The organism is Neobacillus sp. DFD-2R, from assembly GCF_057747865.1.
Window position 1 is genome coordinate 4933014 of sequence record NZ_CM173228.1, and the last position, 57671, is coordinate 4990684.

55 protein-coding genes (1 of these 55 only partly in view) are annotated in these 57671 nt (G+C 38.4%); 18 read left to right on the plus strand and 37 right to left on the minus strand.

Annotation, left to right across the window (positions count from 1 at the left end):
* From AC3ANV_RS24770 to AC3ANV_RS24785, 4 genes are all read right to left on the minus strand, one after another.
* A protein-coding gene (locus tag AC3ANV_RS24770; protein WP_488311252.1) for a branched-chain amino acid ABC transporter substrate-binding protein crosses the window boundary here: on the minus strand, positions 1–233 show its 5' end (the start). 967 nt of this gene lie to the left of the window's left edge; 233 of the gene's 1200 nt are visible here — the first part of the coding sequence; its start codon is at positions 231–233; its stop codon lies beyond the left edge, outside the window.
* Positions 234–696: 463 nt separating this feature from the next.
* Positions 697–1176 (minus strand): GyrI-like domain-containing protein, encoded by a 480-nt coding sequence (locus AC3ANV_RS24775; protein ID WP_488311253.1) that lies wholly within the window; start codon positions 1174–1176, stop codon positions 697–699.
* Positions 1177–1256: 80 nt separating this feature from the next.
* A complete protein-coding gene (locus tag AC3ANV_RS24780) occupies positions 1257–1793 on the minus strand; it encodes a GNAT family N-acetyltransferase (protein ID WP_488311254.1) in 537 nt (178 codons plus the stop codon).
* Entirely contained in the window at positions 1786–2319 is a 534-nt protein-coding gene (locus tag AC3ANV_RS24785; RefSeq protein ID WP_488311255.1) for a GNAT family N-acetyltransferase, read from the minus strand. The genes AC3ANV_RS24780 and AC3ANV_RS24785 overlap by 8 nt, the downstream gene beginning before the upstream one ends.
* Before the next feature lie 344 nt (positions 2320–2663).
* Between AC3ANV_RS24785 and AC3ANV_RS24790 the strand changes: the two genes are divergently transcribed.
* The 4 genes from AC3ANV_RS24790 to AC3ANV_RS24805 all read left to right on the plus strand — a co-directional run bounded on the left by AC3ANV_RS24790 (position 2664) and on the right by AC3ANV_RS24805 (position 4629).
* Complete coding sequence (locus AC3ANV_RS24790; RefSeq protein ID WP_488311256.1) at positions 2664–3281, plus strand: NUDIX hydrolase; 618 nt, start codon at positions 2664–2666, stop codon at positions 3279–3281.
* Positions 3282–3489: 208 nt separating this feature from the next.
* Complete coding sequence (locus AC3ANV_RS24795; RefSeq protein ID WP_488311257.1) at positions 3490–3726, plus strand: helix-turn-helix transcriptional regulator; 237 nt, start codon at positions 3490–3492, stop codon at positions 3724–3726.
* Positions 3727–3737: 11 nt separating this feature from the next.
* The gene (locus AC3ANV_RS24800) at positions 3738–3956 is read left to right on the plus strand and encodes a hypothetical protein (RefSeq protein ID WP_488311258.1); all 219 of its coding nucleotides are present in this window, start codon (positions 3738–3740) and stop codon (positions 3954–3956) included.
* Positions 3957–4029: 73 nt separating this feature from the next.
* Positions 4030–4629, plus strand: a complete 600-nt coding sequence (locus AC3ANV_RS24805; protein ID WP_488311259.1) for a C40 family peptidase — start codon at positions 4030–4032, stop codon at positions 4627–4629.
* 70 nt (positions 4630–4699) lie between these two features.
* On the opposite strand, the gene AC3ANV_RS24810 is transcribed toward AC3ANV_RS24805, so the two are convergent.
* From AC3ANV_RS24810 to AC3ANV_RS24820, 3 genes are all read right to left on the minus strand, one after another.
* Positions 4700–5185, minus strand: a complete 486-nt coding sequence (locus AC3ANV_RS24810; RefSeq protein WP_488311260.1) for a peptidoglycan recognition protein family protein — start codon at positions 5183–5185, stop codon at positions 4700–4702.
* A gap of 31 nt (positions 5186–5216) precedes the next feature.
* Positions 5217–6029 (minus strand): protein phosphatase 2C domain-containing protein, encoded by an 813-nt coding sequence (locus AC3ANV_RS24815; protein WP_488311261.1) that lies wholly within the window; start codon positions 6027–6029, stop codon positions 5217–5219.
* Between the two features lie 441 nt (positions 6030–6470).
* Positions 6471–8072, minus strand: a complete 1602-nt coding sequence (locus AC3ANV_RS24820) for an MDR family MFS transporter (protein WP_488314332.1) — start codon at positions 8070–8072, stop codon at positions 6471–6473.
* Between the two features lie 412 nt (positions 8073–8484).
* On the opposite strand from AC3ANV_RS24820, the gene AC3ANV_RS24825 reads away from it, so the two are divergent.
* Entirely contained in the window at positions 8485–8619 is a 135-nt protein-coding gene (locus AC3ANV_RS24825; protein WP_488311262.1) for a hypothetical protein, read from the plus strand.
* A gap of 97 nt (positions 8620–8716) precedes the next feature.
* The gene (locus AC3ANV_RS24830; protein WP_488311263.1) at positions 8717–9178 is read left to right on the plus strand and encodes a very short patch repair endonuclease; all 462 of its coding nucleotides are present in this window, start codon (positions 8717–8719) and stop codon (positions 9176–9178) included.
* Between the two features lie 57 nt (positions 9179–9235).
* Here AC3ANV_RS24830 and AC3ANV_RS24835 read toward each other — a convergent pair whose 3' ends face one another.
* The 9 genes from AC3ANV_RS24835 to AC3ANV_RS24875 all read right to left on the minus strand — a co-directional run bounded on the left by AC3ANV_RS24835 (position 9236) and on the right by AC3ANV_RS24875 (position 17160).
* Positions 9236–9925 (minus strand): CAP domain-containing protein, encoded by a 690-nt coding sequence (locus tag AC3ANV_RS24835; RefSeq protein WP_488314333.1) that lies wholly within the window; start codon positions 9923–9925, stop codon positions 9236–9238.
* Positions 9926–10305: 380 nt separating this feature from the next.
* Positions 10306–10695, minus strand: coding sequence for a VOC family protein (locus AC3ANV_RS24840; RefSeq protein WP_488311264.1), 390 nt, complete (start codon positions 10693–10695; stop codon positions 10306–10308).
* A gap of 225 nt (positions 10696–10920) precedes the next feature.
* Positions 10921–11607, minus strand: a complete 687-nt coding sequence (locus AC3ANV_RS24845) for a response regulator transcription factor (protein WP_488311265.1) — start codon at positions 11605–11607, stop codon at positions 10921–10923.
* Positions 11604–12773 (minus strand): sensor histidine kinase, encoded by a 1170-nt coding sequence (locus AC3ANV_RS24850; protein WP_488311266.1) that lies wholly within the window; start codon positions 12771–12773, stop codon positions 11604–11606. Before AC3ANV_RS24850 ends, AC3ANV_RS24845 begins: the two co-directional genes overlap by 4 nt.
* A gap of 204 nt (positions 12774–12977) precedes the next feature.
* Entirely contained in the window at positions 12978–13655 is a 678-nt protein-coding gene (locus AC3ANV_RS24855; protein ID WP_488311267.1) for a hypothetical protein, read from the minus strand.
* Positions 13656–14182: 527 nt separating this feature from the next.
* Positions 14183–14731 carry an HD domain-containing protein gene (locus tag AC3ANV_RS24860; protein ID WP_488311268.1) on the minus strand — a complete coding sequence of 183 codons (549 nt, stop codon included), beginning with the start codon at positions 14729–14731 and terminating at the stop codon, positions 14183–14185.
* Between the two features lie 51 nt (positions 14732–14782).
* Positions 14783–15211 (minus strand): hypothetical protein, encoded by a 429-nt coding sequence (locus AC3ANV_RS24865; RefSeq protein WP_488311269.1) that lies wholly within the window; start codon positions 15209–15211, stop codon positions 14783–14785.
* A gap of 249 nt (positions 15212–15460) precedes the next feature.
* The gene (locus tag AC3ANV_RS24870; protein WP_488311270.1) at positions 15461–16960 is read right to left on the minus strand and encodes a sodium:solute symporter family protein; all 1500 of its coding nucleotides are present in this window, start codon (positions 16958–16960) and stop codon (positions 15461–15463) included.
* Positions 16960–17160 (minus strand): DUF3311 domain-containing protein, encoded by a 201-nt coding sequence (locus AC3ANV_RS24875; RefSeq protein ID WP_488311271.1) that lies wholly within the window; start codon positions 17158–17160, stop codon positions 16960–16962. Before AC3ANV_RS24875 ends, AC3ANV_RS24870 begins: the two co-directional genes overlap by 1 nt.
* A gap of 468 nt (positions 17161–17628) precedes the next feature.
* Here AC3ANV_RS24875 and AC3ANV_RS24880 point away from each other — a divergent pair, with 468 nt between their 5' ends.
* Complete coding sequence (locus tag AC3ANV_RS24880) at positions 17629–17823, plus strand: hypothetical protein (RefSeq protein ID WP_488311272.1); 195 nt, start codon at positions 17629–17631, stop codon at positions 17821–17823.
* Between the two features lie 111 nt (positions 17824–17934).
* Here the strand turns inward: AC3ANV_RS24880 and fabF are convergent, their stop codons facing one another.
* Positions 17935–19170, minus strand: a complete 1236-nt coding sequence (gene fabF / locus AC3ANV_RS24885; RefSeq protein ID WP_488311273.1) for a beta-ketoacyl-ACP synthase II — start codon at positions 19168–19170, stop codon at positions 17935–17937.
* 106 nt (positions 19171–19276) lie between these two features.
* Between fabF and AC3ANV_RS24890 the strand changes: the two genes are divergently transcribed.
* The gene (locus AC3ANV_RS24890; RefSeq protein WP_488311274.1) at positions 19277–20122 is read left to right on the plus strand and encodes a helix-turn-helix transcriptional regulator; all 846 of its coding nucleotides are present in this window, start codon (positions 19277–19279) and stop codon (positions 20120–20122) included.
* A gap of 147 nt (positions 20123–20269) precedes the next feature.
* Here AC3ANV_RS24890 and hprK read toward each other — a convergent pair whose 3' ends face one another.
* Positions 20270–21196: an HPr(Ser) kinase/phosphatase gene (hprK, locus tag AC3ANV_RS24895; RefSeq protein WP_488311275.1), complete on the minus strand. Its 927-nt coding sequence runs from the start codon at positions 21194–21196 to the stop codon at positions 20270–20272.
* A 560-nt stretch (positions 21197–21756) separates the two neighbouring features.
* A complete protein-coding gene (locus tag AC3ANV_RS24900) occupies positions 21757–22014 on the minus strand; it encodes a hypothetical protein (protein WP_488311276.1) in 258 nt (85 codons plus the stop codon).
* A gap of 197 nt (positions 22015–22211) precedes the next feature.
* Here AC3ANV_RS24900 and AC3ANV_RS24905 point away from each other — a divergent pair, with 197 nt between their 5' ends.
* The 4 genes from AC3ANV_RS24905 (at position 22212) to AC3ANV_RS24920 (ending at position 25266) form a co-directional block, all read left to right on the plus strand.
* Positions 22212–22838 (plus strand): TVP38/TMEM64 family protein, encoded by a 627-nt coding sequence (locus AC3ANV_RS24905; protein ID WP_488311277.1) that lies wholly within the window; start codon positions 22212–22214, stop codon positions 22836–22838.
* A gap of 602 nt (positions 22839–23440) precedes the next feature.
* Positions 23441–23875: an SRPBCC family protein gene (locus AC3ANV_RS24910; protein ID WP_488311278.1), complete on the plus strand. Its 435-nt coding sequence runs from the start codon at positions 23441–23443 to the stop codon at positions 23873–23875.
* A 300-nt stretch (positions 23876–24175) separates the two neighbouring features.
* Positions 24176–24439 (plus strand): CD3324 family protein, encoded by a 264-nt coding sequence (locus tag AC3ANV_RS24915; protein ID WP_488311279.1) that lies wholly within the window; start codon positions 24176–24178, stop codon positions 24437–24439.
* Positions 24440–24609: 170 nt separating this feature from the next.
* Positions 24610–25266 (plus strand): FusB/FusC family EF-G-binding protein, encoded by a 657-nt coding sequence (locus tag AC3ANV_RS24920; protein ID WP_488311280.1) that lies wholly within the window; start codon positions 24610–24612, stop codon positions 25264–25266.
* Between the two features lie 132 nt (positions 25267–25398).
* On the opposite strand, the gene AC3ANV_RS24925 is transcribed toward AC3ANV_RS24920, so the two are convergent.
* The 7 genes from AC3ANV_RS24925 to AC3ANV_RS24955 form a co-directional block, all read right to left on the minus strand.
* Positions 25399–28590 (minus strand): DEAD/DEAH box helicase, encoded by a 3192-nt coding sequence (locus tag AC3ANV_RS24925; RefSeq protein ID WP_488311281.1) that lies wholly within the window; start codon positions 28588–28590, stop codon positions 25399–25401.
* Between the two features lie 32 nt (positions 28591–28622).
* Complete coding sequence (locus AC3ANV_RS24930) at positions 28623–29084, minus strand: NUDIX hydrolase (RefSeq protein WP_488311282.1); 462 nt, start codon at positions 29082–29084, stop codon at positions 28623–28625.
* A gap of 303 nt (positions 29085–29387) precedes the next feature.
* On the minus strand, positions 29388–30839 hold the full coding sequence (locus tag AC3ANV_RS24935; RefSeq protein WP_488311283.1) for a YfcC family protein: 1452 nt from the start codon (positions 30837–30839) through the stop codon (positions 29388–29390).
* Between the two features lie 149 nt (positions 30840–30988).
* Positions 30989–32581 carry an amidohydrolase gene (locus AC3ANV_RS24940; RefSeq protein ID WP_488311284.1) on the minus strand — a complete coding sequence of 531 codons (1593 nt, stop codon included), beginning with the start codon at positions 32579–32581 and terminating at the stop codon, positions 30989–30991.
* A gap of 178 nt (positions 32582–32759) precedes the next feature.
* The gene (locus AC3ANV_RS24945; protein ID WP_488311285.1) at positions 32760–33473 is read right to left on the minus strand and encodes a GntR family transcriptional regulator; all 714 of its coding nucleotides are present in this window, start codon (positions 33471–33473) and stop codon (positions 32760–32762) included.
* Between the two features lie 86 nt (positions 33474–33559).
* Positions 33560–34378: a PfkB family carbohydrate kinase gene (locus AC3ANV_RS24950; protein ID WP_488311286.1), complete on the minus strand. Its 819-nt coding sequence runs from the start codon at positions 34376–34378 to the stop codon at positions 33560–33562.
* A 15-nt stretch (positions 34379–34393) separates the two neighbouring features.
* Positions 34394–35362 carry an SIS domain-containing protein gene (locus tag AC3ANV_RS24955; protein WP_488311287.1) on the minus strand — a complete coding sequence of 323 codons (969 nt, stop codon included), beginning with the start codon at positions 35360–35362 and terminating at the stop codon, positions 34394–34396.
* A gap of 1778 nt (positions 35363–37140) precedes the next feature.
* On the opposite strand from AC3ANV_RS24955, the gene AC3ANV_RS24960 reads away from it, so the two are divergent.
* On the plus strand, positions 37141–37347 hold the full coding sequence (locus AC3ANV_RS24960; protein WP_488311288.1) for a hypothetical protein: 207 nt from the start codon (positions 37141–37143) through the stop codon (positions 37345–37347).
* Positions 37348–37491: 144 nt separating this feature from the next.
* Here AC3ANV_RS24960 and AC3ANV_RS24965 read toward each other — a convergent pair whose 3' ends face one another.
* Positions 37492–38802, minus strand: a complete 1311-nt coding sequence (locus tag AC3ANV_RS24965; RefSeq protein WP_488311289.1) for an alkaline phosphatase — start codon at positions 38800–38802, stop codon at positions 37492–37494.
* Positions 38803–39167: 365 nt separating this feature from the next.
* Between AC3ANV_RS24965 and AC3ANV_RS24970 the strand changes: the two genes are divergently transcribed.
* The 3 genes from AC3ANV_RS24970 to AC3ANV_RS24980 all read left to right on the plus strand — a co-directional run bounded on the left by AC3ANV_RS24970 (position 39168) and on the right by AC3ANV_RS24980 (position 41964).
* Positions 39168–39572, plus strand: coding sequence for a VOC family protein (locus AC3ANV_RS24970; protein ID WP_488311290.1), 405 nt, complete (start codon positions 39168–39170; stop codon positions 39570–39572).
* 205 nt (positions 39573–39777) lie between these two features.
* On the plus strand, positions 39778–40920 hold the full coding sequence (locus AC3ANV_RS24975) for a glycosyltransferase family 4 protein (protein WP_488311291.1): 1143 nt from the start codon (positions 39778–39780) through the stop codon (positions 40918–40920).
* A 30-nt stretch (positions 40921–40950) separates the two neighbouring features.
* Positions 40951–41964, plus strand: coding sequence for a metal-dependent hydrolase (locus AC3ANV_RS24980; protein ID WP_488311292.1), 1014 nt, complete (start codon positions 40951–40953; stop codon positions 41962–41964).
* A 15-nt stretch (positions 41965–41979) separates the two neighbouring features.
* Here the strand turns inward: AC3ANV_RS24980 and AC3ANV_RS24985 are convergent, their stop codons facing one another.
* A complete protein-coding gene (locus AC3ANV_RS24985) occupies positions 41980–42891 on the minus strand; it encodes a LysR family transcriptional regulator (protein WP_488311293.1) in 912 nt (303 codons plus the stop codon).
* Positions 42892–43017: 126 nt separating this feature from the next.
* On the opposite strand from AC3ANV_RS24985, the gene trxA reads away from it, so the two are divergent.
* The gene (gene trxA, locus AC3ANV_RS24990; RefSeq protein ID WP_488311294.1) at positions 43018–43341 is read left to right on the plus strand and encodes a thioredoxin; all 324 of its coding nucleotides are present in this window, start codon (positions 43018–43020) and stop codon (positions 43339–43341) included.
* A 341-nt stretch (positions 43342–43682) separates the two neighbouring features.
* Positions 43683–44765 (plus strand): branched-chain amino acid aminotransferase, encoded by a 1083-nt coding sequence (locus tag AC3ANV_RS24995; RefSeq protein ID WP_488311295.1) that lies wholly within the window; start codon positions 43683–43685, stop codon positions 44763–44765.
* A gap of 233 nt (positions 44766–44998) precedes the next feature.
* On the opposite strand, the gene AC3ANV_RS25000 is transcribed toward AC3ANV_RS24995, so the two are convergent.
* From AC3ANV_RS25000 to AC3ANV_RS25040, 9 genes are all read right to left on the minus strand, one after another.
* A complete protein-coding gene (locus AC3ANV_RS25000) occupies positions 44999–46417 on the minus strand; it encodes an aldehyde dehydrogenase family protein (RefSeq protein WP_488311296.1) in 1419 nt (472 codons plus the stop codon).
* Between the two features lie 16 nt (positions 46418–46433).
* Positions 46434–47777, minus strand: coding sequence for a 4-aminobutyrate--2-oxoglutarate transaminase (gene gabT, locus AC3ANV_RS25005; protein ID WP_488311297.1), 1344 nt, complete (start codon positions 47775–47777; stop codon positions 46434–46436).
* Positions 47778–47951: 174 nt separating this feature from the next.
* On the minus strand, positions 47952–48749 hold the full coding sequence (locus AC3ANV_RS25010; RefSeq protein WP_488311298.1) for a carbon-nitrogen hydrolase family protein: 798 nt from the start codon (positions 48747–48749) through the stop codon (positions 47952–47954).
* Between the two features lie 79 nt (positions 48750–48828).
* Positions 48829–50181: an APC family permease gene (locus AC3ANV_RS25015; protein ID WP_488311299.1), complete on the minus strand. Its 1353-nt coding sequence runs from the start codon at positions 50179–50181 to the stop codon at positions 48829–48831.
* Between the two features lie 554 nt (positions 50182–50735).
* Positions 50736–52472 (minus strand): sigma 54-interacting transcriptional regulator, encoded by a 1737-nt coding sequence (locus AC3ANV_RS25020; protein ID WP_488311300.1) that lies wholly within the window; start codon positions 52470–52472, stop codon positions 50736–50738.
* An 85-nt stretch (positions 52473–52557) separates the two neighbouring features.
* On the minus strand, positions 52558–53922 hold the full coding sequence (locus AC3ANV_RS25025; RefSeq protein WP_488311301.1) for a sigma-54 interaction domain-containing protein: 1365 nt from the start codon (positions 53920–53922) through the stop codon (positions 52558–52560).
* 173 nt (positions 53923–54095) lie between these two features.
* Positions 54096–54749: a cyclase family protein gene (locus tag AC3ANV_RS25030; protein WP_488311302.1), complete on the minus strand. Its 654-nt coding sequence runs from the start codon at positions 54747–54749 to the stop codon at positions 54096–54098.
* A 42-nt stretch (positions 54750–54791) separates the two neighbouring features.
* Entirely contained in the window at positions 54792–56168 is a 1377-nt protein-coding gene (locus AC3ANV_RS25035; protein WP_488311303.1) for a purine-cytosine permease family protein, read from the minus strand.
* Between the two features lie 45 nt (positions 56169–56213).
* Positions 56214–57665: an aldehyde dehydrogenase family protein gene (locus AC3ANV_RS25040; protein WP_488311304.1), complete on the minus strand. Its 1452-nt coding sequence runs from the start codon at positions 57663–57665 to the stop codon at positions 56214–56216.
* Positions 57666–57671 lie beyond the last annotated feature (6 nt).

Here is a 57671-nt window from a genome sequence, read left to right on the forward strand (position 1 = left end):
TTCGCAAATTCCGCTTTATGATCCTCTAAAGCTAATTGTGCTCCTAGCTTAATTGCCTCACCTAATGTCGCACTGCCTCCGGATAAAGGGGATTGGGTAGCAATTTTTATGACCGTCTTTCCTTCTGCAGTGTCTCCGCCTGAACTTGAAGTTTTCTCCGAAGAACATCCACTAAGGATACCCATTGCTAATGCTGCTGTCATGATAATAGACGTAGCTTTTTTATATAACATAATAGACCCCCCATTTTCTATTTATCGCGTGACTTGACGAAGGAAAAACTGCACAATATGTAATGAATTGATCCCTCCTATCAATTTCTGTCGTAAAAAGAGCTCTCTTTTGTTAAAAGTATAGTGACTGTTTGTATATGTGTCATAAAAGCCGGAAGGACTTCTTACATATTTTTTGGAATAGTTGGTAAATTTAAATAATGGATTTCCAAGGAAAACCATTACCGGTTAAAGGGCGATAGAAGGGGATTAAAAAATGAAATTAAATAAAAAGCGGGAGAAACAAAAAAGTGGTAAATGGGAGATCGTTGAGTTGGTTCTTGACTGCCTTGAACCGCTGTTTTTGCTAGTAAGGTTTATTGTTAGATTCATAATAAAAATAGTTCAGTGAATCCAAATTCCGGTCACATTTTTTAGTAGAAAACACTTATTTTTCCTAAGTGTTTTCTACTAAATATGAAGCTTATTTTATCGGGACCCATATTTCATTACATGAATTCTCACTGGATAGATCAGAATCTATATATGCTTCAAATGGCGGTAATGCGGCAGGTTCATATTGGTTAGATGGGAACCATTCTGAATAAATTTGTTGCCAAGCATTTATAATTGCTCCCGGAACAGGACCTCGAACTTCAAAAACGGCCCATTTAGAATCAGGTATTTCAAAACTCGTTAAGCCATCAGGTACCTTGCCGCTATAATCTGTAGCTACCCAGTAATCTACTGTGTTTTTAGCAGCGTTATAATTAGAAGTGATACCCAATAACCCTTTTATTTGCCCATTGTTTAATTCAACTAATTGATTGGCTGTTCCACTTCTTTGAACTTCACTCCAAAAATCAGGAACTCCAGGAATCCCTGCTTCCCCGGAACCGCATGAAAATTCCCGTTTAATACCTGCAACTTGGAAAGCATCTCTTTCTACAATAGTATATTCCATTGGTTTTTCTCCTCTCATTATTTTCCTTTGCGCTGTTCAGATTCCATCCTGCACGTCCGACCAACTCATCCGATTAAGTATTAATCATTAGGGTTAACGATTGCCAATACTTGATGGTCTTCCCATTTCCCATTAATCTTAACATTCTTCTTAGCAATTCCTTCTTTATGAAAACCTGATTTCTCTAATACCCTGATAGATCCGATATTATGAGGCATAACACCCGCTTCGATTCTATGCAATTTTAATTCGCTGAAGGCATAATCTACAATCAGCTTTACCGCTTCGGTTGTATAGCCTTTTCCATTGTGTTTCTTATCCAGAAAATAGCCGATGAACGCACTTTGAAGAGATCCTCTTAGTACTTGAAATAGATTAATCGTGCCAATTAAGGTACCGTCATGGTGAAAAATGCCAAGGTTATAGGCTTGGTCGCTTTTCCAATCTTCATCGAACCGCTTTATCCTGCCAATCTGTGAATCAAGGGCATAAAAATCCTTGTCACGTTCCAAAGCAAACTTTTCAAAAAAACGGCGATTCTCAGTTTGTAATTCAAGTAACGAGGCAGCATCCTCTACATCAAAAGGTCTTATGTAAATAGATTCACCTTTAATCAATTAAACTTCCCTCACTTTCATCATATCCAAAAGAAAGCCGATACGCTTTCACGATGATGCCATCACCTGCTGGTTCAAAGTCGAATTGCGGTAATCGTTTAAAACCGAGGCGTTTATACAAGTTCATTGCACTATCCATAAAATCTCCGGTGTGCAGCCCAATGGATTGGAAGCCTTTTGCTTTCGCTCTCAATATACATTCATCGATTAAGGCTGTTGCCACACCTTTGCCCCGAGCTTGCGGTGTAACGGCGAGCATTCGGATTTCAGGATAATCCAGTTCCGCAACAAAACCTCCGTATGCATCGGTTTGAGCAGGAAACAAAACTACACTGCCTACTATTTTCCCATCTATTTCAGCTATGATTCGTTCAACGCCTTGTTGCATATCTGTATCGGAAGAAATTGCCTGTTTCAGAGCCTGCCAATGTCCTTCAGGAATTCGCAGGGCATGTTCTTGATATGAGGCTACTCTTTGTTCAGTGATAAAAGGTATTTCATCTACTTTAGCATCACGTATAATCATTACTTCACCTGCTTCTAGTTATTGTGGATTAAGAATTTTTCCTGTTTATTTACTTCTTAAGGCTTGGCGATTATGCGGGGATTCAAGACCTGATAAATCAGGGCCCCTCGGCAAAATAGTTTGTCCCTTTTGATCGTTAACTTCAACTAAAACTAACTTATTTATCAAATTTCTATAAATCTTATTAAATTCCTTTTTAAAAGGCATGTTAACTAGTAATGTATTTTTTATCAAACGTTTGATTCGTTTTAATTTTTCAATTTAGAGCATGAGCCGAGCCAATTTAACATTTTCATTAATATATATGGTAATATTAGGTCATTAGACAAGCTGGGGTGATAAAATTGGAACCGAAATGGCTGGATTGGGCAAAACAGCTTCAATCTATTGCACAGACGGGATTAGCGTATTCAAAAGATGTTTACGATATGGAAAGATTTGAAGAAATAAGAAAGATAAGCGTTGACATTTTAGCTCAATATACGAATATAGAAAAAACAATCATCAAAGATATATTTGCAAGTGAAACGGGTTATGCCACGCCTAAGGTCGATATTCGGGCTGTAGTCTTTAAAAAAAATAAAATCCTAATGGTCAGGGAGAATACCGATGGTAAGTGGTCCTTACCCGGCGGCTGGGCTGATATTGGTCTAACGCCAAGTGAAGTTGCTGTAAAGGAAGTAAAAGAAGAATCGGGATTTGATGTAAAGCCGGTTAAATTATTAGCTGTATTAGATAAAAAGTGCCATCCGCACCCGCCTTCTGCTTTTCATATTTATAAAATATTTATTCATTGTGAAATCATTGGCGGGCAGCCGGCTAAGGGAATCGAAACTAGTGAGGTTAATTTCTTTGCTGAAAACGAACTTCCTCCACTATCAACGGGCCGGATTACAAAAACACAAATGGAGATGGCCTTTAAATATTTAAAAAATCCTCAAGAACCCGTTTATTTGGACTAATTAAGGTTTGTCCTCTTTTAAAAACCAAGATGTATTTTGAAGTTCCTCAAAATACATCTTGGTTTTTTATTTACTATTTTTAGTAGTTATTTGGAATTATGGGATAGAGATTTTCCAAATTGACTAATTTTTGCCCCTAATTAGGTATTTCTTTTAGTCTATTTGGACATTACTTGAACATCCAATTTTTGAAAGGAGAACGAAAAAAGTGTTTAGTTTTTTTGGTTCAGGTAAAAAGAGAAGTAAATTGGGGAAATGGCTTGATAACAGAGGGATTTCTCAAACGTGGTTAGCACAAAAGGCTGGAGTTAATAGAAATACGATTAACGACCTAGCAGCCGGCAACACTGACCGGGCACCAACAATAAGGACTATAAGTAAAATTGTAAAAGCTTTAAAGGAAGTGGATCCAAGTATTCGAGCGGACGATTTCTTTGACTTGTAGGAGGGATAAAAATGAACAGGGATCTTAATGAATACATTATTGAACTAAATAGGCTTATAGCTGACAAAAGGAAAGATATTGAACAATGTGACAAAGAACTTAATTACTGGGATTATGACTACATTGTTAGAACAGCTTTATTGTTTTACAAATCGGAATCACAATATCAATTAAACAGATATACCAACAAATTAAATACTGCTTTAAAGGAATTAGAGTGTATTTCTTAATGGAGCGAAAAAAGAATGATTCGTGTTTAACCCGGAAACGGAGAAAATCAAAAAAGAAATGGGGTGAAAATAAGTGGCAACAACCGGCACAGTTAAGGAAGTCTTCATGAACTGGAAAATGGCTACAATCGTTTTCATAGTTGCTTTACTGGTAACGTCAGTTTTGTTGTATGAAAGGAATACTTCTCGTCATCATTCAATTGAGAACATTCATTTACCTGCAGGAGAAAATGCAAATAATCTAAAGAAACCGGGGAAAACCCCGAGTAGTGAAAATGTTTCTCCCTTGGGGGTACAAACGTTTCATACAATAATCTCTGAAGCACAAAAATATGTAGGGTGGCCATATGTGTGGGGAGGTGCAAATCCTAGTGCAGGATTTGATTGTTCCGGCTTCACACAATGGACATTCGCTAAGGCTGGTATAAAGCTGCCACGAACAGCTCAGGAACAATACGATGCTTCCTCGAAAATCCTGCCGGCAAAAGCGAAGCCCGGTGACTTTGTCTTTTTTACCAGTACATATGAGTCAGACCATTTTATTACACATATAGGCATATACTTAGGGAACGGGGAAATGATTGATTCTGATGATTCCGGTATAGGAATTCAAAACATTCATTCGCCGTACTGGAAATCTCATCTAGCCGGTTTTGGCAGAGTGTTACACTAGGACGTAATCTAAAGTTTTAATCGGAAGTGAAAATCATTGACCTATAACCCCATTTATGAAGAAAGGGGTTTTACCTTTTATATTTTTGCTCCTTAACAGCTTCTCTGAACTGGTCCATATTAAAGTTTTTACCCGGACAACTTTTTGCAACACCATTTAATTCTCGATGTCCCAGAATCTGTTTGGTTGTTAAATGATATTTATCTAATAGGAAGATGCATAGTTTACTCAAAGATTTTAGTTGTTCCTTAGTGGGAGTATGAAGATCAAAATTCCCCGCTAAACATATCCCTATTGATTTATCATTATAGGATACCGCGTGTGCTCCAACATGGTATCCTCTTCCTTTCATCACTTCCCCATCTTCCTCAATAAAAAAGTTATATCCAATTCCACTCCATCTACAAGTATCCTGATGATAGGTATGTGTTTTCCTAATATCCCAGCCAATTTCTTCAGTATGATGCACAATAATGTACTCGACATTTTTTAAAGCAATAAGAGGTTCATTAAATGATAAATGAATATCCTTAATAAATTTTGGCTCTGCCTTCATGAACAACACTCCTAAAAAATAGGATTACGGTTTACCTAAATCGAATCATGATTCCCGTCTTATCATCTGAACGAAGATTATTCAGTTTCTCAAATTGTTCCAGTTCAAGGGCATATAAATAAAGACCCGATTTATGTATTTTTTTAAACGTTTCCTCCATTGAATAATTGGGGTGAAAAAGTCCATCTGTTATGAGTAACAATGTGTTCACTTCACTGATGTTTACTTGGCCATACTGAATAAAATGTATAACTTCTTCTTTTCCATTCGCTACCGTGTAACCATTTGGCTTATTCGCTAATGAACGATTAAAGATCAGCTGCTCCGTACTATCTTGATAAAACTCCTCATCCGGAATGTTAACCCCTTGCTTTCTTTGTTCCTCACGCCACTCCTTTGCTCTTTGACTTATATTTTTTACTGTATCCTTTGTTAATGCTTTAATCATTCCCTTTTGATCTTCTGCTAAGATCATACAATCACCAAGCTGAGCATAAGAGATCTTTCCGTCTTTTTCAAACTTGATAATGGCAGCACACGTTGACCAAAGATGTTCATATTTCTCCTGATTAACGTTGTATTTTTCCATCTTGTTTCTCAGCATTCTATTAGCAGTTGCGATTCCCTTGACTAATGAAAGGTTACTATGGTAGAGTCTGGAAAAATAGTCTTTGAAAAGCGCAGAGGCTAAATAAGCACCATTCATTCCGTTTTCATCTTTGAATGATGTGATTGGTGTAGCCCCATCAAATACCCCATAAACATTGAGCTTTTCATTAAATACAATCGAATCTTCGCTTAACCTTTTATGAGGGGCGACACTAAAAAAAGACTCAACCTTCATGAATTGTCCTCCTTCTTTTTCAAAAGGATTAAAATATATTTGAACTACATTATATTGATTTTTGCAAAAATTTATCCTCCAAAATTTGCATTTATTAAGAAGTTATTATTTTTAACAAATAGGACTTTGGTAAAATCACGGAAAAGCTCAAGGGAGCAAGTGAGTGACAGTAATCAGTCATAAAGGGGAAGACCGGTCTCGTTGCGAGGGTATACGTGACTGTAACCGGTTTAAAAAGAAAAAAACGGTCTCGTAGCGAGGGTCTACGGGACCGTTATCGGTTCGTCTCCTTTTAAGGCTCTTATTGGAGACTAAATAAAAATATAAATCCTTTCCCAGTCAATTTCTATTTAAATAAACCTTCTATACCAAGGCCTCAAGCCAATTTAATTAAACGTTTGATTAGTTTTTACTTTGTTTTTGGAAATAAAGCTGAACTTATTAATTTGTAGCAGGTTCCATCTTCTCTGATGCAGCCTTTTTTTTGTTAGATAATTTAATTTGTCTTAAGAACAAGGTAAATAGTGCTCCTACTAAAATTAAAGCTAGCCCCACAAAGAATACACTGTGTAAGGAATCCATTAAGGCAGTTTTTAAAATTGGAACCATTTTGCCGGATAATGCAGCAGGCAGTTGTTTTAAAGCTTCCGGGCTAAACAACATTTGTAATAAACCTTCCGGATTTGTTGCAATCATGTCCTTTAACTTGTTAACAAAAGGAGCAGATTGTGCCGGCAGTGTATTCAAAAATGGAACAAGTTGATCAGTTAGAAGCGTTCCTGACTTGCTATTCAAAACCGCCCCTAAGATGGTAATTCCGAATGTTCCTCCGATTGAACGGAAAAATTGGCTCGAAGATGTTACCACACCAAGTTCTTCTTTTGAAAAGCTTTCTTGCAGTGCTAAGGTAAGAATCGGCATAACCAACCCCATGCCTAAGCCAATAACTGCCATATATGATGTAGCTAGTAGCTTGCTTGTATCCATATTCAATGTTGTTAACATGAAGAACCCACTTGCCATGATTAACATACCTGCAATGATTTGCGGCTTAATTCCGACCTTATAAACTAATTGTCCGCCAATTATACTTGTAATAATCATTGAAATCATCAACGGTGTCATAATTGTTCCTGATGCTGTTGCACTTACTCCGACAATTCCTTGCATAAAGAAGGGAACAAACACAATCGCTCCAAACATCCCGATACTCATGAAGAAACCAATTAAATTCAAGAAAGTAAAGGTTCTATTTTTAAATAAATACATAGGAAGTATCGGTTCTTTCGCTTTTGTTTCCACAATCACGAAACTCACTAAACCGATCACCGCCAGTGCAAAAAGACTAAGAATTTGCCATGAATTCCAATCATAGTCTTTTCCGCCGAAGGTAAGGGCAAGAAGTAAGCTTACTACCCCAACAATCATCGTAACCATGCCTGCAATATCAAAATTGATAGATCCTATTTGCTTTCGACCTTTTAAGCCCATCGCAATCAAGATGGTAGCTATGATTCCTACTGGAAGGTTAATGTAGAATACCCATTTCCAGTTCAATGAATCAACAATCCACCCACCAATTTGCGGACCAATCACAGAAGCAAGACCATAAATCCCCCCGAATACTCCTTGAAATTTAGCACGCTCTTTACCTGTAAATAAATCCCCAATTACAATCATCGCCATCGGCATCATAACGCCGCCGCCAATCCCTTGAACGCCGCGAAATATAACTAACTCCGTCATATTATTCGCTAATCCGCAAAGTGCAGAAGCGGCCATAAAAATAATAAGCCCTGTCACATATACGGTCCTGCGTCCTAATAAGTCGGCCAGTTTCCCGGCAATCGGAACAACTGTTGTAGAACTCAGCATATAGGCCGTCGTCAGCCATGTCATTTTACTTAATCCGCCAAGATCTCCTACGATTTTTGGCATTGCCGTTCCTACAATCGTACCGTCCAGTGCGGAAAAAAACATCGCTATGATGAGCCCAATCAGCAGTAATGTACGATTGTGGCTTGTTTCCGTCGTTGTTGTCATTTCGTTATCTCCCTCTTGCTTCATTAATTATTCTCCAGCTTATGCTTCAAATAGGCTTTAATCCAAAGAAACATTCAAGCAGATTATTATACTGAATTTCAGATAGGTTTTCAACCACAAATTCAAATTAAAATATCATTTATCCATTGATTAATGATCAAAAAAAACATCCCCTTTTTTTGGAGATGCTTAATTGATAATTTTTTTGTCCTTTATATTTTTACTTTCACTACTTTTTGAATCACAGGATGCAGAAAATAACCAATAAGCACTCCTAGCAGATTCACTATAAAATCATCAATATATTGTTGCTATTTACGATTTTTTTCCTTTTACCAGCTCCGACGCTGCATACATACTTGATCCCATTTTGGTAAAAATGAAGAGGAATAAACAATAGGAGGTAGTTAAAGTGAAAAAAGAGGAAAAGATTTTGACAAATGAACAATTAAAAAACAATAGTACACAAAGCCAGGCGGAACAAACTTTAAAAGGAAAAGACAATATAAAAGATTTTAGCAGAGCATGGGAAGATGACCGTCTTTAATGAAGTTAAGGCTCTTAAACTCCCGCCATTTAGGTTATTTGTATGTCTTATCTCAAAGGACTAATAATTATGACGGAAAATGCTTTGGATGGTTCAAATGGCAGATCGTTTAACAAAAGAACAGAGAAGCAGGAATATGCAAGCAGTAAAATCCCAATCCTCGCTAGAGAATAGAGTCACTAAGGAACTATGGAAAATGGGTTTTCGATTCCGCAAAAATGTTAAGAACTTATTCGGAAAACCTGATATTTCTTTAAAAAGGTATAAAATAGTTATCTTTATTGATTCCTGCTTTTGGCACTGCTGCCCCATTCACGGCACGATGCCAAAATCAAACATAGATTTTTGGAAAAAGAAACTGAGAAGGAATATTGGCAGAGATTTGGAAGTAAATAATTATTATTCAGAAAAAGGCTGGAATATTTTAAGATTATGGGAACATGAATTTAAAGAGAATTTTGACGGGGCAATTCAAAAAATAGTTGATTTTATAAAACAAAAAAAAGGAAATAAAATATTAATTATGGGAAGAAGATTCGAAAAAGAACAACCTAAGTAATAATACAAAATTATAGGTAAAAGACAGCCTCCCAAAAAGGCTGTCTTTCTGTTCAATTTATTTACCGATAAAATCCTGAGTCCAATAATTACCTTGTGAAACATAACCAACACCAATATACGTAAAGTTTGGATCAAGAATATTTCTACGGTGACCTTCACTATTCATCCAAGCATTGACTACCTCTTCAGGAGTTTGTTGCCCCATAGCAATATTTTCACCGGCATAGCTATAGGTAATCCCAAATTTTTTCATCATATCAAATGGGGTACCGTAAGTTGGACTTGTATGGCTAAAGTAATGATTTACCGACATGTCCCGGGATTTTTCATGTGCCATTTTGCTAAGGGTTAAATCTACTTTAAGTGCAGGTAAACCATTTTTGGCACGTTCTTGATTGGTAAGGACAACTACTTTTTGCTCATAAGCACTTAAAGTGCCTGCGGTTTGAGTTGTTTGTGGTTGACTCACTTTAACAGGCTGCTGCACCGGTTTTGGTGCCACAGCTTGAACCGGCTGCTTTACCTTGTTGTGTGAAACCGGAACTTGGGTAAAGTTCTTGTCCTTTTCAATATTTCTAAGGTAGTTTTCTATCATACTATTAATCTCGTTTATATTGGAATCCTGAGTTACATAAACTTTTTTCTGCAAGGTTGGGTTAAGATTGGCTGCATGTGCATTGTTTTGTCCAGGATTCGCCCCAAATAACGCTGTCGACGCTGCTAAGGTAAGAATGGCTTTGCTCATTAACATGTTAGTATCCTCCTGTTTTGAATCTTTTGCCGTTTATTAGCAAATTCATCGTAACATATGATTTTTGTCATATTTCAGGGAGGATTTTACAGATAAAAGCTGTCCACTGTTTATATCAGTTAATAATCTTTATAGGATGCTAGTATGTAAGGAATTGCAGCCACTTTATTTAAAAGCTCTAATTTTAACGAAATAAAACAAAATTTGGATATACAACCAATAATTATAATAAAAATAGGGGTTGACGATTATTGATAACCTGGACATTTTTAACAAATATTTCAGAAAAATATCGAAATTTACATTCCTTAAGCTATGTATACATCCAGAAATATTAATAAACCGGAGCCTTCACGAAGCTTCCTGCTGTCAAATTATAAATCTTGCTGATCAACATTTAGTTCAACTAAATTACCATCAGGATCCGCACAGAATAGTTGGGCGAACCCACTTTTACTATTAGGCTTTTCCAGAATTTCAACATCATTCTTTTTCAACCAATTTAGAGTCTCATGGTAATTCTCAACTCTGAGAGCAAAATGACCTTCCCTGCTGCTCAAGCTTTTATCTTGGCGAATCGTTTGTGAGGAAGAGTGGACTATTAAATGAAGTTGGTGACTTCCTATTTCATACCAAGCACCTGGAAAATCAAAATTAGGACGTTCTAATTCTTTTAAACATAAAATATTACGGTAAAAATGGTTTGCTGCATCTAGGTCTGTAACCGAAAGACTAACGTGATGGAATCCTTTATAATGAATCAAATTGGTCAACTCCTGACAATAAATTTCCCCAATGTTTAATCTATTATATCAGAACCCATAAAGGACAGGGGGAGAGAAATTTTTCTTCATTTTATTTGAGAGGCTCCAATACAAAATAAAAAAAACTCTGGATAACAACTATTTTTGTTACCAGAGTTTTTTTTATAAATTACTCAATCAATTGATAAGTTCATTAAAACCATATATTACAAGGCTCTAACCAGTTTACAGATTAAATCGATATCCCGTACCCCAAATAGTTTCAATATATTGTGGATTGGCAGGATTTCTTTCAATTTTTTTACGGATTTTTTGGATGTGGACAGACACAGTGGCAGTATCTCCAAAGTGTTCTTCATTCCAGATTGTAAGAAAGAGATGATCTTTACTAAATACAATATTAGGATGTGACATGAGAAAGACAAGTAATTCATATTCTTTTGCCGTGAATGTAACTTCTTTTCCATTTACAAAAACTTGATGGGAAGCCGTATTGACTTCAAGTCCTTTATGTGTAAGAATTTCTGCCCCGGCATTCTTCCCCATCAATCGTTCATAGCGAGTTATATGGGATTTGACCCTCGCAACAAGTTCAGACGGACTAAACGGCTTCGTTAAATAATCATCTGCTCCATAACCCAAGCCTCTAATCTTATCAATATCATCTGTTTTGGCCGAAACAATGATGACAGGGATTTCAATTTTGCTGCGGACAGCCTTTAAGATTTCAAATCCATCTTTATTTGGCAGCATTAAATCAACAATAACGACATCATACGTACCTGAAACAGCATGCTGCAATCCTATCAAACCATCCGCAATAATCGTAACATGATAGCCATTCAGCTGAAGATAATCACGCTCCAATTCTGCAATATTTGTATCATCTTCAATGATCAAGATATGCTTCATTCGTTTTTCTCACCTCTCACTGAAATAGGCAGGATGATGGTAAAACAGCTCCCTTCGCCTTCTACACTTTGAACGTTGATATCTCCGCCATGAGCTTTGACCAGCTCCTTCGCAATCGCCAGCCCAAGACCTGTACTCATTAAATTTTTTGTCCGTTCTTTTTCGATACGATAAAATCGATTAAAAATAAAAGGAAGCTTGTCACTTGGAATGCCTGGTCCGTTATCTTTTATATGAAGTTCAATGACGTCATCCCTTTTCTCTAATTCACAGATTAAGGCCAAATTCCGTTCATCTCCATATTTTCTTGCATTTCCAATGATATTTTGAATGGCCTGATGAATTCTCTTCCGGTCGACAATCACAAAACAGTCTTCCTCAAGTTTATTGGTATACTTGAAAGCAAGATGATTTTCTGCAAATTCAAAAGAAAATTCTTCCATCAAATCAGCTGCAAAGGCTCCAATGGAAACCTCTTCAAAATGATAATCCAATTTATCCATATCAATTTTTGAAAATAAAAACAGATCATCGATAAGCTTGTTCATATATTCCGTATTACTGTATATGGTTTTGAAGTACGTTTCCAGTTTATCCTTCGGTACGACTCCATCGATAATGGCTTCCATATAGCCCTGGATGGAGGTAATCGGCGTTTTGAGATCATGGGAGATATTTGCAATTAATAGCTTGCGATTGTCTTCATATTCCTTTTGCATTTTTTCGCCTTTTTTTAATTTCTTTGCCATATTATTAAACGATACAATCAACGCTTGGATCTTGTTTCTTGTCGGATGGATAATTTCTGTATCATAATTTCCTTTTGCAATTTCTTCCACCCCCTCAATCAGGGTATCAATCGGCTGTAAAATTTGCTTTTCCAATCGGGCATGAAAGAGGAAATGTGCCACTTCCCTCATGAGGGTAAATACGAGGAGAAGAATGAAGATAATCTTTACATCAAAAAAATGATATAACAAATAAAAAATGGCAATATTGATAAAAAGAATAATGATCCTCAGATAGCGGAATTTTTTCGCATTTTTGCGAAAGTTGGCACGCATTTCACGAACCTCATACCCAAAGTGGTTTCGATGCGGGAACGGCGAATTGGGATGTTCATGTAAGTGCCGTCGAAATCGCCGCCTGTGCTTTTTGTGTTTCATATCATTTCTCCTCGTCTAATAGTTGACCATACCAGCTCTACTTTAAATGAAATGAAAGGAAAGGATAGACCTTTAAAGCAGTTTATCCTTTCTTAACGCATTTCAGGTCAACAGCGGAAGGCTCCCTATTCCTGCACTATTTGATGAATGGAAAAAACAAAGCTGCCTTTGGACAATTTTGTTTTTTCTTTTCCTATTATGGTCTTACTGTATGAAATTAATTTCTGCTGATGCCTTCAATTCATGGGAACCATCCTTTTCATAGCTTCCTTGGATCGTGATGGCTGCCCTTTCCACTTCTTTGTCTTTATTGGTAAAAACGTTCACAAGGATCTGAGGTTTATCCATTAACATAATTTCTTTCATTAGTTTCCCTTTTAGCGGATGATGAAGAAGCGGACCCTGGAACATCCTATGTTTATCAAATCTTCCTTGTATTCTTTCCCTTATTTGTTTTACTTCATCACCAAGCTCCAGTGAGAATACGAGCGTTTCACCTTGCTCTTCTACTTTCAATTCATTTAACATCCGAAGTAGAAATAAAAATGCATCTGCTTTCCCCTTGAAGCCACGGTTATGGCCATGCTCATGGCTGAATCGGTCATGATGCCTGAAATGTCTAAATCCTCCATGGCAATGGAATCCCTCATGGTTATTCCTTGTAAATTCTGTTGTACTTTCATGTTTGCCTTCATTACCATCCCAATTCCATTCTGTTTGCAGCTTACACTTTGTTTTTCCTTCCCCGCTTCGCTGAAACTCGTTTCTAAAATTCCATACCTGCTGCCCATCTTGTTCAACCTTGACGCTAAGGACACCTTCTCGTTCTTTTTTCTCTTTCATCGTTTTCACTACATCATATAACGCTTTGATTTTATTCATTGCCACTACCTCCAATTATAAGTTTTTCTCTTGCTTACATGAAGGATTGTAGCAACCAATAAAAAAAACAAATGAAAGAAAGTTTAAAAAAAGTATAAAATCTGTTAAAAAAAATCTAAATTAGGTTATTCTTCAAAAATCAGGGAATTCTGACTGAACATATACAATTTAGCAACAATAGTCAAAGGATGGAGAGGAGGATTCACCAGAAAGATCCATTTTAGTTTTAGTAAAGGATCATGCCAAGGCCAGGCACTTAATGAGGCTGTACAAGCGTCAATGGAATGACTTTCTTCTTTGATCAAAATGGGGAGTTCTGCCAAGCTATGCGGCCCAGCAAATAACGGGACGCTTTAAATTTTACCTAAATCATAAAATTCCTTCTCTATCACCTTACGGATTTTTTTGAATGGTTAATAGTTTTTAATTCTGCTGTTTTTGGGTCTTCGTCCATAAATGGCTAAAGATTCTGCTGCGTTGCAGGAATGTACCGGAATTAATAATTAATTACGCGGATCAGAGAGTGCTTAGGCATGATTACGTTTAAATAGCCGATCTACTTCTATTCGTAAATTATTTAGTAACTGAAAGTTCGACTGGTAACCCAGGCTTTCAATTACATTCGTGTAGTACCATTCTTGCTGCTTTTTGCCGCGGTTAAATCTTTCCCAGACCTTTTCCCCGACTTGATCATAATCACGTATGATAGATTTAATGTTATGTAGTTTATCTGCACAGGCAACAGCACGGATGTCTAATGGAGCGGTTTTTAGAAACTGAATCGTATGTTCTTTTCTTTCCTCCCAAGAAAGCGATTTGTTAGGTTCTGAACATCCTTGAACAATTTGAGCTATTTTCCAACCAAATAATTGTTGTATTTTTTCCATTGTAAGTGCCGTGTCTTCAACGGTATCATGCAAAATTCCAGCTGCAACGATTTCCTCACCGTACCCGGCCTTCATTAATATCATTCCGACTGAAACGGGATGAGTTATATAGGGGATGGTAGTATTTTTCCTATATTGTCCTTCATGTGCCTGACTAGCTACCTGTAGTGCCTTTTCAATTATATCCATTAAAATTGCCCTCCCATCTAATACATTTATTTCATCTTTAAACTGACCCATTCAAGCCAGAGGAGTCTGCATTTTTCTTTCATTTAATATATCTTGAATTATTTCGATATGAAATGCAGCCCAGGCTTTTTCACGAAAATGAAGAACGATACTTATCGTAAGAGCAACGATGTAAACAAAACAAAAAACAACCCAAAGCCGGCTTCCATTTTTAAAAAGAAACGTTGATAATTGATTTGAAAACATAAACATAAGCCATGGTATGGAGGATACAAAGATTGGTATAATACCCGAACCGTTTTTTTCCTTTACCATACGATAATAAATTAATCGTAAAGTACTGCTATCAATTGATTGATAAAGACGTTTCACTTTTTCAATTTCTTTGAATTCCTTAATATGGTTGATGGATTGGTCCTTATCTAATGCTTTTTCAAGTTTAAGAAAAATTTTATGAGCATCTCCTCGTAATGAAACCATTTTTTAGTCCCTCCCTTATTTTAACTATTTTTTAGTCAGACGTATAACTGACCTTATCCGGATTCATACATTTGTTAAGTTTTTCTAATTAAAGTTTTTCTATACTCTTTTTACTCGATACCTTGTTCCACAGCAGAAGGACTTATAACCTCAAAGCGGGCTTTTCTTCCTTTGGCAAATAGGTAAAAAGCAACCTGAAAAATTCAGGTTGCTCCTTTAACAACGGTCTATTTTAAGAGAAACACTTGGTTATGCTCCCTTATTCATTTTGGATTCGCTGCTTTTTAATGAATGAAAGAGAAACTCTTTAACAGAATTTGTTTGCTGCTTTGCCTTTGACGTAAAGAAAGGATTCAAAATAATACTGAATAATAAGTTTGCTGCTAATCCCCAGAATCCTTCATATATACCAAATGACTTGCCTGTTCCATATACCGTAAAGGTTGTTACCAATCCAATAAGCAATCCGATAATGGTTGCCTCTTTCGTTTGGTTTTTCCAGAAAAGACTTACAACAATGGCAGGGAAAATTTGAACCATGCCTGAAACACCTAAAAGCTGCAAAGATACTAGTGCTGAAGGGAATAACAGTCCAAATAATAAAGCAAGTCCAATTACGACAAACACCATTGAACGGGTTACAATCGTTAATTTAGCACCGGTTACCTTTGGATTGATTAAATCACGATAAATATTATTTGCAAATAAGTTGGAAGCACCGATTGCCATAATCGAGCATGGAATTAAAGATGCTAAAGCAATAGTTGAATAGGCTAATCCTTGTGCGACACCGCCATATGAAACTTGAATAAGATTTAAAAATGCAAAACGCGGATCGCTTCCTTTTGGCAACACATGGTAAGCCACGAAGCCAAGGAAAATAACCAGGATTAAGACCACATTGTATAAAGGCAAAAACATGGCATTTTTTCGAACTGCATCAGCACTTTTGGCTGTGAAAACTCCCGTAGCTCCATGTGCCCACATGAATAATGCCAAGGCAGAAACAAAAGATGCTGTCATGAACCATGGAATGCCTTTAGGGCCTGATGTAGGAATTGACAGTAATTGCGGTGATTCTTTTACAAGTGTATGAATCATCGGGCTCCAGCCGCCAAAATGGATAATCGGCAGTGAAATCACCAGGAATAACATGATTACCCAGACAAGAATATCTTTAATAATTGCTGTATAGGTAGGACCTTTAATACCGCTAAAAAATGTAAAAAGTGCAACAAGAAGGAAGGAAGCAATGACGACTACCTTAACATTAATAAAGCCTGCACCGGCTACTTGAAGCGTATTTTGAATACCTGCTAACTGCAAATCGATATAAGGGATAAGCATCAATACGCCGACAACTGCAATAAGAGAAGAAAGAAGTTTACTATTAAAACGCTCTCTAGCATAATCAGCCAGTGTTGTTAGCTTAAATTTATTGGCCACTTTCCATAGTTTAGGAAGGTAAAAGTAAGAAACAAAATAAGCTAAAATACAATAAGGAATGGCAAAAAAGGCAAGACTTCCACCTGAATAGGCCGTACTGGTTAGTCCTAAAAATGTATAAGCTGTATATAAATCTGCCCCTACTAAAAACCAAACCAGCAATCCGCCAAAGCGTCTTCCGCCAACAGACCATTCCTCTACTGAGCTTCTCGCAGATTTATTCCTCCCTGCCAAAAATCCAATCAAAACAACTGTCAAAACAACGAATACTGTGATTAACAAAGCTGTCAAATTTCCGTGCATTAGTCAAGACTCCCTTCCGATTTTTGAATTCGATAAATCCCCAAAGTACATAAGGGAGTTAAAACGATCCATAAGAAGAACCAAAATTGAAGAAAGGGCAACCCTAAAATAATAGGGTCAATACGATTTACGAAAGGTAATACCGCTAACTGAGAGATAAAAGGCAGTATTATTAGGAATATTTTGAATTTTTTTACCATAAAAAAACCTCCTATTAATATTTGATTCTAACAAAAACGAATTCAAATATTTTTTCGTCTAAATGATGTTATTGTTAAATAATTTTTCATGTACATTATAATAACAATTTTTGCAGGAGATTACAATTCAATTTTCTAAAAATTTATAAGATTCCCATTACCATTCCGTTGGTTTATGTGAATAAAACAATGATCGGCAGGAAATGAAAGCATTTATTAAGTTATAGAAACTACTTTTGTAATCAAAATCGCTTAATATATTGAAAATAAAAAGGTTTGATTAGTTTTCCCAAAAATTCATTGCTGGTTGAATAATTAATCATTTATAAATGGTGCCGGACTGTCTAATCCTTTAGAAAATTTCATTTAAACCAATATGCCATAGCACCAATTACCACATGGATAGCATAAGACCGGCTAAATACAAATATGATAAAGATAAGATTCCTCATTAAGGGGTTGTTAGAAATGAACATTTTTAATAAAATCGCTTTATTTTTTGTTGTTTTATATTCTGTCATTATCGTGGCAAACACTTATTTAGGAGAAAATGAACGGGTACAATCCAATGTTATTTACTTTCTTATGAATGGGTTTGCATATATTGTATCAGCACTGGAAGTTGAAAAAGAAAAGCAGATTTTAGAAGCTTTTGAAGCTTGATATTATTGATCGTTCTTAGTGACGGGTAAATGAGAAAAGATGAGACTACGGTCACTAAAAAGGTTTCAAAGTGACCGTAGTCTCCGGAAGATCGACTATAATAAATCTGTTTTATTCATATTTTTTTAAAACAATTACCGCATTGTGCCCCCCAAAACCAAATGAATTGGACAAACCGATTTTTAGAGGAGCTTGACGGGCAACATTTGAAACAATATCCAAGTCGCAAAGAGGATCCGGTTGTTCTTGATTAATGGTTGGCGGGATGATTCCCTCTTGGATGCTTTTTATTAATGCGATGGCCTCAGCTCCACCCGCTGCCCCTAACATATGACCGGTCATGGACTTATTAGCTGTGATAGGAACTTGATTTGCCTCAGGACCAAATAGGCTTTTAATGGCCTGAATCTCAGAACGGTCGCCCACTTCCGTACTTGTTGCATGAGCACTGATTACGCTAATTTCATTCGAAGAAATGGATGCATCACGTAAAGCTGATTTCATCGCCAGAAAGGCCCCTTTCCCCTCCGGATGTGAAGAAACCATATGATACGCATCTGAACTGGCTCCATAGCCAATTACTTCGGCAAAGATTGGTGCATTTCTACGTAATGCATGCGACAAAGATTCGAGAATAAGGATACCGGCTCCTTCTGCCATGACAAATCCATCCCGCTCGGCATCAAATGGCCTGCTCGCTTTGTCAGGGCCATTATTTCTTGAGGATAATGCAGTCGCATTCTCAAAACTGGCTAGAGATAAATCCGTTATCGCCGATTCCGCTCCACCTGCAAACATGACATCCGCTCCACCATATTGAATCAATCTAAACGCCTCTCCAATTGCTGTATTACCAATGGAACAAGCTGTTACCGGTGACATGCTTGGTCCCATTGCCCCATATTTTATGCTAATTTGGGCTGAAGCCATATTAGAGATGATCGCCGGAACTAACAACGGACTGACTTTTCTCGGACCTCTTGCACGCAACGTGTCAATATTATTGATGAGCGTCTCAATTCCTCCTATTCCTGAACCAACATATACCCCAAGGCGTTCAGGGTCAATCGTATCTTGGTCCAGCTTGGACTGACTCCATGCTTGTTCAGCTGCAGCCATAGCAAAATGACAAAATGGATCTAAGCGTTTTGCTTCCTTACGTCCCAAAATGGTATCAGCGTCAAACGCCTTTACGAGGCCGGCAATTTTTGTCTTATGTTGACTTGTATCAAATCGATCAATGATCGATACTCCCGGCCTACCCTCCACTAAATTAGCCCAGAATGACTCCACCTCATTGCCAAGCGGTGAAATAATCCCCATTCCTGTAATGACTACTCTCTCCATGCTCTCTCCCCCTTTACTTTGTTACCCATATTTTCACTTAGAAGTTATCCTATTACAAGTTGTAGTTTATACTAGTATCAATACCACCATGATGGAGGGATTGTGCGTGAATAACAAAACAAGACTGGATGCACTCTCTGATTTTTTAAAATCCAAGCGTTCAAAAATTAAGCCTGAATCGGTTGGCTTACCGGCAGGCGTTCGACGGAGGACTCCCGGTCTCAGGAGAGAGGAAGTTGCTCAGTTAGCGGGAGTCAGTACCACCTGGTATACCTGGTTGGAGCAAGGAAGGGATATTAAAGTTTCGACCGTTGTGCTGGATTGCATTGCCAATTCTTTACTATTGAACAATGATGAACGAAAATACTTATACGATTTAGCATTGGATGCACATGGGAATATTTCTTCTAAAAATGAGAGCCTACCGAAAATTAGCAGTTCTTTAGAAAAAATTCTAAAGGAATTGAAGCATTGCCCAACCGTTGTAACGGATCGGTACTGCCAGATAGTCAGTTGGAATCAGGCAGCTACCCATGTTTTTCTGGATTTTGATCAGATTCCGATGGAGGAGCGGAACTTAATTCGCTTAGTATTTGCAAGGAAGGAATTACGTGCACTCGCTGTCAATTGGGAGCATTTTGTAAAAGGATTTCTCGCCATTTTCCGCGTCTATTACGGGCAATATGTTGGGGATGATTGGTATAAACAATTTATTGAGGAAATGAGCGACAAATACCCGGAATTTCGAGCATTATGGCTAGATAGTCAAGTAAGTACTGCTCCAGATGTTCAAATTGAATTCAGGCATGCGAAGGCGGGAAAAATGCTGTTTAATTTAACCTCACTTCAGGTTCAAGGTGAAACAGATTTAAGGTGCAGCATCTATACGCCTTTAGAGAATTCCCCGACAGAAGAAAAATTAAAAAAATTGATGAATAAAAGCGCAGTTTAATAGAATTTAAACAAATGGTTGAATTCTTTTTTAACGGGTCAACAAAAATACCGGGGGCTCTTCCCTCCGGTACTGTTTGGGGTCTTTATTGAAGAAAATAAACTTGTGAAGAGTTTTTTACTATTCCTTAGCCAATAACACAACGGATCATTGCCAGCTAGAATCAGATTCTAGCCGTCTCATGAACTCTTCTGCAGCACTGTAGCCTTGCTGCTTCAGAAGCCAGTTATTAGCCGCAGCTTCGATTAACCCCGCCACATCACGACCGGGTTGGAGCTGAATCTCAATATGAGGGATTCGAACGTCCATATATTCTGTATATGAAGGTTCGTGATCCAATTCATTATTAAGGGAATTTTTCTGCCATTTTGTCAGTTCAATATCGAGCGCGATCCTCGTTTCATCCTGAAAAGCTTTTCTCCCATATAAGCGGACCACATTCAATAGCCCGACACTTCGTAGGGCGAGAAATTCCTTTGTTTTCCCATCATGGGTACCGAGAATGGTACGTGGACTGAGCTTTTTCAACACAACAATATCATCAGCCACTAGCCTGTGACCTCTGCCAATCATTGTGTGTGCCGTTTCGCTTTTGCCGACGCCTGATTTCCCCCGAAGTAAAATACCCATTCCATACACATTGATACAAACCCCGTGTACTGCGATTTCCGGAGCTAATGTTTTTACCATATAAGCATCAAGTTTCGGAATAAATTCAGACGTCGTTTGAGGCTCGTTTGTACATAATAACGGGATTCCCTCTTCTACACAATACCGGGTTAAATACGTTAGCCCTTCCTGTCCGGCAGTAACGATAAAGCAAGGCGGGTGGTATTTGACGATATTACCTATTCGCATCTGACGCTCCTCTATGCTTAACTTATGCAAATAAGTAATTTCTTTTCTTCCAAGTATTTGAACACGTTCAGTTGGGAAAAAATCAAAGTGACCAACGAATTCCAAACCCGGACGATGACACCGTGATTGCTTAATTGTTCGTTTTAATTGATTTTCTCCAGTTATTACTTTCAATGAAAATTTTCGAACTAAATTATCAACCGTTAATATTTTCACGTCTATGGCACTCTCCATCCTTAATGACTTTCTTATTTTTGATTTTACTGGTAAATGAGGAATTCCAGCTCAGTATCTTTCTATTAAAATAATCCTTTCACAATAAAAACTCCGAAAAAAATCTGATAACCATTTTATAATTCTTTATAAAATCAAGATCTGAATTTCATCTAAATTAACTAATTCTACTCTACTATATAGTATATTCAGTTTAAAGTAGTCTAAATTGAACAAACAATTTCCAAATAAGAAAATGCCGTCTATACTTAATTGACACTTACTTTAAAAAATTGCTTAGTAACTATGATATCTCAAAAAGGATTCCGTCTTCGATAATGGAAGTAAGGTATTCAATATTTTTGTGAAATTTTTCTCTATTTACTGACATCATTGAACTCATCTCCTTTAATAGGTAAACTTTTTATAAATCATAAAAACAGCGGCTTCTTATCTTCACAAAAAAAGGAATCGCCGTAGCAATCCCATTCTTCATAAGTAAATCTAACCTCTATAACTACTAAATCATGAAATGCTCTACTTAATGACGGTGAGACGGTTTTTCACTCTTGATAAGGTTGTGGATTTTCACCATTCTTATCATACTTGGTTCCTTTAAACATAAGTCCATTCCTAAATAAACCTTCAAAAATTACCTTTCCAGTTTGGTTATCGTAAAGTTTCCCAGTACCTTCAGGTAATCCTTTATTATCTACAGTACCTTCATAAACTAATTTTCCATTATGATATTGCTTTACTTCTTTTTGACAACCAGTTAATGCAATAATACATATAATTGCAATTGCTATCGCTAATCTCATAGACTCACCTTATCCTGTTTTAAAATTATTATTAAATTCTTAAACAAAATATTCTTTTCCAACATTCCTTACTCAACAAAAAAGATGTAATTATTTATTTTTTTAAAGTTTACGTAACAAAACGATAACATTACCCATTTTTCCTAAAGGTATTTTATAATTTATAGAACGATGATTGAAAACCATTGAGGTGCAAAATGTTTAAAAAAATATTCTTAGTCTTTATACTAATTACCGTCATAGTTGTTGGAATTACACAAAAAGACACTCTTATTGAAATGATAAAACAGGGTGGTAGTCCTGCCGTTATCTTTAGTATATTGATGCTTACTATATGCGTTTTCTTTCCTGTAGTTCCTTTTGCCGTTTCAACCGGTTTAATAGGATCTGTTTTTGGAACCATTCAAGGAGCGATTATCTCCTTTTCCGGCTCAATGTTTGGCACAATCCTTCTCTTTTTTTTTACTAGATATGGCTTCAGAGAATGGGCGCAACAGAAGTTAAAGAAGTATCCAAAGGTTCAAAACTATGAAGAATATCTTAATCGCAAGTCCTTTTTAGCGATTTTAACAGCACGATTAATCCCTGTAATTCCTGCGCCGGTCGTAAATATCTTATGTGGTTTAAGTAAAGTCAATTGGATAGTATTTGTCATAGCTTCTGCTTTCGGTAAAATCCCAAATATATTAGTTCTTTCCTATGCAGGAGCAAATCTCCAACACAATAAGTGGTTTTCTATTTGGATATACACTTTCTACCTTGTCATCATTGTTATCATTAATTCTGTATTGGTTTATCGTAAAATGCCAAAAGATATGGCATAAACCGATTAATCATCATATGCTAAAAAAAATTTCACCACATATAACAGCTATAATTATAAGAATATCTATTATGATAAGTGTCTTAACCAAGCATTTCATATAATAAACATCCTTTCGTTATTGTCTTCAGCTCTAGATTTACTATCTTATTATAAAAAATGCACAAGTATCAGAACGTTCTCACCTATCTCAAAATTAGAAGTCGCTGCTGATATAATTGTAGGCGATAACGCTCTTTTCCTTCAAGGAAAACGATAAAATATATTGGGACCAATAAAAAACACACCATTTGAAATTATCCCTCTTGTGTAAACAGTATGAAAATAACCCATACTGCTACATAAGAGATTATATGCCATATTATTGATCCAAATTTATCAATATTATTTACATAATTCTATTTCAAAAGTCGCCTCTTTCACTTCTTTTAAGTTTGTACCAACACATTTATATAGAAATTCTGCGCAAATTGAAAAGCTTGCTCGAAACAGGTAATACCTTGCCTCCTATTTCAATATAACGAAAAACCATTTGTACGAACAAACCAAATACATTATTAATACTCGAGAAAATACAAATATATTCAAAGAGAGCTGATTATTATGAACAACCTTACAAAATTTAAGATAGTAAAGCCGGTTAAAGAAGTATTTGAAGCATTCGTAGACCCCGCAAAAATTGGAAACTTTTGGTTCTCATCAAGTTCCGGACGATGGGAGCAAGGAAAGACGATTGCATTACGATATGACGAATACAATGCAGAAGTGGATATAAAACTATTGGAAGTTGAAGAAAATAGAAGAATTGTGTTCCAGTGGGGGGCAAATGAGGAAGGACATATTGTTACAATTGCCCTAAAAGAGTTGGATTATTCGAGTACAATTATTGAAGTGAACGAAGAAGGTTTTAATGAAAATGATGAAGCATTCATAAGTCAATTAATCGATAATAAAGAAGGCTGGGTTTATATGCTGAGCTGTTTAAAAGCATATTTGGAATTTGGCGTTACTAAATTGAGAGCCGGAATAGTTAAATAACTTTACCTCAAATTGCTAGTTAGTTACGTCAAAATATTGTTTGTTATTCTAATGGAAATCAAGTATTGTTATTATGTGGTAATTTTAATCATTCAGATTTTAGGGGGTGCTTAAAAGTGGAGAATCAATTTAGATTTCCGGATACTGCAGCTACTCATGCAAAGCCAAGTATTGGAAAGGCGATACTTTGCATGGGGCGGATCTTCATTTAAATAAATCGCCCGGGTAAGTTTTTTATTCATTTCTAATATCTGGCTTTGCACCTTATTTTCTCTAAATTAAAATAAGGGGCTGGCAGAAGTGAAATATGTTAATGCAAACAAAATTTTACCTGAAACGCTGATTGCGGAAATTCAAAAGTATGTTCAAGGTGAAACAATTTATATTCCGAAACCTGAAGCTGCTTATCGAAAATGGGGAGCTTGTTCCGGGGGAAGAAAGTTAATTGATGACAGGAATGCCTCCATTAAAAGCTCTTTTAAAAGCGGTACCAGTATTCAGCAATTAGCTGAGGAACATTTCCTTTCAATAGAAACAATCAAAAAAATTGTTTATTCCAATTAAAATGTGAACGGAGCACCGATGATTTTTTAATATCGTCGGTGTTTTTTTATGCCATTTTTGTTTCTTAGTTATTTTCTATATTTCTAAAATAAAGTGGACTTTTTAAAATAAAGCTTAAGGGGATTTTTAGAAACCAAAAATCAACTTAAGTCAAGCCGGGAGGAATACGTATGACTGAAAAATTCATAAAGAATAATGAATATAATTTTATAAAAAATCAAGTCGCTTTGATCAAAGACAGTTACAAAAAAAATTCTGATCCAACTGTTATCCGGGCTGTTAAAGATTTAGCTAGTTCAAAGATCGATGAACTCTTGCCAAATGCGACGATTGAACAAAAGGAAATGTTAGACCTTTCAAAATGGAAAACAGATAATGAGTTTGACCACTATCTTCAAAAACTATCCAACTTTGTACTGCCATTCCCAAAAATCACGGAACAACAAATTAAAAAAATGTTTCCGAAAAGCAAGAAATTAAAAGTACCTGATTTAACAAAGTCCGATCTCGACCACCTAACCTATTTAAGTTGGACCGATATTAGTACAAATAAAAAATATATCGTTTATGAACTAGATGAAAAAGTAATAGGAATTGAATGTAAAACTACCATGTTGAGTAAGGAGAATATCTGTTCTTTCTGTAATCGTTACGGTCAAGTTGCTTTTACTTCAACGGTCACGAAGGCTAAAAAAGCTAAAAATCCGGATTACTACAAGGCAATTGGTAACTATATTTGCTTCGATAGTACTGAATGTAATAAAAAAATAACAAACGTTGAGTACTTAAGGAATTTTCTAATGAACTCTCTAAGTGAAAAGGTATAAAAATAGAACCTTGCTAAAAAATTCAGCAAGGTTCTAAAGCTATTAAGGAGATTCATTTTTGCCTTCTAACACAGCAGAAAAGTTCAATAACAAATTCCGAAATCTTTTTCGATCAATTTTTTCTATTTCTTTCTAAATCATCAATATTCCCCTAATATCTTCTTCGGTAAGGGTAGACATGATTTTTTCTTCAGAATCGATGATTTCTTCAATGAGATGTCTCTTTTTTTCTTGCAGTTCGTTCATTTTTTCCTCGATAGTTCCACGGGCGACAAGCTTGATGACCTGTACGACATTTTTCTGCCCGATCCGATGGGCACGATCTGCTGCTTGTTCCTCGACGGCAGGATTCCACCAAGTGTCATATAAAATAACAGTATCCGCACTCATCAGGTTTAGGCCTGTACCTCCTGCTTTCAGGGATATGAGGAATAAATCCCGTTCACCGGAATTAAATCGCCGGCAGATTTCCACTCGTTCTGCTGCCGGGGTTTGTCCATCAAGGTAAAAGAACGGGAGCTCTTTCGTCGCTAATGCTCTGCCGATAAGCTCCAGCATTTTCGTAAACTGTGAAAAAATTAACACCCTTCTTCCGGAAAGCTTTGATTCATCTATAATTTGCAAGAGCTGTTCAAATTTCGCTGAGTTTCCTTTATAACCATCCACAAACAAGCTTGGGTGACAACATATCTGACGCAAGCGAGTCAAACCGGCCAAAATTTTGATGCGATTTTTCCGAATTGTATTTTTGTCCAGATGCTTTAGTGTGTCGTGCCTTAGTTTCGCTAAATAGGCAGCGTATAGCTTCTTCTGTTCAGGAAGCAGCTCCACTGATTCCAATGACTCTATTTTTTCAGGAAGCTCTGAAAGGACATCCTCCTTCATCCTGCGAAGTAGAAATGGCCGGATTCTCAAGGCAATGTTTTCCCTCGAAAGCTTACTATATTCCTTTAATCCGAGTAAAAGCTCCGGAAAGACCACATGAAAAATCGACCACAGCTCCTCCAGTGAATTCTCCACCGGTGTACCGGTAAGCGCGAAACGATGAGCGGACTGTAGCTTCTTTACCGCTCGTGCTGTTTGGGTCAAAGGATTTTTAAATGCTTGGGCTTCATCAAAAAACACTGTATGAAAAGATTGTTTCGCAAACCAGTTTATCTCCCTGCGTAATAACGGATAGGAGGTGATGATCACATCGATGCCCTTTAAGTCCTTCAGTAACTTAGATCGCTCTGCTTTATTTCCATCTATGACAGCTGCTTGTAATTGGGGTGCAAATTTCCTGATTTCACTAAGCCAGTTATACGTCAAGGATGATGGGCAAACAATAAGGACCTTTTGCTTATTGTTACGGATATCGGTGAGGACCGACATGATAAACGCGATACTTTGGATCGTTTTTCCGAGACCCATATCATCGGCTAAAATTCCTCCAAAGCCATAGCAGGCAAGTGTTTTCATCCATTTAAAGCCAAGTTTTTGATATTCTTTAAGTATGGGCTCTAAACTCTTGGGCACCTCGAATTCCAAACGCTCGGGATGGCGGAGGTGATCAAGAAATTGACGGTAGGATTCCTCCAGCTTGAAGGCATCGTTAATCTCAACTGAATCTAGAAGCTGAAGACTCTGTTCGATGGGCAAATCCAGGCCACCTGCCAGATCTTTATTCCTGACAAGGGGTGAATAAAGAAATCGCTGAATTTCATCGAATTCTCTCGTCTGAAGCGAGAGCAGCGCCCCATTCGGCAAACGATAATATTTCCGTTTTTCCTCTAAAGCGAGTAAAACCTCGCGAATCTGCTTTTCAGGAATGCCATCCATTTCAAATTTAAATTCAAGCCAATTGGTCCGTTCTTTTTTGACCTTCACCCTCACCTGAGGGCGAGCATTCTCTCTGAAAATCCGATTTCTTACGGCCGTTGTTGCATAAATTTGGACAAGCTTTTGAAGCCTTGGAACGACATGGACTAAAAACTCATACTCCAGCTCCTCATTATGCAAAAAATATCCTCCGTCCGTCTTGGCAAACGAGCTATCTTCCATTAGCTTTAGTATTTCAGCTTCCTTTTCTACATCCCTAATCACCATGGAGCCTGCCGTTTGTTCTCCGGTTTCCAATGGATGAATAATTCTATTTTCGTAGTGAAACTCGAGTCCGGCAAGGAGGCGATTTTTCACACGATCCAAGTAGAGCTTGGCCACCAAAGGGGTGTTCATCCATTGTTTGGTTATAGTTTCAGCAATGTGAACATTCCCCAGTTTTTTTAACCCTTTTGCCACTTTTTCAAGAAAAAAATGAACTTGCTCTTTCGGAATCGTAATTTGATTCGTTCCTGACATATCCAGCATCTGTTTCAGATCCGAAAGACGTTTACAGTCCTGATCTTCCAACAGTTTTATTTTTCCTTCATAGAGAATAGAGCTATAGGAATCTAGGACAACCATCCGATTAAAGCCTTTGACCTGTAATTGATAGACATTGCCTTCCGTTTCTGTAAAATCAAACTGTAATGGGAGTGCTTCATTTGTAACCTGCAGTCTTGCAATGGTCTGCCCATCATACTTCAGCTTTACCCGTGGCGCTTTTAGCAGTAAAGGCAGCATCCGGTCCCAAGCTGATGATGGAATAAGCAGCATCTGAGGGTGATCCTTATCCGGCAATGCGTCAACATACATCTTTTCATCACGAATCACCTGGATGAGCTGCTGAATAACCGCATCTGTTTCGTTTTGAAAACAATGGAGATTTTGATTGTATGTGAATGAACCGGAAAGTAGACATGGATTTCCTTCTCTTACATGCTCCAGAAACTCACGGATATTTTGCACGTTAGTCGACCCAAGAATTATTTCTATACCAATTATGTACCTACCCAAGCCTATAGCAACCGGTTTACAGGTAAACTCTACATCAAGCACGTTTCTTTTTTCAAAATGAAGCTGGTGACCGCTTTTTCGGACAGTCCGATCATTGAAAAGAGTCAGTAAACCTTTTGTCAATTCCTGATTGGTTGAATTGGCAACCATCGGGATGGTTCCATGACGCCTGTGTTCGTATATCGCTAATAAAACGGCGGCAATATGCTGACAATCCATATCAAAAGAAGCCAGCTTCGGGCAGCTGCATTCCGTTCGAATATCATTGTTGGTATCCGTTTCAATCATCACATGGAAATCTTCCTCTCCTGTTACCGTTGCTTGACAACGATCAGGGCTATAGCTTTCAAATATTACTTTATTCGTGCGATAAAAATAATCTCCTCGTTTGAAGGAGACAGTACCACACATTTCTTTAATGATTTTATGATTTAATGTTATGTTCAAGCGGGTTGCTCCTTCTTTGAGGATAATTTGATCTAAAACCTTATTATAAATAGGTTTGGATATTTTTCAATGATCTTCCTGACTAATGGACTGGTATGCTCCGGTAATGCCCGAATATCAAAGAATCCGGCATCAATTGATTCTTTTCCATCAATTTTAATGGTACTGCTTTTAATATCTTTTGAAATATATGTAATCGTGACCGGATAGAATTCATCACCATTTGGCAGTTTTCTAAAATACTGCTTGCCAGAAAAAACATCTACTAACTGAAGCCGGCCAATTTCAACCCCTGTTTCTTCAAATACTTCTCTTCTTCCTGCCTCCTCAGCAGACTCCCCCAATTCTAAGAGGCCTCCCGGAAGCCCCCAGATCCCTTCCGGTCTTTTTTGTAAAAGAATTTTTCCATTCTCATCCTCTACAACTACCATTGAACCTACTAAAATAATCGGCCGTGTTCCGATTATTTTACGTAAATCCTCAATATAGCCCATTCATAATCCTCCATTCGAGAAAATTTTTATGAGAAATATGTTTTAAAGAAAATATTTATTATATCTTACCTATTGTACAACTTATTAGTTTAAGAGAACAAACCTTCAATGAACTAGATAAAAAGACAGTGTGGAAAAACACGGGGCTATAGTCAATTCGATGTTGACTTATCGTAAGGAGGTAAGCGAAGTACTCGAGCCATAAACACTCATGATGGCATTTTCCAAAACGATAAAAAAACGCCAATTTTATTTGAACTTGGCGTTTTTTAAATGAAGAAAAATTAAAAGTCAGGCATTTCCCTACATCCCTACGTATGCTGATATGGAGGCAAAAATGGCAGCGATTACCCACAGTATCGGGAAGATCTTCATCATTACTTTCAACCATTGTCCAAAACTAATTCGTGCAATGGCCAAGCCTGCTAGCAGCACCCCGCCTGTTGGTGAAATGAGATTGGTTAATCCATTACCAAACTGATATGCAGTGACAGCAGCTTCTCTATTTATGCCCATAAGATCCGCCAAAGGGGCCATTACAGGCATGGTTAATGCAGCTTCCCCGGACGAGGATGGTACAAAAAAGGTTATAATATTATGGGCAAGAAGCATAATCGTCGTAAACGCAAAGCTAGGCAGTCCCTTCATTGCAGTTGCTAATGAATTTAAGATGGTATCAATAATCATGCCATTTTGCGCAATAACAAGAATTCCACGGGCAAGGCCAATGATAACAGCCGCATAAACAAATTCACTGCAGCCCTTAACAAAATTCTCAGCGATTTCTTTTTGATTCATTTTGGAAACAATACCTGCATATAACCCCAATCCCAAAAAGACAGCACCAATCTCTGTCATATACCAGCCTTTAGCAAGAATTCCCCATACAATCAGTCCAAGAGCAACGATAAAACCGGATAAAATGAATTGATCTCTACGTGAAAACTGAACGACAGTTCCGGTTTCTTCCTTTAGAAATTGGGTCCGATTTTCTAAGTCATTTTTATAAACAATCGATTTTTCCGGGTTTTTCTTAACCCTATTGGCGTACCACATGGTAAAACCAATTGATACCCCGGTAAAAACAACCCATTCAATAAAGCGAAGCCATAATTGAGGATTTCCTTTAACCCCTGATACCCCCTGTGCGATAAGGACAGAAAATGGATTCAAGGTTGAACCGACATAACCGATTTGTGTGCCTAAAAATAAAATTAAAATAGCCGTAATCGAATCGAATTTTAAAACATACATAAGCGAAATAAAAATGGTATAGAGAGGTATCGTTTCTTCACTCATCCCAAATGTGGATCCGCCTAAGCTGAAAATGATCATAGCAATTGGTATAACTAAAATCCCTTTATTTTTTAAACGGTTTGATAGTTCGATTAACCCCCTATCAATGGCACCGGTTTTCAATATAATTCCAAACGCTCCTCCTACAATCAAGACAAAGGCTACAACATCTGCCGCATTAATAACTCCCGCCATTGGCGCACTTAAGATTCCTGTTATCCCTTGACGTAAATCCCCTTTATCACTGACCTTTGAAATGGTGTGAAAAGTTCCCGGGACGATTACACTTCTTGTTGAACCGTCTACAGTTACATCTTTACGATCAAATTGTCCACTGGGTAAAATCCATGTCATTAGAGCTACAATGATAATGATTAAAAAAATGAGTGAATAACTATGAGGCAGGGCCCACTTTTTTCTCTTTCCTACTACCTTTGCTTCCAACGCATTCGCTTCCATTTATAGTCTCCTCATTTCTAATTTAAATGACGTTATATAACGTATTTTCGGAAGGTATGAAACATCGTGTATTCATTCACAAAGCAGCAATATTTTTTACTCACCTATTATTAATACCTATATTTTCCTTTTTTGAAGGACATCACATTCTACGATATGAATGCCGGAAAAACTTCCTTGGTGTTATCATGTACAATATCCCCATCCGCTATCGTCAAAACCACTTTGGCGTTCCGTAGTTCAGAAGCAGGAGTTTCAAATAAATTCCGATCAAAAACAGCAATATCCGCATATTTACCCGCTTCAATCGTGCCTGTTTTATCTTCCATAAAATTATGCCTTGCACCATTTATCGTCCATGCTTTCAAAATTTCAGCTATTGGCAGGCCTCGCTCAGGATACCATCCTCCTGAAGGGGAGCCATCCGGAAAAAGCCGTTTGGCTGCTGCATAGATAGAATCAGGGACATTGGTGATAAAAAGAGGTAAATCCGTTCCGGCGGTAATCGTTATCCCTGCATCAAGCATGGCCTTGTAGTCATAAAAGCCTTTTTCCTTTTCTTCTCCAACAGCATCTGCCATATAAGACTCTTCATACGATGGGTTTAACAGTAAAATTTGCGCATAAATTTCAGCAAAAATATCGTTTTTGCCCATACGTTTTAGGTCATCAGAATGCGGATACTCTAAATCACTAATCGAATGCCGGGCATCACGCTGTCCATTTACTTGACGGCATTTTTCAAAAATCGAAACAGCTTTGCGTATCGCTGCATCACCTTCTGCCGTTAAACAGCATTTCAAGCCATTCCGATCAGCCTCTAAAACCCAATTTTCAATCTTTTTATAATTAACTTCTCGTAAATTTTTAACTCCAGGCATATCTGCATAAGGCTCCAACATATCACCCGTATGATTGGCAACAACACCATCTACCATTACTTTGTAGCCTTGAAATCGCAGGTAATCATCTTTATAAAGCTTTTGATATGTTTGCCCTACTGCAATATTAAGTGGTTCCCTTACAGGCTCTAAAGCAAAATGGACCCTTAACGGTATCCGGTCTTCTGCTGCTAACTCCGTTAAGACAGGCAGCAGCTCATACTTTTCGAATCCTATGTCTTTTATCGACGTTACCCCTCGAGCAGCTAATAGCTGACAAAATCCCACGAATTCTTCCTTAACCTTATCGCTTTCCTGCAACATGTCTTTTAATAATTTCGATCGAGCCTCTGCGCTGCAATTTTCAGGTGTGAAATCATATCGATCTATCGCTTTTTGATTCATCCAACACCAATTTTTTGTACGATTAATAGCAATAACCGGTCTATTCGGAAAAGCTTCATCCAATCGATTTTGTTCCGGAATACACCCCAAGCGCTCCTTATCCCAACCAAACGCATATAAATTTTCAGAAGGTCCTAATCTCTCAGATTGCTTGATTAATAGAGTTATTGCTTCATCAACTGTTGACATTTTGGATAGGTCCACACCGCGATTCATTGACATATAGCCAGTAAAAAACACATGATTATCGTGAATCCCCGGCATTACAAGCTGATCATCAAGCCGGTAAACCTTCGTTTCCGGACCAATCCATTTATTTTGTTCGCTTTGATTCCCTACAGCAATGATTTTGTTATCATTAATCGCAATAAATCCTGCAAAAGGTTTATCTTCTTTGCTTGAAAAAATAACATTTGAAACCAGTACAATATTGGCTCTCAATTGGCCATTAGTCATCGAAGGCACCTTCATTCCCAATACTTATTTTCAATAAAAGGGCTCACTTCATTTAAGCGCTATCATTTTTACCAATAGAAGATTTTTTCTATTTTCTTCCGTTACAACGTCATAAAACGTCATAACGGAAGGTACAAATCTCTTTTTAGCTTCAATGAATCTTTCTAAGAAGAGGTTTTTATAAAGTAAATTGATAACGGTCACCTATAATATACTGTTTGCCGGCATGAACAGGTCGTCCATGTTGATCATGAATAATCGTATTCATGTAAAACAATGCTTTTCCAATGGAAGTTTCCAGTAGCTGAGCCTGCTCTTCATCTGCCAATACAATTTCTAGAGTAGTTAGACCGGATCGGTCGGGATTAATTCCATATTTCGTTCTCAATAGATCATACAATGACCCGGCTAGTGACTCTTCTAATAAAAATTGATATCTATTATAAGGATAATAGTTATTTTCCAGCATCAACGGACTATCACCCGCATACCTTTTCCTTTGGATATAGATTGCCTTTTCATCTGCCTCAAGCTGTAGAGCCTTCTTGAGTGAAGAGTCAGGATTAATGATTTCTTTCTTTGTAATCAAACTGTGAGACGTTAAACCGTTTGACTTGCAAGCAGCGGTAAATCCCATCACATGTTTGATTTTACGATCAATTTTTGAATGACTTACAAATGTACCTTTCCCATGGCGTTTAACTAAATATCCTTCTTTAACCAGTTCTTCAACTGCCTTGCGTACAGTAACCCGGCTAACATTGTACCGTTCCATCAATTCCGTTTCATTTGGAATTTTTTCACCTTGCTGGAAACTCTCATTTAAAATAGCTGCTTGAATCGCCTTTTTTAATTGGATATATAATGGTTCTTGATGGTCTGCGTTAAGCATTTTCTACCCCCGTATGTCGATGCCTTATAGGCTCCTATGTAAAAGAGTATCAAACGTTTTGCGATATAACAAGCAGGTCTAATAGATTAATAATAGGAAACACCAAAACCAAAAGAGCCCTCTACAAGACAACTTTTTGCAGCAAAAACTGCTGCTTCCTTCATCGCTGACGCAATGTCATTCGTTCTTAAATATTGAAGCAGGAAAGCTGTAATAAAGGAATCTCCTGCCCCCATTGTATCGATTGCCTTCACATATTCGGTAGACTGATAATAGTAATTTATTCCATCATACGCTACCGCACGATCACTTCCGCGAGTTGCTAAAAGAATTTGACCACTCTTTTTATAATTGTCCTTTAGAAATACCCTTGTCTCAATTTCAGACAAATGGCTGCAGGAAAAAAAGGCAAAGTCAACAAATGAAATATATTTATCTATTTGTTCTTGCTGAAAATCATCAGAAAAATCAAAGGATAACGGTACACCCAGGGAGTCCAGGTCTTCTAATAAATGTCCTGTGTGGCTGTATAACCCTGTATGCACCATTGAACATTCTTTAATAAGCGCGATATCTTCTTCCGTTAGTTTTAATAAATGTTCCCGCGATACACCGCCATCATTACTGCCAAGAAATAATCGATCGCCATCCTCCAGTGTGACACGGGCACATCCATTCTCCCCGTTAAAATGCCTGCATCCGGATATATCAATTTGTAATTCTTTTAGTACTCTTTCTACGTGTTCCGCTTCTTTATCATCACCAAATGTCCCAATAAACGCTGAGTCGGCTCCCATTATTTTTGCAAATACACTAAAGTTTAGGGCATTGCCTCCAGGATACATCGTCTTGATATGAACATATTTATCTACGACATTATCTCCGATTCCTACTACCTTTACCATTTTTTTCACCCCGTTTTAGTATGAGACCTTCCCCATGTACCGACGAGTTTCCAATGGATGATTTCGTACATCCGCTAACGCTTCACGATAAACACACATAATACTATAAAATAAAATTGGATTAAAAAATTCAACAACATCATCGGCAATTGTATTGATTCCTAATTCTTTAGCATCCACTACTTCAACTTTCTCAGCATATTCATTAAGGAATGTTCTTGCACGTTCATCCAATGCGCGTGTTCTGCCTTCATTTACTAATAAAATAAAGGGCGTTTTTTTGTCTGTTACTTCAAAAGGACCATGGAAGTACTCACCGGAATGGATGGATGCCGCATTCAGCCATTGCATTTCCATTAGTGAGCAGATCGCAAATCCGTAGGCATGACCATAAGATGCTCCGCTTGAAAGAATATAAAATAGCTCTTCATTTTTATATTTATTTGCAAATTCCTTTGTCCTCTCGGCTACTAGCTGCTCTCCTTTTCTAATGATTCCGTTAATGTTTTCAATTCCGTTTTGAAATGCATCATAGTGAGCATAGCCTTCTGTCCGATTAAGAACCTCCACAGCTAATTGCAGGATCATTGCCATTGGATTATTCTTTACGTCACTTTCGGATCCCCACTCATATAAAAAGGCGTGATCGGAATATTCCAGCAATGCAGCTTCCTTGTTATGTGTCAAACCGATTGTATGGGCACCATGTTCTTTTGCCACTTTCGCTGCTTCAACTGATTCCGGTGTGTTCCCGCCATGCGAGCAAACAATGACAAGCGAATCTTTATTCAATCTTTTTGGTGTTGCATGGACAAACTCATTCGCCGTAAATAAACCTGTTACAATTTTTTTTGCTTCACACTCAAGGAAATATTTTGTAGGATACATATCTACTAAAGAGCCGCCACATGCGACCAAATATACTTCCGTAATTCCCTCCTTAGTTCCTAAATTAATTTCATTAATCACTTTTACTGCATTCATTAGACTCACTCCCCTATAAGACGTATCATGACGTATTATCTTTTCACATTTAATATAAACGTTTTCATTTTAGCCGTCAATAAGAATTTTTCTTTTAAACTATTAATTTAATAAGCTTTGATTTGATTTTAATTGAACCCTAAAAATAAAGGGAAAAAGTTGAAATTGTAAAAGGTACCTTTCAATTCTGTTTTGAAGCACAAAATTGCAAAAGCCACTACAATTAGATTGAGAAATAGCCCGAAAAGAAAGGCGGTCCGAGATTAAGACTTGAATAATGAAATACAAGTGATTCCTGTCCGAATAAGGTCTGGATTCGGACTATGTAAGTGAAATACAAGCCGTTCCTGTCCAAATAAGGGCTGGATTCGGACTATGTAAGTGAAATACAAGCCGTTCCTGTCCGAATGAGGGCTGGATTCGGACTATGTAAGTGAAATACAAGCTGTTCCTGTCCGAATAAGGGCTGGATTCGGACTATATTAGTGAAATACAAACGGTTCCTGTCCGAATAAGGGCTGGATTCGGACTATGTAAGTGAAATACAAGCCGTTCCTGTCCGAATAAGGGCTGGATTCGGACTATGTAAGTGAAATACAAGCCGTTCCTGTCCGAATGAGGGCTGGATTCGGACTATATTAGTGAAATACAAACGGTTCCTGTCCGAATAAGGGCTGGATTCGGACTATATTAGTGAAATACAAACGGTTCCTGTCCGAATAAGGGCTGGATTCGGACTATGTAAGTGAAATACAAGCCGTTCCTGTCCGAATGAGGGCTGGATTCGGACTATGTAAGTGAAATACAAACCATTCTTGTCCGAATGAGGGCTGGATTCGGACTATGTAAGTGAAATACAAACGGTTCCTGTCCGAATAAGGGCTGGATTCGGACTATGTAAGTGAAATACAAGCTGTTCCTGTCCGAATAAGGGCTGGATTCGGACTATATTAGTGAAATACAAACGGTTCCTGTCCGAATAAGGGCTGGATTCGGACTATGTAAGTGAAATACAAGCCGTTCCTGTCCGAATAAGGGCTGGATTCGGACTATGTAAGTGAAATACAAGCCGTTCCTGTCCGAATGAGGGCTGGATTCGGACTATATAAGTGAAATACAAACGGTTCCTGTCCGAATAAGGGCTGGATTCGGACTATGTAAGTGAAATACAAGCCGTTCCTGTCCGAATGAGGGCTGGATTCGGACTATATAAGTGAAATACAAACGGTTCCTGTCCGAATGAGGGCTGGATTCGGACTATGTAAGTGAAATACAAACCATTCTTGTCCGAATGAGGGCTGGATTCGGACTATGTAAGTGAAATACAAACGGTTCCTGTCCGAATAAGGGCTGGATTCGGACTATGTAAGTGCAATACAAGTGGTTCTTGTCCGAATGAGGGCTGGATTCGGACCATGTAAGTAAAATACAAGCCGTTCCTGTCCGAATGAGGGCTGGATTCGGACTATGTAAGTGAAATACAAGCCATTCCTGTCCGAATGAGGGCTGGATTCGGACTATGTAAGTAAAATACAAGCCGTTCCTGTCCGAATGAGGGCTGGATTCGGACTATGTAAGTGAAATACAAGCTGTTCCTGTCCGAATAAGGGCTGGATTCTGCTGTCTTTATTGGTTTATTGATTTTTGTCGGACCCCTTCTTTCCTTTATTTATATGAGGACGAAAAATGAACAAATAAAAAAAGGAAGAAATCGACTTTATCAGCAGTCGACCGATGCTGTTTTCGGAATTAGCGACTGCCTTTTCAGCGGGAGATATTTGGATTTTATTCAGAATTATGAAGAGCAGGAACACGAATTGCAGCAGCTTGATACGAAAAAACAGCCGTTTGCGAATTGGCGGAATGTTTTAAATCAAATCGTGTTGGGAGCGGTTGTGATTTTTGTGATTTATTGGAATAATGGCATGACCGTAAGCGGGAGAGTCCCCGCAACTTTTATAACAGCGATTAGCGGGCAGCCATGAGCTATTACTTGAAAAGGAAGAGAGGTATCGGCGCCTCTATACATTGGATCATCCTCTAAAAAAGTGATAAAAATAACAATCGTATTGTCGAGCTGCCCTTATTATGGCAGCTTGAAATCCTGTTAAATTTGTATCATAGGTTTTTTAATCCATAATCTCAAATAGAATCCTGGCAATATCACTATTTTCCATTCTTCCACTAAATAAATGTCGATTTAGACCATATGCATAAATTGGAACATCCTCACCCGTATGCCCTTTTGTTGTCCAGCCTGTACTGGAATAGTGATTAATCAGGTTGATAAGAGCTTGACGTGTATCCTCAACTTCCATTTCAAGCGTAGATTGTAAGCTTTTCAAATCGGCTTCATGAAGAGTAAAGTTCATATGATGCTTTAAAGTGGTCAAATCTTTTGTTTTATGCATTTGTGTTGCAATGACAAAGGGCGTTGCGGTAATGGATTTAATCACACCGGGATTCCATTTATAGTTATCATTACGATCGATACTCATCCCGCCTGTTGAGTGATCCGCTGTTGCTATCACAATTGTATCCTCTCTATTTAATGCAAAATGGATCGCCTCTTTAAAAGCTGCTTCAAAGTCTTTAACCTCACTCATGGCACCTACGATATCATTGTCATGCCCCGCCCAATCAATTTGACTTCCTTCTATTAAAAGAAAAAAGCCATTTGGGTTTTGCTGCAACCGTTGAAGTGCAGCTTTGGTCATTTGGGAAAGAGACGGAACAGTTGGATCGCGATCAATTTGTTTCGGTAGTTCAATAGGTGCAAATAAGCCTAGGAGCTGCTCGCTTTTATTTGTGACAAGCTCTTGTAGATTTGTGACATAACCAAAACGATTATTTGCAAACTCTTCTATTAAATTTCGGTCATCCCGTATGAAATAAGATGTTCCTCCCCCGAGCATAACGTCGATTTTATGGTTACCATCAATTTGTTCATCGAAATAATCATCGGCAATTTTATCATATTCATTTCTAGATTCTTTATGGACGGCAAACGCCGCTAGTGTAGCATGATTGATCTGACTTGTTCCTACTAGGCCGGTCGATTTACCACGAAATTTTGCATATTCCAAAACAGTTGGAACCACTTGTTTATCAATATTAAGAGCAAGTGCTCCATTAAATGTTTTATGGCCGGTCGATAAAGCAGTACCTGCAGCTGCTGAATCCGTAATATTACTTTCTGTATCTAATGAATAGGTAGATTGTGTGCCAACAAAGAATTGATCAAATATAGTAGGCTTCATAAGCCCTTTTTGGGAATCATGATTAAAATAACGAAGGCCGGTGGTATAAGAAAAACCCATCCCATCCCCGATCAGTAATATAATATTTTTTACTTTCTTCGTTTTATTGTAATGATGATTAATGATAGGAATGAAAGGATTAAAACTTAAATCATTTAGCAGAACGGTGGAATTTAACAAAAGATAACAGCACCTTTCTATTTAACCTTAATGATTGTTTTATCTAAGTTCTTTAGGTTTACGAAAACGGACATAAAAAACTACTTATACTCTATATATAACATATAAAAAGGGTAATTATATTTGTAATACAATAATTTAACAAAAACTCTAAAAATTCTTAATAATTAGGGGTTAATCATAGCTTTTAAGAAATAAAGCAAAAACAGGGATTACTCTATTTATTCCTGTTTTTGCTTTATTCTATTGAATACAGAACTAATGTTCGGATATAATAATGAAGACCCTGGTGGTTGTTTCAAATATGTTTATTTTTTAAATTAGCACCACGGATAAACTTTATTATTTGAAAAGGAGAATGAAATATGATTAAACCTTATTTAATGTTTAACAGAGAATGCGAGGAGGCTTTTAAACTGTATCAAAAAGCTTTTGATGGAGAAATGGTATCGATTCAAAAATATGGTGAAATGCCTCCAAATCCTCAATTTCCTGTGGCCGAAAGTGATAAAGACCTTGTTTTACATGCACAATTGAAATTAACAGAATCAGGATATATTATGGGTTCTGATGGGAAGCGGGACTTTCAAAATAGCGAGAAAGTATGCGTCAGTGTGGAGCTTGATTCTGAGGAACGTGCCAAAAACGCATGGAACATACTTAAAGAGGGTGGAACCATCCATATGGATCTTCAACAAACATTTTTTTCCAAGCTTCACGGTTCTGTGAAGGACAAATATGGGATTACTTGGATGTTTACAGTTATGTAGTCAAAATCCTTTATTTTCACTAAAAAAGGCACCCTTCTAATCAGGAGGGTGCCTCTTTCAATGATTCAAACAAATGATTTTTTCTTTCCTATACAAAGTCTTAACATTTACTTAACAGCAGCTTAAGAATGCATTCTTATTCTTCAAATACAATAGTGATAACTTAATTGAGAAGAATTTGTACATTGTTTAGGAGGAGTTTTTTATGAGAATTGCTATTTTCACAGATACCTTCCATCCGGACATAAACGGAGTTGCCCGAACGCTTAAACAATTTACTGCTTATTTAGAAGATCAAAACATAGCCTATAAAATCTTTGCACCTGATTCTCATTCAAATGAATATGTTTCAACACATATTCACCGTTTTAAAAGTTTCTCTTTTTTCTTATATCCGGAATGTCGTCTGGCCTTTCCTAACCTTCTTCGTATCAGGTCTGAATTACAAGATTTCTCTCCCGATATTATCCATGTCGTAACTCCATTTAACATCGGATTTGCCGGTGTTTATTTGGCCAAAAAATTAAACATACCACTGGTTGGCTCCTATCACACCAATTTCGATTATTACCTACAATTTTATGACCTCCAATTTCTCTCTAAAATACTTTGGAAATACATGAGTTGGTTCCACCGGCCATGTAAAAAATTATTTGTCCCTTCCCATGAAACATTAACACAGCTTGATCGACACGGATTTACAAATTTAGAAATTTGGTCCGGCGGGGTCGATTGCCGGCATTTTCATCCTTACTATGATAAAAAGGCTGTTCGTGAGCACTACGGAATTTCAAAAAAGTACCTCCTTACCTATGTCGGCAGGCTGGCACCTGAAAAAGATGTAAAAACTCTTCTATCTATTGCAAAAACATTGCCATCTGAGATCAATGAGCAAATTCATTGGCTAATTATTGGAGACGGCCCGGAAAGGGATGAACTTCAAAAAGAAGCTCCGGAAAACATGACCTTTACGGGATATTTAAAAGGGGAACAATTAGCGGAATACTATTCAGCATCAGACCTATTCGTTTTTCCTTCTCCTACTGAAACATTTGGAATGGTTGTTCTTGAGGCACTTGCAAGTGGTACACCGGCTATTACTGCCAATTCCGGCGGTGTAAAAAATATTATTAAAGCGGGAGTTACAGGCTATTTGTGTGAACCGGGCAATGTGAAGGAGTTTGCCTATGCCATTCTTCTGCTATTAGAAAATAATAGTTTACGGAAGCAATTAGGTCTTGAAGGAAGAAATTATGCTTTAACACAAAGTTGGGATAACATTTTTTCCAAGTTACTTTGGCATTATTCTACCGTTATCGAGGAACCAAAAATACAAAAATATGCGTGAGCCTATATATCCGGGATTAGGAGTGATCAAATGGATACTTTCTCTCACATCATTATTGGCCTAGGATTAGGAGCTCTCTCTCAAATTGATCCGGCAGTCTCAGAAAATAGTCCGCTAACACAGGCGGTTATTTTAGGTACGGTCATTGGTTCAAACGCACCTGATTTGGACATTATCTTTCGTTTGAAAGGGAAGGGCAGCTATTTCCGGAATCACAGGGGCATGTCTCATTCTCTGCCCGTAATTCCATTATGGGGATTCATTATTACGAGCTTGACTTCCCCCTTATTCCAAGGTTCATCTTTTATACATTTATTTTTATGGACATTTTTAGCGGTGATGGGACATGTCTTTTTTGATTTATTCAATGTACACGGGACACAAATCTTGCTGCCTTTTTCCCGAAAATGGATTGCCTTTGATTCTATCCCTTTAATGGATCCTTACATTTTGATACTCCATTCTATAGGGTTTGGTTTACTCCCATTCTTTAATGCAGGGAAAACTTTTCTTGTAATTTATCTATTCATATTTTTATACCTTGCAATCCGAATTCTTTCAGCATTATTAACGAAAAGACATTTGCAAAATCACTTTCTGAATGCGGTCCGAATAAAACTAATCCCACTTACGGCTATGTTTAAATGGGACATCATCATTGAGACGAACAATGATTTTTTATTCGGTGTATATTCAAAAGGAAATCTATATATTGAACATACTCTTTCAAAAAAAACAGACTTTCCGGCATTGGTTTCCGATAGCAGGCATGACCCGACCATTTCGGACTTTATTGCGAGTACACATTATGCTTATCCCTTTGTTAGCGTAAGGAAAAGCGGCTACTTTGTCTTTTGGAAGGATCTCCGATTTCGAACGAATAAATATTTCCCTTACCTTGCCATCCTTTTCATTTCCTCTGATTTCAAAAATAAGAATTGCTATATAGGTAAGATAACTTCTTTAAGACAGTACAAAAAAGTGTTAAGAAACTTAAAGAATACTCCTGTATCAACTAATGAAAAAAGGGTTAAGACACCATGAGATAAATTGGCTAGATTAGCCTTTTACGATCACAGAATGATAGCTGTTGAATAATTTTAATGATAAATTTTTTGTAAATTCTTGTGTCTCATGAATAAAAGCGGAAACAACGGGACTAGTGTGGTCCGTAGAACGTACCGCAAGCCCTAAGTTTTGGTATACTTGAGGACTTAAATAGGAAGCGTTAACTTTTGGAAGTGTCAATGGAATCGCCATTTCCGGAAGGATTGTATTTCCCACACCTTCTTGAACCATGGCTAAAATGGTAGCTATGTCTCTTACTTCAAATTGAATATTCGGTGATATTCCTTGGGCCTTAAAGATTGAACGCAGCATCCGGTCACATTCTTTTGGCATTATGAAAGGTTCCTTTGCAATTTCCTTTAAATGTAAGGATGAATTGGTTTTCAGCGGGTGATTTTCAGGCAAAAAAACGACCATTTTATCCTGCAGAAGGGGGATAAATTCAAACTCATGCGATTCTTCTGCAATCACGCCAACATCGATGACGGATAGCTTAATCCAATTTCTCACTTCCTCATAGCTTCCTTCATATAGAATGACTTCTACACCGGAAAAGCGTTTTTTAAACGAGCTGATCATACCAGGTAATAATTTAGCTGACATACTTGAAATACTCCCGATTCTTATCGTCCCTGTTTCCAATCCCGTGATACCGGCTGCTTCATTAATAATTTTTGTTTTTATCAACAGTAAATCACGAATTAGGCTCGTGATCCGTTCCCCGGTTTTTGTTAAACTGACACCGGTCCTGTGCCTGTTTAATAATTTTACATTTAAGTCCGTTTCCAATGCTGCTACTGCTTGACTGACCGCTGATTGGGAGAGGCCGATTTGTTCACCTGCTTTGGTAAAACTTTTCGCTTCAACAACCTTTAAAAAAACTTCTAATTGAAAAAGTGTCATAGGCTATCCCTTCTAGTATCATTAGATTTTACTTATACTTAAAATTCAAAACATTAATTTTACTTATATTATAACTCCTCATATACTAAAATCAAAAGCAAACCAAAAGAAAGGTGAGGAGTTCCAATGACTATTTTACATGCAGACGGAAAAGAAATTCTTAAGGAAATCAAAACAAGTAAAACGGTGATCGTTGACTGCTGGGCTCCTTGGTGCCCTCCGTGCAGATTAATTGAACCCATCTTGGAGGAAGTTCATCAAGAATTTGTTGTAAAAATTGTAAAAGTGAATTCCGATGATAATGAGGAATTTATAAGTGAGTTTCAGGTGCTTGGCATACCTACACTATTGCTATTTAAAGACGGCGAGCTTGTGGAGAGGCTGACAGGTTTTCAACCGAAGGAAAAATTGATCGAATCCTTACAAAAGCATGGATTGGTTGAGTTCTAATCCTTAACACTTAAACATAGCCAAGTCAGATAACCCCAAATTTCTTTTTCCACCATAGCGAAAAAAACTATTCTTTCTAAAGTATTTACAGAAAGAATAGTTTTTTTATTGGCGATACTTTGCCTTCGAACTTTCGGCCATTTGTTTTTAAATCTAATTATGGTTAAAAATCGCAGTTTCGTAACCAAATCATTGCCGGCATTTCAAAACAGCCGTAAATTTAATGGCCATTCCCTGCAAAAACTATCCAAATCATGTAAGTTTGAACTAATAAGTGGTATGTTAAAGAAGATATTTTATTACAATAGTATCAATAATAAGGAATCTATAAGAGGTGTATCATGAAACAAGAAATTGCATTTATTCAAAGTGAAGAATTAAAGGTAAAACCTAAAGCCGATTCATTGGGTTTTGGGAAGTATTACAGCGATTACATGTTTGTAATGGATTATCATTCAGAAAAAGGCTGGTATGAACCGCGGATCACTCCTTACGAGCCGTTGATACTTGATCCGGCCGCAATGGTTTTTCACTATGGACAAGCTATCTTTGAAGGATTAAAGGCCTATAAGACAGCGGATGGAACAATCCAGCTCTTCCGTCCGGAAAAAAACATGAAGAGATTTAATGAATCATGTGATAGGATGTGTATCCCCCAAATTGATGAGAATTTTTTATTAAAAGCGATTAAAGAATTAATTCTTATTGAAAAAGATTGGATTCCTGAAGGTGATGGGACATCGCTATACATTCGCCCGTTTATTTTCGCTACGGAACCCTATCTTGGTGTACGCCCTTCCCACCAATATAAATTACTCGTCATCCTTTCTCCGGTAGGAGCCTATTATGGGGACCAGTTAAGTCCTGTCAAAATATATGTTGAAGAGCAGTACGTCCGGGCAGTTATTGGAGGAGTAGGGCATGTGAAGACTGCCGGCAATTATGCCGCCAGCATGAAAGCACAAGAAATGGCAGAGGCGAAGGGTTTTGCCCAAATTCTTTGGCTGGATGCGAAAGAAAATAAATATGTTGAAGAAGTAGGCAGTATGAATATTTTCTTCAAGATCAATGGCGAAGTAGTAACACCTAAATTAAATGGCAGCATTTTAAGCGGTGTTACACGTGATTCCGTTATTCAATTACTAAAACATTGGAATATTCCTGTACGCGAAGAAAAAATTTCGATTGAAGAAGTCTTTGCTGCCCACGAGCGCGGTGAACTTGAAGAAGTATTTGGATCAGGAACAGCTGCCGTCATTTCACCCGTTGGCGAATTAAATTGGAACGATCGTTCAATAGAAATCAACCATCATAAAATTGGCCAACTTTCACAGCGTGTATATGATGAAATTACCGGCGTACAGCTTGGAAAAAAAGAAGATCCATTTAACTGGACAATTAAAGTTGCACAAGTTGTAATCTAATCTCTAGATTGATCACCAAATACATATTTCCTATGAAAGAGGAATATCCCTTTTTATGGAAAATGTTTAGTAATTAAAAAACAAGCTTGAGGTGAAAGTTCTTCCTCAAGCTTGTTTTTTATTGTAATTAAGAGAGGGGCATCCTCCTATCGTCCTTCCTTTACATTCTTTTCATGGAAGATATTTTTCGTAACTGCCCTGCCGTAAACTTCCCCTCTAATAAAAGTCCCTTTTTATTTCTTAAAACTAACCAGCTTCATCTCTGTCATTTCTTCTATCGCATATTTCAATCCCTCACGTCCGATTCCGCTTTCCTTGACACCGCCATATGGCATGTGGTCAACACGGAAGGTTGGGATATCATTAACCATTACGCCGCCTACCTCTAATTCCTCGGCTGCTTTTAGTGCTGTAAAGACATTATTCGTATAAATCCCGGCCTGCAGCCCGTATCGCGAATCATTCACATATGAGATTGCTTCTTCAACCGATGAAATTTTATTAATCAAGACAATTGGAGCAAAGACCTCCTGGCAGGAAACCTTCTCTTTCGGATCCACATTTAAAAGAACCGTAGGCTCGACGATATTTCCTTCTCGCCCGCCTCCTGTAGCAACGACCGCACCGGACTGTCTTGCCTCCTCAATCCATTGAAGCGTTCTATCCACATCCTTTGGACTGATCAAGGCCGATACTTCTGTTTCAGGATCAAGCGGGCTGCCTAATTTTAAGCTCTTCGCTTTGGCAACAAATTTTTCAACGAATTCATCATAAAGCTCCTCATGAACATAGGCTCTTTGCAGGGAAATGCAAACCTGGCCGGCAAAGGAGAAAGCACCTGTTACGGCTCTGGGAATAATCGAATCAACGTCTACTCCCTGATCAACAATTAACGCTGAGTTGGAGCCAAGCTCGAGTGTCACTTTTTTCAATCCGGCTTTGCTGCGCAGACCAATTCCGACGGCCGGACTGCCGGTAAATGTGATAGCTTTCACTCGATCATCCTGGATCAAACGATCTCCGACAACACTACCGCTGCCAGTTACCACATTTAACGCCCCTTTAGGCAAGCCGGCTTCCTGAAGTAGTTCTGCCAGATATAATGACGTCAATGGCGTTTGCGATGCCGGCTTTAAAACAATCGTATTTCCCGCAGCAATCGCCGGTCCCACCTTGTGGGCAACCAGGTTCATCGGGAAGTTAAATGGGGTGATGGCGGCGACAACCCCGATAGGCTGGCGGATCGTAAAGGAAATACGGCCTTCTCCTCCCGGTGCCGCATCCATCGGAATCGTTTCTCCGTGAATCCGTCTTGCTTCTTCTGCTGCAAATTTATAGGTCATAATTGTTCTGGCTACTTCTGCCTTCGCTGTCGTCCACGGCTTTGCTGCCTCAAGAGCAAGTAAACGGGTACACTCTTCTTCGTTCTTTGTCAATAACTCTACTAGTCTTTCTAAAATAGATGCCCGTTCGTGAGCCGGCATTTTTGCCATCATAGGTCTGGCCTTTTCGGCTGCAGCAATCGCTGAATCGACTTCTCCTGCATCGGCATACGCGATTTCTGCAAGCAATTCATTATTATAAGGACTGTACAAAGGGCGATACTCTTTCGCTTCTACCCATTCACCATTAATAAATAACTGTTTTTTCATCGTAATCACTCCTAATCTACACCAATTGTTTTAGCACTTCTTCAATCACATCGAGTGCTTCCTCTAGTTGATCATCAGTAATGACAAGCGGCGAAAGGAATCGTAGTACATTCCCATAAAGTCCGGCGCTAAGGACAATGACACCCCGTTTGTTACATTCTTGGACTATTTTCGCCGTTAGGTCTTTATTAGGCTCTCTTGTTTGGGGATCCTTTACAAGCTCCACTGCACACATGGCTCCTAATCCGCGAACATCGCCAATCACATCAATTGTATCCTTCAAACTATTAAAGCGCGATACAATTTTTTCGCCAATTAAATTGGCACGGTCAGCCAGCTTTTCTTCATCGATCATTTCAATGACCTTTAACCCCGCGACACATCCTAATGGACTGCCGCCATACGTACCGCCTATTTCACCTGGAGCTGCTGCATCCATAATTTCAGCACGGCCTGTTACGGCACTAATTGGGAGTCCCGCCGCAATGGACTTCGACATCGTCATGATGTCCGGAACCACATCAAAGTGCTCAATGGCAAACATTTTCCCCGTACGGCCAAAGCCCGTTTGGATTTCATCCGCAATAAAAAGGATACCGTGCTTTTCACAAATCCGTTTCACACCTTGAACAAACGTCTTAGATGGAATGATAAATCCACCCTCTCCTTGAACAGGCTCCATAATAATCGCCGCAATTTCTTCAGCAGGAACTTCAGATAAGAAAAAGTCTTCCAGCTGATTTAATAGATTTTGATCCAGCTCTTCCGGCGTAACGCCAAACGGTGCCCGGTAATAATAGGGATAACGGGCCTTATACGTATCAGGTGCAAACGGACCAAAGCCGAACTTATAAGGCTTCACCTTACTGGTAAGAGACATGGCTAACAAGGTTCTGCCGTGAAATCCTCGATCAAAGGAGATAATCGCCTTCCTGCCTGTATATTTCCGGGCTATTTTCACCGCATTTTCCACCGCTTCTGCGCCGCTATTGAGGAAAAAGGTCTTTTTGGCATGTGCTCCTGGTGTAATTTGATTTAACTTTTCAGCAAGCTCAATGTAAGGCTCATACATCATGACGTTAAAGCCGGGATGGATATACTTTTGTATTTGTTCTGTCAAAGCTTCCACTACCTTTGGCGGGCAATGACCTGCATTTAGTGTACCAATCGCACCGCCTAAATCGATGAATACATTCCCATCTACATCCTCTAACAATGCCCCTTTCCCTTTAGCAGCAAATGATGGTACTGTATTGGAAACTCCCTTAGGAACATTATTGGCTCTTCTTTCTAATAGTGATGAAGATTTTGGACCAGGAACTGCTGTCTTTAGTTCAATCGATTTCATCGTCGTTTTCATATGATTTTCCCCTTCCCAATTTCGCTTATTAAAAAGCATTTTCTTACTTTTATGTAATGCAATATTCATGCCAAGTTTTCAATTCCCTATAAAAAGCGTCCTTTTCAAAAAATGACAGGAACCATCATTCAAAAATGAATAACATCATTCATTTTTGAATGAAATTAGTCTTTCTTATTCTTTTTGATAGAGTTCAGTCCTTCGATCAGCTAAATAATTAAATACTGTAGTTGCATTTTGGATATCCTCTAGCGATAAATCAACGATTTTTACAGCTTCTACATTCTCTTCAATTTCCGTAATCAGCTTTCCATCCGGTCCAATCACGGCACTTTGACCGCGGTATTCATATTTTTCATTCGCTCCAATTCGGTTGCAGTAGACAACGAAGCATTGATTTTCGAGTGCCCGGGCCTGAATAAACAGGCGGTGAATATATTCATAGGGTGACATATTCGCAGAATTCACGATAAGGAGATTGACGCCTTGTAAGGCCAGCGCCCTTGCCGGTTCCGGAAATTCAATATCATAACAGGTAAGAAGACCGAGCGATAAAGGGCCCAAGCTTACTTTCGTCCACTCATTCCCTCGGCTAAAAATTTTGTTTTCATCAGTAAAAAGATGCGTCTTTCGATAATAAGCAAGCGCCTGCCCATCTTTATTTAAAAAGCAGGAAGTAATATACATTTCCTCATCAGAAACATACTCCGGAAAGGAATAAACCAATGAGACTGAATAGGTCCTTACCATTGTCTGAATGCGTCTAAAGCTTTCCCCTTCACGCTCCTCAGCTATTGATTTCATTTGCTCCTCAGAAGTGAGTCCAGTCAGGTTTAACTCAGGTAAAATAAGAATATCAGCAGCTGCTTCCGAGGCTTTTTTAATGGCCTTCTCCATTTTCATCAGATTTTCTTCTTTATTTCCATCTACAATAGCAAGCTGTGCCAAAGCGATTCTATACGTTTTTTCCATCCTTCAACCCCCCATTTGGAAATGAGTGGCTCCGAATCCTGCTTCGACTCGGAGCCATCCTACTATCATTCTTAAAATCTTACACTGCTTCATCAATGCTTTCAAAATGCATTTCCGGCGGTTGTTTCTTAAACATTCTCGTGAGGAACAGTAAGTAGGCAAACCCGCAAGCCGCCCAAATTCCACCTAAAACCAACGCGTTTTTATCCAAATTCACTAACAGCCAGAAGTCAAAACCAACGCCGATGAGCGGAAATAATAAAAAGAATAAGTAATCTTTTCCTGCTCTTCTTCTTCCTTTTACATAATAGTGTGCAATGACGGAAACATTGACTAACGTAAAGGCGATGAAAGCACCAAAGTTAATAAAAGATGTAGAAGTCGAAACGTTAAGCTTCAATGCCAACAAACCGATAATCGCCACCAGGATAATGTTGAGTACCGGTGTTTTGAACTTAGGATGAAGATAGCCAAAGAATTTCTTTGGCAGTACAGAATCACGGCCCATTGCATACAACAATCTCGAAGCACTGGCTTGAGCCGAAATTCCGGAGGCAAACTGCGCAATAATGATCCCTGCAAGAAAAATAGAGCTAAATAAATTTCCGCCAATTTGTTTGGCAATTTCAAAACCTGCTGAATCAACACTTTTAAAATTATGAAAATTCGGGTGCACTAATTGGGTGAAATAGGATGAAACGATGAAAATAACGCCGCCAATTACCGTCGTAAGAATAATCGCTCTTGGAATATTTTTTTCGGGGTGAAGGGCCTCTTCTGTAAACGTTGAAATCGCATCAAATCCCAGGAATGAATAACACGCAATGGAGGCCCCGGCAAGGACGAATGAAAACGACACGTTTCCATTGACAAATGGGTTTATAGAAACAAGTGTTGCCTCACCCATTCCTCCTGTGATACTTTTAATACTTAAAATAATGAAGAAGGCAATAACTAAAAATTGAAACACCATCATCAACGTATTAACTTTGGTACTCAACTTAATTCCGAATATATTAATTAAGGTAGTCACTAAAATAAACGATACTACCCATAACCATGTTGGCACTGCAGGAAAGGCGGCATTTAAATAAGCGCTTCCAATTAGCCATATCGCCATCGGAATGAACACATAGTCCAGAAGGGTTGCCCATCCTACCATAAACCCTAAATGCGGATTGAGAGATTTCCTTGTATAGGTATAAGCGGAGCCTGCAACAGGAAAAGCTTTAACCATTTGCGTATAGCTGAAAGCGGTAAAAAACATAGCGATTAATGCCACAAGATAAGCAGTTGCCTCAAGTCCGTGTGTCGCTTGGGCAACTGTACCATAAATTCCAAATACAATCATTGGCGCCAAATAAGCTAGTCCAAAAAGGACTAAATGGGATAATGTTAGTGAACGTTCCAGTGATACCTCTCGATTTTTCATTAAAATCCCCCTTCAAATCTTTTCGTAACGTCATAGAATTGGAATCTTGCAATTAATATTTTGCGTCTTTTAGTTTGAATAATCCGAAAATTAAAGATACAAATGTACCAAAGCACACAGGAAAATAAATTAAGATCTGCTTACACCTTTTCCCTCCTTACTTTAGAAATCCCCCTTCATCCCCATAAAAAACATAAGGTCACCCTTCTTTAATGCAATTATCGTGCCATTCATTTAATAGACGCTTGCTTTTGATTTCTCCCCTTATTTGAACGCAAAAAAAGAAAAGCTCATTCATTTCTGAATGACGATTATTCAAAAATGAATGAGCATTTTATTTTTGGCTGTGTTAAACTTGCCTGTTGATTTGCGCTCCAGGCGCTTCGCTTTCCGCGGGCGGGTCGGGAGCCTCCTCAAGCATTAAGCCTGCGGGGTCTCCCTTGACCTGCTTTTCCCGCAGGAGTCTCGCGCCTTCCGCTCCAATCAACAAAGTGAGCTAAATCAACAATAAGCTTTAACATAGCCTTATTTTTTAAAAAATCATTTTCACTTTTCTATTGTTTCATCCCCATATTGTTCTTTAGCTTGTTATAAAGTCTGCTAATGGTAGGCTGGCTCACTTCCAGCACTTCTGCAACTTTTGTTAGTGTATTGTATTTTGATAGGGCTAATTGAAGAAGTTGTTTTTCTGTATCTTGAACCGCATGCTGCAAAGGAATAATGGAATGGACCTCGACCGGGTTTTGACTCTTCTTGCGATTCTCCAGAATTTTCACCAGATCATTGGCTGTAATCATTTGGTTGGCGGTGATAACCATGGCTCTTTCCATTACATTTTGTAATTGTCTTATATTCCCGGGCCATTTGTGGGCCTTTAACATTTCCATTGCATCCTCTGAAAAATGATTTTTTGTCGAAAATCTATCATTATAATATTCCAGAAAGTGATACACCAGGTGCTCGATATCATCCATTCTCTCACGCAAAGGCGGAACAAATAATGGAATGACATGAATCCGGTAAAATAAGTCTTCACGAAACGTTCCTGCTGTCACCATTTCCTCCAGGTTTTTATTGGTTGCTGCAATAATTCGAATATTAATTGGAATGGCCCTTGTTCCGCCAATTTTCATAATCTCGCGTTCTTGAATCGCCCTTAATAATTTAACTTGTAAATTTAGCGGCAGTTCCCCAATCTCATCAAGAAAAAGAGTTCCCTCATTGGCTAATTCGAATAATCCCTTTTTACCATTTCCGAGAGCACCTGTAAAAGCACCCTTTTCATAACCAAATAATTCACTTTCCAATAAATTCTCTGGAATCGAACCACAGTTTATCCGGATAAAGGGCTTTTCCGCCCGCGGGCTTAGCTGATGGATGGAATGGGCAATTAATTCTTTCCCCACTCCTGATTCTCCGTAAATGGTAACCGTTGATTCTACCTGGGCGACACGATCCACTTCAAACATTAAATTTTTCATTTGCTCTGATTGATAAATAATCCTCTTTCCATTACCTTGATGAACCTTTCTTAATATATCAACCTCTTTACGGTATTGCTCTTTAAGCGTTACTGCCTCCTCTAGCTCTTTCTCTAATTTCGTTTCTTCCGTAATATCACGAGAGGCAATGACAATTCGCACTAATTCTTTCTTTCTATTAAAAATGGGATTCCCAACAGCTAAAATTTTCCGGCCAAATCGGTTATGCTGTACAATCGAAATTTTCTTCTTTTCTTCGATTACTTTCCTGGTTACGGATGGCTTAAACCAGCCCTTTTCTTCAAGGTCCAAAATATTTTGGCCAATAACCGTCTGCAGGTTAACACCCCATAAATTATTGGTGCTTCGATTGGAAACTCTGATGATTTTCCCTTGGGAGTCTACAACCAGCACCTCATCGTAAATGGAGTCAACAATCGCCTCTAAATCGGTTGTCATCGCCTTTAAATCTTTCGAATAGGCCTGCTTCAAAGAATCGATTTCCAACGATTTACCATCTATCCAGCCGAGCACTTGAACCTGTTCATCGACAATAAGGGCATAGGAAAAATCATGAACAGAAATGGAAACGCCTTCATGATTCTTTATGATTATAAAGTCAGTGTCATATGCCAGCTTTTGCTCAAGTCTGTCTGTTTGCATGAGTAGATGATGACTATCGCAAATCCCAACAAGCCTGTCTCCTTTTTGGATAACCAGCAATCGTAAGTTATTTTCTATCATTATACCTAAGGCTTTCTTAACGTTTGACCCGTCAGCTACAATGGCAAAGTCTTGATTATAATCCAAGTGGGATTCTTCCTTTCAATTTCGTAAATTCATCCTGACACAAGTAACAGCTTCTATTTTATAAAGTTACGCAAGAGAACTTTTTTTAGCTGCCACGACGGTATTTTTGCAGTTTCCTAACGACTGTTGCCTGGCTTATTCCCAACTTTTCGGCAACCTTTGTGGTGCTCTTTAATTGATGATAGGCATTGCCTAAAATATTCGCTTCAAATTGGTCGACCATTTCTTGAAGAGTCTTTCCCTCCAGGCAGACTGTTGCTTCTTTTTGTTTGAATATAGCTGGTAAGTCCTCTACCCGAATAACCGGATCATCTGTCGTTAACATAATCCGCTCTATCATGTTTTCCAGCTCTCTTACATTTCCGGGCCAATCATACTTGGATAACAAAACAATCGCTTCCGGATGGAAGCTTTTAGCCAAGTGATACTGCTTATTAAATCGGGCAGCGAATTCAAGGATAAATGCAATGACATCCTCCGGCCGTTCACGAAGTGACGGTATGTGAATCGGTACAACAGACAAACGGAAATATAAATCCTGACGGAACTTCCCATCTTTAATCATTTGCCCGATATCCACGTTAGTTGCTGCAATTAATCGAAAATCTACTTCACGCGGCTTCGTGCTCCCGACACGGTAAAACCTTTTTTCTTGTATTAACGTGAGTAATTTAACCTGAAGATTTAAAGGAAGCTCGCCAATTTCATCTAAAAAAAGGGTCCCTCCTTCCGCCATTTCTACCAAACCTTTTTTTCCTTGTTGTTTCGCTCCGGAAAACGAACCGGATTCATAGCCAAATAGTTCGGATTCTAAAAGCGATTCTGGAATGGAGCCGCAATTTATCTCAACCAATGGTCCATTTTTCCTCATACTGCGGCGGTGGATGTATTTGGCCAATTTGGTCTTGCCGGTTCCTGATTGACCCGTTAGTAAAACGGTTACATCGAAATCGGCAATTTTTTTAGCGGCAGCCAGCACTTGATTCATTAAGGGGCTTGAAGCAAGAAACTCGGCTTCATCATGTTGCTTGCTTTTTAACGTTTGTAATTCAGTACGGACCTGTTCCATTTCTTTTTCCATCTTGCTTACATATTCTTTGAGGCGAACTAGCTCCGTTACGTCATGGGAATAACTAACGATTAATTTTAAGTTTCCCAAAGAATCAAAAATGGGATTGGCAGTTAATAAAACCTTAGTCCCTACTTTTGTTTCTTGGATTAAAGTTAGCTTTTTCCTGGTTTCAATTACTTTTTTAGAAATGGATGGCTGAAAAACCCCCTCCTTCTCCAAGACATAGACTGATTTTCCAATCAACTCGTTTTTAGGCTTCAGATACATGTTTTCGATTGTTTTATCAATATAAAGAATGATTCCCTGATGATCACAAATCACCAGATTGTTATGTACATACTCCATGATTTCTGTCCAATCAAAGTTGACATCAGGCATCAGGACTCACCTTCTCTCTATTTGCTTATGCAATTCTGTATAACTATTATACAAAATTGCATGAATTATCACAATTAACAAACAAAAACCATATATGACTTTACTCTTTTAACTCCTCTTCATTCCATAGAAAAAACCCAATCCTGTTATGATAGATTGGGTTTTTTGTAATATTAATAGGTTTGTATGGCTACAGCACGAACAGGTGAACCATCTGATCCTGCTACTCTTAGAGGGAAAGCACAGATTAAAGGATTCTCAAAATCAATTCCTTCAAAATTGGCTAAATTTTCAGCAATAATCCCATTTACTGCCGCAACCGCATCATGGACAGGAAACGAATTTCCACCGGTGATATCGATATTGATGCAATCGATGAAAAAGGTTCGGATCCCCCGGCGAATCAATTCAGCGACGACTTCAATATTTACATAGGGGTGCTGGAAATACTTATCTTCTCCTGCATATCGGGACCAGCCGGTATGAAAGAGAACAATCTTTCCAGGTTCCATTTTTTCTAAAAATGGTTCGACATCTTCCATCACAATTTCCTCTTGTTCGTTTTTCCCAAGGACAGGAATCACCACTCCGGTGCCAATAAAAAGGCTTAGGTCGGATTCATCAATCCGTTGGCCATTTTGGCAAAAATGATAAGGAGCATCCACATGGGACCCTGTTTGGGATCCGATATGAACATAATGAAGATTATACCCTTCATTCTCAATCGTTGTTGCTACACGAATATTTGGTTCCGGGTCTCCCGGATAGATAGGGGTTTGGTTATTTAAAGGCAATGATAAGTCTACTATTTTCTTAGATTTAAACATTCATTGATCATCCTTTCTGCTGCTAAATAATAGTTTTTCATCCTACTTCCCAACGGTCACCTGATCCAATACCTCTTTTTGCCCTCTCCCGAAAGCTTTTTGAAGCTTCATTAGTCCCCAGTACACAAACGAGGTAACCAAAAATGTTAATACAGTTGCTCCTGTCGGCAAGAGCTGCACATAGGTGAAGTAATAGCCGAACGAAGCACCAATCGCAAAAGAAAGAAAGGATTGAATATTAAAGCCTCTGGAATACCAGTATGTTTTCTTATGGTTATCAATTATTTCATGAGCATCATAGAAACCGCGTTTGACCAAATAGTAATCAATAATTAATAAAGCCGTTACCGGAATAAACAGAGTTCCAATCATGAAGAGGAAATTTTGGAAATGATTCAGCAGCCACTGTTTTAACAGTGCGCCAACAACAGTCAGAACACCGATACTTAAGGCTGCAGGTACGAATTTTTGTTTTGTAAATACAGCCAGAAAGGACATCGTCGAGCTATAGAGGGCCATTACATTAGTGGAAACGACAGACAAGAACACCACGAGCGCAGAAATTAATCCTAACCAAGGGTTCTTGGCCCCAATAAGAATTGCAGGATCATACGTTTGAGTTACATGCATGATGATGGATAGAGATGATACCGTGGCACCAAGTCCCATGGCAATAAAGGTGCCGATATTGTATCCCGCATAGGTACCGATTACTCCGGCCTTCGATGATTTTGCGTTACGATTGAAGTCACACACACATGGCAGCCAGGAAAAAGAGGTTGCCACCACCATATCGAACGCAGTCATGAAGGTATTTTGGGGATTCTTGCTTAATGTAAGATGAAATATATCCGAAATATGATATTTGATAAGCATATAGCCTACTAATACCACGCAAAGCCAAATCATCAGATGGGCGGCCAAAGAGGCAAATTTCTCAATGCCTTTATGACCGAAAATGGTTACAAGAATGACAAACACTTGTGTAAATAACGTCCAAAAATTAATGTTTTCCCAACCCGTTAAATATTTTACTGCCTGATTCAGGCTCAAGCCTGCCATATAAGCCTGAACCCAGCTCCAGCCAATTAATACAATGGTGTTGGCCAAAGATGGAATATGGCTGCCACGGGTTCCAAACGCACCTCTTGTTAAAATCATTGTGGGTAATCCCGTCCGTGTTCCAATTTTCCCTGCCAGTGTTAAAAAAATGGCTCCTACTAACGAACCAATCAAAATGACAGAAAGCGCCGTGAGATAGGACATATCCGGAATAAAAAGCCCGCCGGTAAATACCGTGGTGATGACGACATTCGAACCGAGCCATAAGGAAAAGGATAAGAATAATCCCATGGTGCGTTCATTCATCGGTGTTGGCTGGACATTATCATGCGCCAAATGGGACTCATGATTGGACATTGAATAACCTCCCTTAAATAGCTTTTTAATTACAGAACATTAAACTTAAGCGTACCATCCAATTGGCCGAAGGGTCCGGTTACTATTAATGTGTTTTGGTTCGGTAAACGCCGATAACCCATAAGGACCTAACTCCCTCCCTATGCCGCTCTGCTTGAAGCCGCCCCAGGGAGCTTCCAAATGAGGCGTATGGTATCCGTTGATCCAAATCGTTCCTGCTTTTAATTGACTGGCGACTCTTTCCGCTCGTTCAAGGTCATTACTTAATACACCTGCAGCCAATCCATAGGCAGTTCCGTTCGCTAGTGCAACCGCTTCTGATTCCGATGCAAACGATTGAACCGTGATCACCGGACCAAATATTTCTTCTTGAACGATTTGCATATCCTGTTTGACATTAATGAAAACGGCCGGTTTCATATAGTAACCCTTATCAGAAATCTGTTTCCCACCGTAATAAATTGTGGCTCCCTCAGAAATTCCAAGCTCCAGAAATGTTTGAATCCGTTGAAGGTGGGCTTTACTGATGACAGGACCCATCTCTGTTGAATCATCGAGCGGGTCCCCTATTTTGAGGTTTGATAAACGCTCTGAAATTCTACTCAAAAAGGTGTCTTGCAGCCGGTGATGGATGAGAATTCGTGAAGAAGCCACACATACCTGGCCCTGATTAAAGAAAGCTCCAAACATCGCCCAATCTACAGCCGTTTCGAGATCCGCATCATCAAAAATGAGAAGCGGAGATTTGCCTCCCAATTCTAACGAAACTCGTTTCATTGTCTTGGCGCATTCCATGTAAATCCATTGTCCGGTTTTCGATCCGCCGGTGAACGATATTTTATCAACCTGTGGATGCTGAACGATTGCCCTACCTGCCTTTGCATCTCCTGTCAAAAGATTAAACACCCCGGAAGGCATACCTGCCTCTTCGGCAAGAACGGCCAATTTTAAGAAGGAGAGGGGAGTGAGCTCTGATGGTTTAAAAACAATTGTATTCCCAGCCGCTAATGCAGGGGCTAATTTCCAAATCCCCAATAGTAAAGGGAAATTCCATGGAACAATTAATCCACAGACGCCAATGGCCTCTTCCTCAACCCGGCTCATTGTTCCATCAAACATTTCTTTTTGCCAGACTTTCCTATTTTCCACAAGATCCGCATAGTACCTAAGGCAAGCAACGGAATCCGATATATCCAGCTGTGATTCACGAATGTGCTTTCCTGTATTTTGCGTTTCCCACTTAGCCATGTCGTCTGTGGAAAATTCAAGAAGATTCGCCAGGTTACGAAGAACTGTTACCCGCAATTCTGTATGGATTGCCCAATCACTTTCATCAAAGGACCGTCTTGCTACCTCTACCGCTTGATTAACTTGGGACGGTGATGCTTCGGTCACTTCCGCCAAACATTCTTCGGTGGCTGGATTTAGAATTTGGCGTTTGCCTCCTTCTCCCGGCACCCAAGCCCCATTTATATAAAGGCCTAAATCCACCTGCATTGATTC

What these genes read in the sequence shown, in the direction of transcription:
- AC3ANV_RS24945 (WP_488311285.1), bottom strand. Translation starts at nt 33,473, where the DNA reads ATGCTTAACGCAGACCATCAAGAACCATTATATATCCAATTAAAAAAG.
- AC3ANV_RS24950 (WP_488311286.1), bottom strand. Translation starts at nt 34,378, where the DNA reads ATGGTAAAGGTAGTAGGAATCGGAGATAATGTCGTAGATAAATATGTT.
- AC3ANV_RS24850 (WP_488311266.1), bottom strand. Translation starts at nt 12,773, where the DNA reads ATGAAACACAAAAAGCACAGGCGGCGATTTCGACGGCACTTACATGAA.
- AC3ANV_RS25035 (WP_488311303.1), bottom strand. Translation starts at nt 56,168, where the DNA reads ATGTCCAATCATGAGTCCCATTTGGCGCATGATAATGTCCAGCCAACA.
- AC3ANV_RS24875 (WP_488311271.1), bottom strand. Translation starts at nt 17,160, where the DNA reads ATGGTAAAAAAATTCAAAATATTCCTAATAATACTGCCTTTTATCTCT.
- gabT (WP_488311297.1), bottom strand. Translation starts at nt 47,777, where the DNA reads ATGAAAACGACGATGAAATCGATTGAACTAAAGACAGCAGTTCCTGGT.
- AC3ANV_RS24940 (WP_488311284.1), bottom strand. Translation starts at nt 32,581, where the DNA reads ATGACTAATGGCCAATTGAGAGCCAATATTGTACTGGTTTCAAATGTT.
- AC3ANV_RS24820 (WP_488314332.1), bottom strand. Translation starts at nt 8,072, where the DNA reads ATGACAACAACGACGGAAACAAGCCACAATCGTACATTACTGCTGATT.
- AC3ANV_RS25015 (WP_488311299.1), bottom strand. Translation starts at nt 50,181, where the DNA reads ATGAAAAATCGAGAGGTATCACTGGAACGTTCACTAACATTATCCCAT.
- AC3ANV_RS24775 (WP_488311253.1), bottom strand. Translation starts at nt 1,176, where the DNA reads ATGGAATATACTATTGTAGAAAGAGATGCTTTCCAAGTTGCAGGTATT.
- AC3ANV_RS24930 (WP_488311282.1), bottom strand. Translation starts at nt 29,084, where the DNA reads ATGGGCTATATTGAGGATTTACGTAAAATAATCGGAACACGGCCGATT.
- AC3ANV_RS25030 (WP_488311302.1), bottom strand. Translation starts at nt 54,749, where the DNA reads ATGTTTAAATCTAAGAAAATAGTAGACTTATCATTGCCTTTAAATAAC.
- AC3ANV_RS24970 (WP_488311290.1), top strand. Translation starts at nt 39,168, where the DNA reads ATGATTAAACCTTATTTAATGTTTAACAGAGAATGCGAGGAGGCTTTT.
- AC3ANV_RS24800 (WP_488311258.1), top strand. Translation starts at nt 3,738, where the DNA reads ATGAACAGGGATCTTAATGAATACATTATTGAACTAAATAGGCTTATA.
- AC3ANV_RS24870 (WP_488311270.1), bottom strand. Translation starts at nt 16,960, where the DNA reads ATGCACGGAAATTTGACAGCTTTGTTAATCACAGTATTCGTTGTTTTG.
- AC3ANV_RS24880 (WP_488311272.1), top strand. Translation starts at nt 17,629, where the DNA reads ATGAACATTTTTAATAAAATCGCTTTATTTTTTGTTGTTTTATATTCT.
- AC3ANV_RS24845 (WP_488311265.1), bottom strand. Translation starts at nt 11,607, where the DNA reads ATGAAGCATATCTTGATCATTGAAGATGATACAAATATTGCAGAATTG.
- AC3ANV_RS24865 (WP_488311269.1), bottom strand. Translation starts at nt 15,211, where the DNA reads ATGGTTTCATTACGAGGAGATGCTCATAAAATTTTTCTTAAACTTGAA.
- AC3ANV_RS24995 (WP_488311295.1), top strand. Translation starts at nt 43,683, where the DNA reads ATGAAACAAGAAATTGCATTTATTCAAAGTGAAGAATTAAAGGTAAAA.
- fabF (WP_488311273.1), bottom strand. Translation starts at nt 19,170, where the DNA reads ATGGAGAGAGTAGTCATTACAGGAATGGGGATTATTTCACCGCTTGGC.
- AC3ANV_RS24985 (WP_488311293.1), bottom strand. Translation starts at nt 42,891, where the DNA reads ATGACACTTTTTCAATTAGAAGTTTTTTTAAAGGTTGTTGAAGCGAAA.
- AC3ANV_RS24975 (WP_488311291.1), top strand. Translation starts at nt 39,778, where the DNA reads ATGAGAATTGCTATTTTCACAGATACCTTCCATCCGGACATAAACGGA.
- AC3ANV_RS24860 (WP_488311268.1), bottom strand. Translation starts at nt 14,731, where the DNA reads ATGGATATAATTGAAAAGGCACTACAGGTAGCTAGTCAGGCACATGAA.
- AC3ANV_RS24920 (WP_488311280.1), top strand. Translation starts at nt 24,610, where the DNA reads ATGACTGAAAAATTCATAAAGAATAATGAATATAATTTTATAAAAAAT.
- AC3ANV_RS25000 (WP_488311296.1), bottom strand. Translation starts at nt 46,417, where the DNA reads ATGAAAAAACAGTTATTTATTAATGGTGAATGGGTAGAAGCGAAAGAG.
- AC3ANV_RS24980 (WP_488311292.1), top strand. Translation starts at nt 40,951, where the DNA reads ATGGATACTTTCTCTCACATCATTATTGGCCTAGGATTAGGAGCTCTC.
- AC3ANV_RS24905 (WP_488311277.1), top strand. Translation starts at nt 22,212, where the DNA reads ATGTTTAAAAAAATATTCTTAGTCTTTATACTAATTACCGTCATAGTT.
- AC3ANV_RS25010 (WP_488311298.1), bottom strand. Translation starts at nt 48,749, where the DNA reads ATGGAAAAAACGTATAGAATCGCTTTGGCACAGCTTGCTATTGTAGAT.
- AC3ANV_RS24810 (WP_488311260.1), bottom strand. Translation starts at nt 5,185, where the DNA reads ATGAAGGCAGAGCCAAAATTTATTAAGGATATTCATTTATCATTTAAT.
- AC3ANV_RS24900 (WP_488311276.1), bottom strand. Translation starts at nt 22,014, where the DNA reads ATGAGATTAGCGATAGCAATTGCAATTATATGTATTATTGCATTAACT.
- AC3ANV_RS24955 (WP_488311287.1), bottom strand. Translation starts at nt 35,362, where the DNA reads ATGAATGCAGTAAAAGTGATTAATGAAATTAATTTAGGAACTAAGGAG.
- AC3ANV_RS24935 (WP_488311283.1), bottom strand. Translation starts at nt 30,839, where the DNA reads ATGGAAGCGAATGCGTTGGAAGCAAAGGTAGTAGGAAAGAGAAAAAAG.
- AC3ANV_RS24785 (WP_488311255.1), bottom strand. Translation starts at nt 2,319, where the DNA reads ATGATTATACGTGATGCTAAAGTAGATGAAATACCTTTTATCACTGAA.
- AC3ANV_RS24855 (WP_488311267.1), bottom strand. Translation starts at nt 13,655, where the DNA reads ATGAATAAAATCAAAGCGTTATATGATGTAGTGAAAACGATGAAAGAG.
- AC3ANV_RS24835 (WP_488314333.1), bottom strand. Translation starts at nt 9,925, where the DNA reads ATGAGCAAAGCCATTCTTACCTTAGCAGCGTCGACAGCGTTATTTGGG.
- AC3ANV_RS25040 (WP_488311304.1), bottom strand. Translation starts at nt 57,665, where the DNA reads ATGCAGGTGGATTTAGGCCTTTATATAAATGGGGCTTGGGTGCCGGGA.
- trxA (WP_488311294.1), top strand. Translation starts at nt 43,018, where the DNA reads ATGACTATTTTACATGCAGACGGAAAAGAAATTCTTAAGGAAATCAAA.
- AC3ANV_RS25025 (WP_488311301.1), bottom strand. Translation starts at nt 53,922, where the DNA reads ATGCCTGATGTCAACTTTGATTGGACAGAAATCATGGAGTATGTACAT.
- AC3ANV_RS24910 (WP_488311278.1), top strand. Translation starts at nt 23,441, where the DNA reads ATGAACAACCTTACAAAATTTAAGATAGTAAAGCCGGTTAAAGAAGTA.
- AC3ANV_RS24830 (WP_488311263.1), top strand. Translation starts at nt 8,717, where the DNA reads ATGGCAGATCGTTTAACAAAAGAACAGAGAAGCAGGAATATGCAAGCA.
- AC3ANV_RS24815 (WP_488311261.1), bottom strand. Translation starts at nt 6,029, where the DNA reads ATGAAGGTTGAGTCTTTTTTTAGTGTCGCCCCTCATAAAAGGTTAAGC.